The 57,671-nt window shown below is 71.9% G+C and carries 46 protein-coding genes, 1 tRNA gene and 1 pseudogene (1 of these 48 running past the window's edge); 20 read left to right on the top strand and 28 right to left on the bottom strand.

The window, feature by feature from the left end:
* Positions 1–654 carry the 3' portion of a glycosyltransferase family protein gene (locus tag L1785_RS14120; RefSeq protein ID WP_236089911.1) on the top strand. 84 nt of this gene lie to the left of the window's left edge, so the window shows 654 of its 738 coding nt (coding positions 85–738); its start codon lies beyond the left edge, outside the window; its stop codon occupies positions 652–654.
* Between the two features lie 26 nt (positions 655–680).
* Entirely contained in the window at positions 681–1,370 is a 690-nt protein-coding gene (locus L1785_RS14115; RefSeq protein ID WP_236089910.1) for a nitroreductase family protein, read from the top strand.
* A gap of 2 nt (positions 1,371–1,372) precedes the next feature.
* Here L1785_RS14115 and L1785_RS14110 read toward each other — a convergent pair whose 3' ends face one another.
* Positions 1,373–2,356 (bottom strand): aldo/keto reductase, encoded by a 984-nt coding sequence (locus tag L1785_RS14110; RefSeq protein WP_236089909.1) that lies wholly within the window; start codon positions 2,354–2,356, stop codon positions 1,373–1,375.
* 91 nt (positions 2,357–2,447) lie between these two features.
* Here L1785_RS14110 and pdxR point away from each other — a divergent pair, with 91 nt between their 5' ends.
* The 3 genes from pdxR (at position 2,448) to L1785_RS14095 (ending at position 4,924) form a co-directional block, all read left to right on the top strand.
* Positions 2,448–4,010 (top strand): MocR-like pyridoxine biosynthesis transcription factor PdxR, encoded by a 1,563-nt coding sequence (pdxR, locus tag L1785_RS14105; RefSeq protein ID WP_236089908.1) that lies wholly within the window; start codon positions 2,448–2,450, stop codon positions 4,008–4,010.
* The gene (locus L1785_RS14100; protein WP_236089907.1) at positions 4,007–4,144 is read left to right on the top strand and encodes a hypothetical protein; all 138 of its coding nucleotides are present in this window, start codon (positions 4,007–4,009) and stop codon (positions 4,142–4,144) included. Before pdxR ends, L1785_RS14100 begins: the two co-directional genes overlap by 4 nt.
* 84 nt (positions 4,145–4,228) lie before the next feature.
* Positions 4,229–4,924, top strand: coding sequence for an NADPH-dependent F420 reductase (locus tag L1785_RS14095; RefSeq protein WP_236089906.1), 696 nt, complete (start codon positions 4,229–4,231; stop codon positions 4,922–4,924).
* 183 nt (positions 4,925–5,107) lie between these two features.
* On the opposite strand, the gene L1785_RS14090 is transcribed toward L1785_RS14095, so the two are convergent.
* The gene (locus tag L1785_RS14090; RefSeq protein WP_372461868.1) at positions 5,108–8,056 is read right to left on the bottom strand and encodes an FAD-linked oxidase C-terminal domain-containing protein; all 2,949 of its coding nucleotides are present in this window, start codon (positions 8,054–8,056) and stop codon (positions 5,108–5,110) included.
* A gap of 276 nt (positions 8,057–8,332) precedes the next feature.
* A complete protein-coding gene (locus L1785_RS14085; protein WP_236089905.1) occupies positions 8,333–11,626 on the bottom strand; it encodes a S8 family peptidase in 3,294 nt (1,097 codons plus the stop codon).
* A gap of 182 nt (positions 11,627–11,808) precedes the next feature.
* On the opposite strand from L1785_RS14085, the gene L1785_RS14080 reads away from it, so the two are divergent.
* Positions 11,809–12,252 carry an OsmC family peroxiredoxin gene (locus L1785_RS14080; RefSeq protein WP_236089904.1) on the top strand — a complete coding sequence of 148 codons (444 nt, stop codon included), beginning with the start codon at positions 11,809–11,811 and terminating at the stop codon, positions 12,250–12,252.
* 128 nt (positions 12,253–12,380) lie between these two features.
* On the opposite strand, the gene L1785_RS14075 is transcribed toward L1785_RS14080, so the two are convergent.
* On the bottom strand, positions 12,381–13,895 hold the full coding sequence (locus L1785_RS14075) for a hypothetical protein (RefSeq protein WP_236089903.1): 1,515 nt from the start codon (positions 13,893–13,895) through the stop codon (positions 12,381–12,383).
* Positions 13,896–13,998: 103 nt separating this feature from the next.
* Positions 13,999–14,523, bottom strand: coding sequence for an RNA polymerase sigma factor (locus L1785_RS14070; RefSeq protein WP_236089902.1), 525 nt, complete (start codon positions 14,521–14,523; stop codon positions 13,999–14,001).
* A 199-nt stretch (positions 14,524–14,722) separates the two neighbouring features.
* Here L1785_RS14070 and L1785_RS14065 point away from each other — a divergent pair, with 199 nt between their 5' ends.
* Positions 14,723–16,054 carry a glycoside hydrolase family 10 protein gene (locus L1785_RS14065; protein WP_372461867.1) on the top strand — a complete coding sequence of 444 codons (1,332 nt, stop codon included), beginning with the start codon at positions 14,723–14,725 and terminating at the stop codon, positions 16,052–16,054.
* An 89-nt stretch (positions 16,055–16,143) separates the two neighbouring features.
* Here L1785_RS14065 and L1785_RS14060 read toward each other — a convergent pair whose 3' ends face one another.
* The 8 genes from L1785_RS14060 to L1785_RS14025 all read right to left on the bottom strand — a co-directional run bounded on the left by L1785_RS14060 (position 16,144) and on the right by L1785_RS14025 (position 25,480).
* Positions 16,144–18,057: a glycosyl hydrolase family 18 protein gene (locus L1785_RS14060; RefSeq protein WP_236089901.1), complete on the bottom strand. Its 1,914-nt coding sequence runs from the start codon at positions 18,055–18,057 to the stop codon at positions 16,144–16,146.
* 156 nt (positions 18,058–18,213) lie between these two features.
* On the bottom strand, positions 18,214–20,349 hold the full coding sequence (locus tag L1785_RS14055) for a helix-turn-helix transcriptional regulator (RefSeq protein WP_236089900.1): 2,136 nt from the start codon (positions 20,347–20,349) through the stop codon (positions 18,214–18,216).
* A 245-nt stretch (positions 20,350–20,594) separates the two neighbouring features.
* Positions 20,595–21,020, bottom strand: coding sequence for a D-aminoacyl-tRNA deacylase (gene dtd / locus L1785_RS14050; protein ID WP_236089899.1), 426 nt, complete (start codon positions 21,018–21,020; stop codon positions 20,595–20,597).
* The gene (locus L1785_RS14045) at positions 21,017–22,126 is read right to left on the bottom strand and encodes an asparaginase (RefSeq protein WP_236089898.1); all 1,110 of its coding nucleotides are present in this window, start codon (positions 22,124–22,126) and stop codon (positions 21,017–21,019) included. Before L1785_RS14045 ends, dtd begins: the two co-directional genes overlap by 4 nt.
* Positions 22,120–22,458: a DUF2516 family protein gene (locus L1785_RS14040; protein ID WP_236089897.1), complete on the bottom strand. Its 339-nt coding sequence runs from the start codon at positions 22,456–22,458 to the stop codon at positions 22,120–22,122. The genes L1785_RS14045 and L1785_RS14040 overlap by 7 nt, the downstream gene beginning before the upstream one ends.
* Before the next feature lie 72 nt (positions 22,459–22,530).
* Positions 22,531–23,649: an FUSC family protein gene (locus L1785_RS14035; RefSeq protein WP_236089896.1), complete on the bottom strand. Its 1,119-nt coding sequence runs from the start codon at positions 23,647–23,649 to the stop codon at positions 22,531–22,533.
* A 4-nt stretch (positions 23,650–23,653) separates the two neighbouring features.
* Positions 23,654–24,805 (bottom strand): CAF17-like 4Fe-4S cluster assembly/insertion protein YgfZ, encoded by a 1,152-nt coding sequence (ygfZ, locus tag L1785_RS14030; RefSeq protein WP_236089895.1) that lies wholly within the window; start codon positions 24,803–24,805, stop codon positions 23,654–23,656.
* A gap of 57 nt (positions 24,806–24,862) precedes the next feature.
* Positions 24,863–25,480 carry a heme-binding beta-barrel domain-containing protein gene (locus L1785_RS14025; RefSeq protein ID WP_236089894.1) on the bottom strand — a complete coding sequence of 206 codons (618 nt, stop codon included), beginning with the start codon at positions 25,478–25,480 and terminating at the stop codon, positions 24,863–24,865.
* A gap of 147 nt (positions 25,481–25,627) precedes the next feature.
* On the opposite strand from L1785_RS14025, the gene L1785_RS14020 reads away from it, so the two are divergent.
* Positions 25,628–25,999, top strand: a complete 372-nt coding sequence (locus L1785_RS14020; protein ID WP_236089893.1) for a DsrE family protein — start codon at positions 25,628–25,630, stop codon at positions 25,997–25,999.
* An 18-nt stretch (positions 26,000–26,017) separates the two neighbouring features.
* Here the strand turns inward: L1785_RS14020 and L1785_RS14015 are convergent, their stop codons facing one another.
* The 3 genes from L1785_RS14015 to L1785_RS14005 all read right to left on the bottom strand — a co-directional run bounded on the left by L1785_RS14015 (position 26,018) and on the right by L1785_RS14005 (position 27,860).
* Positions 26,018–26,458 (bottom strand): DUF4395 domain-containing protein, encoded by a 441-nt coding sequence (locus L1785_RS14015; RefSeq protein WP_236089892.1) that lies wholly within the window; start codon positions 26,456–26,458, stop codon positions 26,018–26,020.
* The gene (locus L1785_RS14010) at positions 26,455–26,955 is read right to left on the bottom strand and encodes a thioredoxin family protein (RefSeq protein WP_236089891.1); all 501 of its coding nucleotides are present in this window, start codon (positions 26,953–26,955) and stop codon (positions 26,455–26,457) included. Before L1785_RS14010 ends, L1785_RS14015 begins: the two co-directional genes overlap by 4 nt.
* 176 nt (positions 26,956–27,131) lie before the next feature.
* Positions 27,132–27,860 (bottom strand): hypothetical protein, encoded by a 729-nt coding sequence (locus L1785_RS14005; protein ID WP_236089890.1) that lies wholly within the window; start codon positions 27,858–27,860, stop codon positions 27,132–27,134.
* 255 nt (positions 27,861–28,115) lie between these two features.
* Between L1785_RS14005 and L1785_RS14000 the strand changes: the two are divergent.
* Positions 28,116–28,829, top strand: a pseudogene (locus tag L1785_RS14000) (winged helix-turn-helix transcriptional regulator); the annotation flags it as partial.
* A gap of 368 nt (positions 28,830–29,197) precedes the next feature.
* Entirely contained in the window at positions 29,198–30,091 is an 894-nt protein-coding gene (locus L1785_RS13995; protein ID WP_236089922.1) for an alpha/beta fold hydrolase, read from the top strand.
* A gap of 37 nt (positions 30,092–30,128) precedes the next feature.
* On the opposite strand, the gene nth is transcribed toward L1785_RS13995, so the two are convergent.
* Positions 30,129–30,908, bottom strand: a complete 780-nt coding sequence (gene nth, locus L1785_RS13990; protein WP_372461866.1) for an endonuclease III — start codon at positions 30,906–30,908, stop codon at positions 30,129–30,131.
* 75 nt (positions 30,909–30,983) lie between these two features.
* Here nth and L1785_RS13985 point away from each other — a divergent pair, with 75 nt between their 5' ends.
* The 5 genes from L1785_RS13985 (at position 30,984) to L1785_RS13965 (ending at position 36,135) form a co-directional block, all read left to right on the top strand.
* A complete protein-coding gene (locus tag L1785_RS13985; protein WP_236089888.1) occupies positions 30,984–31,670 on the top strand; it encodes a GntR family transcriptional regulator in 687 nt (228 codons plus the stop codon).
* An 11-nt stretch (positions 31,671–31,681) separates the two neighbouring features.
* Complete coding sequence (locus L1785_RS13980) at positions 31,682–33,235, top strand: MmgE/PrpD family protein (RefSeq protein ID WP_236089887.1); 1,554 nt, start codon at positions 31,682–31,684, stop codon at positions 33,233–33,235.
* Positions 33,235–34,140 carry a methylisocitrate lyase gene (prpB, locus tag L1785_RS13975; protein ID WP_236089886.1) on the top strand — a complete coding sequence of 302 codons (906 nt, stop codon included), beginning with the start codon at positions 33,235–33,237 and terminating at the stop codon, positions 34,138–34,140. The genes L1785_RS13980 and prpB overlap by 1 nt, the downstream gene beginning before the upstream one ends.
* A gap of 46 nt (positions 34,141–34,186) precedes the next feature.
* Complete coding sequence (locus L1785_RS13970) at positions 34,187–35,311, top strand: bifunctional 2-methylcitrate synthase/citrate synthase (RefSeq protein ID WP_236089885.1); 1,125 nt, start codon at positions 34,187–34,189, stop codon at positions 35,309–35,311.
* A gap of 146 nt (positions 35,312–35,457) precedes the next feature.
* Positions 35,458–36,135, top strand: coding sequence for a Crp/Fnr family transcriptional regulator (locus L1785_RS13965; RefSeq protein WP_236089884.1), 678 nt, complete (start codon positions 35,458–35,460; stop codon positions 36,133–36,135).
* Positions 36,136–36,224: 89 nt separating this feature from the next.
* Here L1785_RS13965 and L1785_RS13960 read toward each other — a convergent pair whose 3' ends face one another.
* Complete coding sequence (locus tag L1785_RS13960; RefSeq protein ID WP_236089883.1) at positions 36,225–36,698, bottom strand: RidA family protein; 474 nt, start codon at positions 36,696–36,698, stop codon at positions 36,225–36,227.
* The gene (sp36, locus tag L1785_RS13955; RefSeq protein ID WP_236089882.1) at positions 36,695–36,862 is read right to left on the bottom strand and encodes a Sp36 family protein; all 168 of its coding nucleotides are present in this window, start codon (positions 36,860–36,862) and stop codon (positions 36,695–36,697) included. Before sp36 ends, L1785_RS13960 begins: the two co-directional genes overlap by 4 nt.
* Before the next feature lie 96 nt (positions 36,863–36,958).
* Here sp36 and L1785_RS13950 point away from each other — a divergent pair, with 96 nt between their 5' ends.
* The 3 genes from L1785_RS13950 to L1785_RS13940 all read left to right on the top strand — a co-directional run bounded on the left by L1785_RS13950 (position 36,959) and on the right by L1785_RS13940 (position 40,387).
* The gene (locus L1785_RS13950) at positions 36,959–39,271 is read left to right on the top strand and encodes a transglycosylase domain-containing protein (protein WP_236089881.1); all 2,313 of its coding nucleotides are present in this window, start codon (positions 36,959–36,961) and stop codon (positions 39,269–39,271) included.
* A 5-nt stretch (positions 39,272–39,276) separates the two neighbouring features.
* On the top strand, positions 39,277–40,212 hold the full coding sequence (locus L1785_RS13945) for a metallophosphoesterase (protein WP_236089880.1): 936 nt from the start codon (positions 39,277–39,279) through the stop codon (positions 40,210–40,212).
* Between the two features lie 101 nt (positions 40,213–40,313).
* A tRNA-Pro gene (locus L1785_RS13940) sits at positions 40,314–40,387 on the top strand.
* A gap of 76 nt (positions 40,388–40,463) precedes the next feature.
* Here the strand turns inward: L1785_RS13940 and L1785_RS13935 are convergent.
* The gene (locus L1785_RS13935; protein ID WP_236089879.1) at positions 40,464–40,664 is read right to left on the bottom strand and encodes a helix-turn-helix domain-containing protein; all 201 of its coding nucleotides are present in this window, start codon (positions 40,662–40,664) and stop codon (positions 40,464–40,466) included.
* Between the two features lie 258 nt (positions 40,665–40,922).
* Here L1785_RS13935 and dcm point away from each other — a divergent pair, with 258 nt between their 5' ends.
* Both dcm and L1785_RS13925 read left to right on the top strand, forming a co-directional pair.
* A complete protein-coding gene (gene dcm / locus L1785_RS13930; RefSeq protein ID WP_236089878.1) occupies positions 40,923–42,593 on the top strand; it encodes a DNA (cytosine-5-)-methyltransferase in 1,671 nt (556 codons plus the stop codon).
* Entirely contained in the window at positions 42,593–43,072 is a 480-nt protein-coding gene (locus L1785_RS13925) for a very short patch repair endonuclease (RefSeq protein ID WP_308113329.1), read from the top strand. The genes dcm and L1785_RS13925 overlap by 1 nt, the downstream gene beginning before the upstream one ends.
* On the opposite strand, the gene L1785_RS13920 is transcribed toward L1785_RS13925, so the two are convergent.
* The 8 genes from L1785_RS13920 to L1785_RS13885 all read right to left on the bottom strand — a co-directional run bounded on the left by L1785_RS13920 (position 43,032) and on the right by L1785_RS13885 (position 57,554).
* The gene (locus tag L1785_RS13920; RefSeq protein ID WP_236089876.1) at positions 43,032–44,084 is read right to left on the bottom strand and encodes a PD-(D/E)XK motif protein; all 1,053 of its coding nucleotides are present in this window, start codon (positions 44,082–44,084) and stop codon (positions 43,032–43,034) included. The two genes, L1785_RS13925 and L1785_RS13920, sit on opposite strands and share 41 nt — an antisense overlap.
* On the bottom strand, positions 44,081–46,861 hold the full coding sequence (locus L1785_RS13915) for a Z1 domain-containing protein (RefSeq protein WP_236089875.1): 2,781 nt from the start codon (positions 46,859–46,861) through the stop codon (positions 44,081–44,083). Before L1785_RS13915 ends, L1785_RS13920 begins: the two co-directional genes overlap by 4 nt.
* On the bottom strand, positions 46,858–49,143 hold the full coding sequence (locus tag L1785_RS13910) for a DUF262 domain-containing protein (RefSeq protein ID WP_236089874.1): 2,286 nt from the start codon (positions 49,141–49,143) through the stop codon (positions 46,858–46,860). Before L1785_RS13910 ends, L1785_RS13915 begins: the two co-directional genes overlap by 4 nt.
* Positions 49,144–49,417: 274 nt before the next feature.
* Positions 49,418–51,400, bottom strand: coding sequence for a hypothetical protein (locus L1785_RS13905; RefSeq protein ID WP_236089873.1), 1,983 nt, complete (start codon positions 51,398–51,400; stop codon positions 49,418–49,420).
* Between the two features lie 25 nt (positions 51,401–51,425).
* Positions 51,426–52,556 (bottom strand): hypothetical protein, encoded by a 1,131-nt coding sequence (locus L1785_RS13900; RefSeq protein WP_236089872.1) that lies wholly within the window; start codon positions 52,554–52,556, stop codon positions 51,426–51,428.
* The gene (locus tag L1785_RS13895) at positions 52,553–53,392 is read right to left on the bottom strand and encodes a thiopeptide-type bacteriocin biosynthesis protein (protein WP_236089871.1); all 840 of its coding nucleotides are present in this window, start codon (positions 53,390–53,392) and stop codon (positions 52,553–52,555) included. Before L1785_RS13895 ends, L1785_RS13900 begins: the two co-directional genes overlap by 4 nt.
* Entirely contained in the window at positions 53,365–54,606 is a 1,242-nt protein-coding gene (locus L1785_RS13890; RefSeq protein WP_236089870.1) for a lanthionine synthetase C family protein, read from the bottom strand. Before L1785_RS13890 ends, L1785_RS13895 begins: the two co-directional genes overlap by 28 nt.
* Positions 54,603–57,554 (bottom strand): lantibiotic dehydratase, encoded by a 2,952-nt coding sequence (locus tag L1785_RS13885; RefSeq protein ID WP_236089869.1) that lies wholly within the window; start codon positions 57,552–57,554, stop codon positions 54,603–54,605. Before L1785_RS13885 ends, L1785_RS13890 begins: the two co-directional genes overlap by 4 nt.
* Positions 57,555–57,671 lie beyond the last annotated feature (117 nt).

Raw genomic sequence — 57,671 nt, 5'->3', positions numbered from 1 at the left:
CCTGCCGCGCGGCGGCGGCTCGTCACCGTGCTCGCACGGCACGTCGTGGCCGCGGTGCTCGCGGTCGACGCGGTCGAGCGGGTCGTGGTGGTGACGGCCGACCCCGCGTTCGTGCGGGAGGCTCTCGCGGGGCTCGACCTGCACGATCGGCTCGACATCCTCGAGCAGCCGGCCGACCGGCCGGGGCTCAACGCCGGCCTCGACGTCGCGCGGGAGTACGTCCTCGGTGCGGCACCGCGGCTTCTCGTGGCCCACGCGGACCTCCCGGCGCTCACGCCGCAGGACGTCACCGTGCTCCTCACGCTGGACGCGGACGTCGTGATCGCGACGGACCGGGTCGGCGCGGGCACCAACCTCCTGCTGCTCCCCCTGCACCCCGGTCTGCCCGACGCCGGTCGCTCCCCCGGCAGCACCACGTCCCCTGCGGCGGGGCGCGAGCCGGGCGACGGCGGGTTCCGGTTCCACTTCGGCCTGGGCAGCCGGGCCGCGCACGAGGCGGAGGCCGCGCGCCTGGGTCTGCGCTCGGTCACCGTGCACGGCCTGGGCACGGCGGTCGACCTCGACACGACCGACGACTGGGGTGAGCTGCCGGGAGAGGTGCGCTCCGCCGTCGGGCAGCACGTGCCCGGGCTTCCGGGAATCGAGACAGGCTGACGCCGCCTGCAGGGCAGGATGGGCGGATGGAGTTCCAGGAGGTCGTCCGCAGGCGCCGTATGCACCGCCGGTTCAGCGCCGCACCGGTCCCGCCCGAGGCCGTGGACCGCATGGTCCGCAACGCCGTCCGGGCGCCCAGCGCCGGGTTCTCGCAGGGCTGGGCGTTCCTCGTCCTCGAGGAGCCCGACGACCGGGCCGCCTTCTGGACGGCCGCCTCGCCCGCGGCGGCCGTCGCCCCGGGCGAGACGGGCGAGCGACCGGCGTCGTCCGCCGACGGGACGACGACGGACGACTCTCCTCGGCGCAGCCACCGCGACATGTCGTCGTGGCTGGCAGGGATGGCGACCGCGCCGGTCGTGATCCTCGCGCTCGCGTCGAAGGCCGCGTACCTGCGGCGGTACGCCGAGGGCGACAAGGGCTGGACCGACCAGGACGAGAGCCGCTGGCCCGTGCCGTTCTGGCACGTCGACGCGGGCATGGCATCGCTGCTCATCCTCCAGACCGCCGTCGACGAGGGGCTCGGCGCCTGCTTCTTCGGCGTCCCGCCCACCGAGGTGCCCGCGGTCCGCGCGGCCTTCGCGATCCCCGGCGAGTACGAGATCACGGGCGTGATCGCCGTCGGGCACCCTCTCGAGGGTGGCGCCGCCGGCTCACCCACGCGGCGGGCGCGCAAGCCGCTCGACGAGGTGGTGCACCGGGGCCGCTTCGGCTCGTAGCCTCAGGCTGCGTCCAGGCGCGCCCGCACCTCCTCGTCGAGCACGAGGTCCGCCGCGCCCAGGGTCTCGTCGAGCTGCGCCACCGAGCTCGCCCCCACCACGGGGATCACCGGCACCTCGCCCCCGAGGAGCCACGCCAGCACCACCTGGTTGGGCGTGGCGCCGATCTCGGCCGCGACCGCGTTCAGCACGCGCACCCGCTCGAACGACCCGGCGTGGTCGGCGCCGTCCCGGAGCTGCTTCTCCGGGCGGGTGTAGGCGCCCTGCTGCAGCGGCGAGTACGCCATCACGGTGAGGCCCGGCCGCCCGTCCACGCCGGTGGACGCGGCGTAGTCGAGCAGCTCCGGCGTCCCCCAGTTCGTACGGGTCGGCTGCGGCCGCGGGTAGACGTAGCTGACCGCCTGCTGCACCGCGCCGTACGGGGCCACGCCGAGCCGCGCCTGCACCTCCCGCGCCTCGACGACGCGCCACAGCGCCACGTTCGAGATGCCGGGGATGCCGACCACGCCCTCGTCCACGAGCTTGCCGAACGCGCCGACGGTCTCCTCGAGCGGCGTCTCGCGGTCGTCGACGTGGCCGTACAGCACGTCGATCCGGTCGGTGCCCAGGTGGCGCAGGCTCTCGTGCGCCTCGCGCTCGATCACCTCGGCCGACAGGCCCTGGTAGTTCGTCGGCGGGGTGTTCGACAGCGGCAGGGCCGGGTCCTTCTTGGCCGCGCCCAGCTTGGTGGCGATGCGCAGCTCGTCGCGCACACCGCGGCTCGCGAGCCAGCGCCCCAGGACGTCCTCGGAGTCACGCCCGTAGCCGCCCACCCAGGCGTTGTAGTTGTTGGCGGTGTCGAGGAACGTCCCTCCGGCCTCGACGAACCGGTCGAGGATCGCGAACGACGTCTCCTCGTCCGTCCGCGTGCCCATGAACATGGTGCCGAGGCACAGGGTCGACACCTCGAACGAGGTGTGCCCGTTGTCCAGCGTCCGGAACTGCATGGATCGATCTCCTTCGCGTGTCACGCGGGCCTGCCCCGCGCCGTCTCCTCAACGCTAGGGAAGGATCGGTCTGGTAGTACGGTCCAATGCCATGAGCACGGACCAGACCAATTCGGGGACGGCGCCTGCCGCACCCGCCGGCAAGGCCGGTCCCGGCACGGCGGGTCCCGGCACGGCCGGTCCCGGCACGGCGAGCGAGGTGCTGCTCGCCCTCGCGCCCGGGCCCGGGTCGCTCCGGAACCGGCTCGAGCGCGGCATCTTCGGCGCCGTCGGCTCGGGCCGCCTCGCCCCCGGCACGGCCCTGCCCCCGAGCCGTGACCTCGCCGAGCTGCTCGGCATCTCCCGCTGGGTCGTCACCGAGACCTACGGGCACCTCGTCGCCAAGGGCTTCCTCGAGGCGCGCACCGGCTCCGCCACCCGCGTCTCCGCGACCGCGCTCGCCGGCCCGCCGCCTGAGCCGGCCAGCGCAGGGCGGCCGGAGGTGCGCCCGGGCGTGCGACCGGCGTCGGGCGAACGGCTCGGGCCGGCGGGCAACGCCCCGCGCCAGCCGTACGACCTCGCACCCGGCGTGCCCGACCTGCGCCACGTGCCCCGCGAGGCCTGGCTGCGCGCGGCGCGTGAAGCGCTGGCCGAGGCCGCGAACGACGACCTCGCGACCCAGCCGCCGGGCGGGCACCCGGCGGCACGCGCCGCCGTCGCCACGCACCTGCGCCGGGCACGCGCGGTGGCCGGGCCCGACGATGCCGTGCTGCTCACCCGTGGCGCGAGCGACGGGATGTCCCGGATCGCGGCCGCGCTGGCCCGCGCCGGGCACACGCACCTTCTCGTGGAGGACCCCAGCTGGCCGGCGCTCCGCGACGTGGCGGCCACCGCCGGGCTCACGCCGGTCCCGGTGCCGGTGGACGACGACGGCGTCGACGTCGCCGCCCTCGTCTCCGCGTCGGCGCGGACCGGGGCGCGGGCGGCGCTGCTCACGCCGGCGCACCAGTTCCCCACGGGGTCCGCCCTGTCCGAGGACCGCCGCAGGGCCGTGCTCGAGTGGGCGCGCGACGTGGACGGGATCGTCGTCGAGGACGACTACGACGCGGAGTTCCGCTACGACCGCCGGCCGGTCGCCGCCCTGCAGGGCCTCGACCCGGAGCGGGTCCTCCTGCTCGGATCCGTGAGCAAGACGCTCTCGCCCGCGTTCGGGATCGGCTGGGCGGTCGTCCCCGACCGGTGGCGCGCGGCTGTCGCCGCGGCAGGCGGCCCGACGCCGGGCCCCTCCACCCTCGACCAGCTCGCCTTCGCGCGGTTCGTCTCCAGCGGCGCGTACGGCCGGCACCTGCGCGCCGCCCGGAGCCGGTACAAGCGCCGGCGCGCTGCCCTGCTCGCCGCGCTCTCCCGCGAGCTGCCGCACGCGGACGTGCGCGGGATCGCCGCCGGGATGCACGCGCTGGTCGACCTCGCGGGGATCCCCGGACCCGACGCCGCGGACGTGACCCGCGAGGCCGCCGCCCTCGGCGTCGCGGTGGCGGACCTGCGCCGGTACCTCGTCTCACCGCCGGCGCGGTCGACCGTGCTCGTCGTGGGATACGGGAACCTGGCCGATCCCCGCGTCGGGGAGGCGGTACGACGCCTCGCGGAGGCGGTGCGCGCCGTGGCGGCACCGTGAACCGGGTGCCGGTGGGCGGGCAGATCCTGGTGCCGGCCCTGGTGCCGCACAAGTTCCAGACCCTCACGGACGACATCTACGAGGCGATCCACATCCACGCGAACGACCGCTTCGTCACGGAGTGGCTGGAGTAGCCCGACGGCCCCCGCGCGGGATGACGGTCGTCACATGTCGCGATTCGCCGGAATGCGACGTCACGACCGACCGTTGGCTCGTGCATGAGCGTCATCGGGTTGATCGGAAGCGGCAACATCGGCAGCGCGATCGCGCGCCTGGCGGTCTCGGCGGGACATCAGGTCGTCCTGAGCAACCGGCGCGGGCCGGACACGCTGGCCGACCTGGTCGCGGAGCTGGGGCCGAACGCGCGGGCTGCCACCCCGGCCGAGGCGGCAGCCGCCGGCGACATCGTGGTGGTGACCATACCGCTGCACGCCTACAAGACCGTCCCGGTCGAGGCGCTGCGCGGCAAGGTCGTGATCGACACCAACAACTACTACCCGCAGCGCGACGGGCAGATCCAGGAGCTCGACGACGAGAACACGACTGTCAGCGAGCTGCTCCAGGCGCACCTGCCGGAGTCGCGCGTGGTGAAGGGCTTCAACAACATCTACGCCGGGCACCTCGGCGAGCTGGCGCGCCCGAGCGGCGACCCTGAGCGTTCGGTCCTCGCCGTCGCCGGGGACGACGAGAAGGCGAAGGCAGCCGTCGCCGAGCTCCTCGACTCGATCGGCTACGACGCCCACGATGCGGGACCGCTCGCGGAAGGCTGGCGCTACCAGGCCGGCACGCCGGCCTACTCGGTGTTCTTCGAGACCGTGCCGACCAGCTTCGACGACATGGGCCCCGGCCGGCAGGTCATCGCGGCGCTGCTGGACGAGCGGCTGAAGGCCGCGCAGCGCCGGCGGGACCTGTAGCGCCGCGGCCCGGACGCCGTCTGCCCGGGCGGCAGGCCACTGACGTCCCGGCGCCGCTCACCGTGCGCTGACAATGTCAACTGAGAGTGAGCGGCGTCTGCCGGACCAGCCTCGGCTGGAGCGACTCCGGACTCAGCGGCGGCGCTTGCGTCGCCCCGCCCTGCAGCCACCGGGCCGCGAAGGCTAGAGCCGCTCCGCGATCAGCTCCACGAGCGCCTTGCCCTCGATGCCCGCGAGCTGGTCGACCTGCGTGCGGCACGAGAAGCCGTCGGCGAGGTACACGTCGCCGGGCGCGGCGGCGCGGAGCGCCGGCAGGAGCGCGGTCTCGGCCACCGCGACCGACACCTCGTAGTGGCCCTTCTGCATGCCGAAGTTGCCCGCGAGGCCGCAGCAACCGGAGATGACCTTCACGGTCGCTCCGGCGGCCTGGAGCAGCGCACGGTCCGCGTCCCACCCCATGACGGAGTGGTGGTGGCAGTGCGGCTGGGCCACGGCGGACACGTCCGCGAGGGACGGGATCCGGAACACGGCGGGGTCAGGCGCCGTCTCGGGCGACGTCAGCAGCTCGGCGAGCGTGTGCGTCGCCGCGGCGACGGCGCGGGCGCGCGGGTCGTCGGGGAAGAGGTCGACCAGGTCGGACCGCAGCACCGCCGTGCACGACGGCTCGAGACCGAGGATCGGGATCCCGTTCACCGCGTACGGGCCGAGCACCTCGAGCAGGGACGAGAGCCGACGTCGGGCGCCGTCGAGCTGGCCGGTCGAGATCCAGGTGAGGCCACAGCAGGCCTGCTGGTCGGGCACGATCACGTCGTAGCCGGCAGCGGTCAGGACCTTCACGGCCGCCTGCGGGACGCCGGGCGCCATCGAGTCGCTGAACGTGTCGGTCCACAGCACCACCTTCGGCCGCTGGGCGAGTACCGCCGCGGTGCGCGCCTCGCGGCCGGGTACACCGAGGATGCGCAGGCCGGGGACGCCGTGCGTCGCCCCGCCGCGCGCCCACCAGGTCCGGAACGGCACCTCGGCGAACCTGGGCATCGAGCGGCGCGTGTCCATCCCGCCGGCCCACAGCACCGCCTTGGCGATCAACGGCACACCGAGGACACGGTTGACGAACCGCGGCATCGCCCCGGCGAGGCGGGCCCAGCGCGGGAGCCAGCCGAGGGCGTAGTGGTCGACGGGCCGCAGCCGGCCGCGGTACGTGCGGTGCAGCACCTCGGACTTGTACTGCGCCATGTCGACGCCCGCGGGGCAGTCGGAGGAGCACGCCTTGCAGGACAGGCACAGGTCGAGCGACTCGCGTACCTCCGGCGCCGAGAGCCCGCCGACGAGCGTCCCGTTGAGCGCCTCCTGCAGCACGCGCGCACGGCCGCGGGTCACGTCCTTCTCGTCGCGGGTCGCGGCGTACGAGGGGCACATGAACTGTCCGGGCGAGTGCGACCGGCACTTGCCGACGCCGACGCAGCGGTGCACCGCAGTCGTCATGTCGTGGTGGTCGTGCTGGAAGGAGAACCCCTCGTACCCGGCGCGGCGCGAGATCCCGGTCAGCGTGGTGGAGCGTGAGAGCACGGGGCCAGCGGCGGGCCGGCGCAGGCCGGCGTCGATCGCGCTGGGGCGCACGATGACGCCGGGGTTGAGGTGGTCCTTGGGGTCGAACAGCGCCTTGAACTGCTCCATCAGCCCGATGGCCTCGCGCGAGTACATGAGCGGCAGCAGCTCGGAGCGGGCGCGGCCGTCGCCGTGCTCGCCGGAGAGCGAGCCGCCGTACTTCGCGACCAGCTCCGCGGCCTCGGTCATGAAGGTCCGCAGCACGGAGCCCGAGGTCTCGAGCGGGATGTCGATGCGCAGGTGCACGCACCCGTCACCGAAGTGCCCGTAGGGCAGGCCGTCCAACCGGTACCGCCCCATAAGGGCCTCGAGGTCACGCAGGTAGGCGCCGAGCCGCTCGGGCGGCACGGCGGAGTCCTCCCAGCCGGGCCACGCCTGCTCGCCGGAGGGCGTCCGCCCCGCGAGGCCGGCGCCGTCGGCCCGGATCTGCCACATCTTGGTCGCGTCCGGCCCGGCCGGCAGCACCTCGGCGGCGGAGGTGGACGCGGCCGCGACGATCGCCCGAGCCGTGGACAGCGCCTCCTCCTGGGTGGCGCCGCCGACCTCGATCATCAGCCAGCCTGCCCCCTCGGGGAGCGGCGGCACGGCCACGTCACCGCGGGCGCGCCGCACGACGTCGACGAGCCGCGCGTCCAGCCCCTCGATCGCCAAGGGCTTGAGGTCGAGGAGGGCCGGCACGTCGTCGGCGGCTGTCGGCATGTCGGGGTAACCGAGCACGACGAGCGTGGGGGCGCTCGGCACCGGCACGAGATCGACGGTGGCCTCGAGGATCGTGACGAGGGTGCCCTCCGTCCCGACGAGCGCGCGGGCGAGGTTGGACCCGTTCTCCGGCAAGAGGTGCTCCAGCGAGTAGCCGGAGACCTGCCGCCCGAACCGCCCGAACTCGGTCCGGATCAGGGCGAGGTTGTCGCGCACGAGGTCGGCCAGGCCCGGGACGGCGGCGAACGTCGAGTCGCCCCGGCCGGCGGTGAAGCGCCGCCCGGCCCCGTCGACGACGTCGAGCGACACCACGTTGTCCGCCGTGCGCCCGTAGGCGACGGCGTGCGGGCCGCACGCGTTGTTGCCGATCATGCCGCCGAGGGTGGCGCGGTTCTGCGTGGACGGGTCGGGCCCGAAGCGCAGGCCGTGCGGCGCGGCCACCTTCTGGAGGTTCGTCATGATCGTGCCCGGCTGCACGCGGGCCGTCCGGGTCTCGGGGTCGACGGCGAGCACGCGGTCGAGGTGCCGGGAGAAGTCGAGCACCACGCCAGGTCCGACGGCGTTGCCCGCCACGGATGTGCCGGCACCCCGCGCGGTGACGGGGACGCCGAGCTCGCGCAGCACGCCGAGCACCCGGACGACGTCGTCCGCCGACTCCGGGAAGACGACCGCCTCCGGCACGACGCGGTAGTTCGACGCGTCCGTCGAGTACTCGGCGCGGCGGCGCGGCGAGGTGTCGACGCCGCAGCTCACCACGGTCCGGAGCGCCACGGCGACGGCCTCGCGCGCTTCGTCGGCCGCTCGGCGAGCCTCGTCGGCGCGTCGCACGGCCTCCTGCTCGTGCGCCGCCCGGCCGGACACCTTCGCGTCCGTGGCGGCCGGCGAGGTGGGGTGGGTCTGCGGGGGCACGTCGCGATTCTCGCACCACCCCCTCCGTGTCCGCGACGCCCGCCACACTGCGGCCACCATGCGGGCGCGGCGGGGAAGCGCGGTGCGGTGACGACGGAGGGCCTCGCCGCGTGCGGCGAGGCCCTCCACGACTGACCCTGGTCAGTCTCCAGCAGGCAAGCGTCCGGCCGTTGCCCGGTCAGACGACAACCAGGTTCAACGGCGCCTGCTGACCTCGGCGTCCACGATCTCGTACCGCTCGTGGGCCTTCTCGTTGTGGAAGTGCAGCAGGAGCAGCTTGGACTTCCCGGCGTCGGCGGCCTTGTGGACCGTCAGCTCCGTGTCGTCGTCCGCGGCGTACACGAACTCGCCCTGGCCCTCGAACCAGTACGCCGGGGCGTACGGGCTGGCGGCGAACGGCTCGGTCGCGTCGACCACCCCGCCGGCGTAGTACGAGCTGGTCGCCACCTGGAACGTCGGCGTCGAGTCCGCGGTGATGCCGAGCGGGCCCAGCGGCACCGGGATCACGACGACGTTGCTGTCGAAGATCGACGTGTCCACGTCGCCGAAGGCGCCGTTGACGAAGTCGAGCCACACGGTGTCACCGGTCGCCAGGTCGAAGGTGGCGGTGAGCGTCACGTCCGTGTCCGGGTACTTGATGACGTCGACCTCGTACTCGGGCACGCCGTCACCCTCGACGTCCACCAGGACGAACGGCGTCGGGTCGAAGCCCAGCGTGGCCCACTCGCCCTGCATCGCGACGCCGACGGCGGCATAGCCGTCCGCCGGGTCGAGGCCCGCCGCCGCGAACTGCGGGGCGGTCGAGGAGAAGCCGACGGCGCGGATGTCGCCGGCCTGGAACGCCGACCTCGACGAGCCCTCCCACGCCGACTCCGGCAGCGCCGGGCTGGTGGCCTTCAGCTCGAACGGCGCGACGAGCGACGTCCAGCCACCGCTGTTCACGCCCTCGCCGTCCAGCTCGAGCGTCGCCTCGGTCGCGCCGCTCGCGAAGGAGACGTCCTCGCCCTCGAGGTCGGAGACCAGCTTGGGCGCGGCCTGGACCGGGACCCGCAGCTCGGAGCCGCCGGTGGAGCCGGTCGGCGTGAGCACCACGCGGCCCGTGACCATGGAGACGAAGTCACGCGGCAGCCCGAGGGCCGGGTCGGTGGCGCTCGACGTCGGGTCGAGCCCCTTGGCGAGCGTCGCCGGGTCGGCACGGAAGGTGACCTTCACGGTCGCCGTGCGGCCCGGCTTCACCGTCACGCTCGACGGCGAGACGGACACCGAGGCACCGCCGGCGGTCGACGACTGCGTGAAGGACGCGCGGTACGTCGCGGTGGACGAGCCCGTGTTCTCCACGGTGACCTTCTTGACGAGGGTCGTCGGCTCGTCGACCTTGACCACTCCGAAGCTCACGGAGACGAGCTCCGGGTCGTTCGCGGAGTAGGCGAGCACGTCTGAGCCGACGGCCTGGAGGGCGTCGACCCGGCCCGAGCCGACACGCTCGGGGCCGAACGCGGTCCCGGTCCGGTCGGTGCCCGTGAACACGTCGTGCGTGGCGGTGTTCATGACGGCGGCCTTGACCTCGGCCGGCGTCCAGTCCGGGTGCTGCTGCTTCACCAGGGCGGTGATGCCCGCGACGTGCGGGGTCGCCATCGAGGTGCCGGACATGGTGACCGGGGTGGTGCCGTGGCCCGCCCCGGCCGACGAGATGCCGGTGCCCGGCGCGGCGACGTCCGGCTTGACGATGCCGAGCGAGCCGTGCACGCCGCGCGACGAGCTCGAGTTCAGCGTGTCGCCGATGCTCGGGATGGACTCGAAGGCCGTGCTCTTGTAGGAGGGGCCCATCTTGAGCACGAGCGTGCCGGCCTCGATCGCGGGCAGCAGCGCGTCGGTCGACGGACCGGTGAGCTGGCCGCCGGGGATGCCGGCGTTGCCGGCGATGCCGGCCGGGAAGACGGCGAGCTCCGAGGAGAGGACCACGCCGACGGCGCCCGCGGCCTGCGCGTTGTTGAACCGGAGGGCGGACCCGCACGGGCGGGCGCCGTCGTTGTCGTCCCAGTACAGGTACGCGATCTTGCCGGCGACGGTCGCCGCCTGCTCGGGGGTGAACGCCGCGCAGCCGGTGAAGTCGGCGGCGACGAACGCGACCGGCGCCTCGACGTCGGCCCCGGAGTACGCGACCGAGTTCTGGAACGCGTACGTCCCGGCCAGCTCGGCGGGCGCTGTGGCCTCGACGGCGTCGAAGGTCTGCGTGTCACCCACGGAGTTCGCGACGGTCAGCGAGGTGGCGGAGTTGCCCGGCGAGCCGCCGACGTCGGTGATGTCGCCCGCGTTGCCGGACGCCACGACGGACAGCGTGCCGATGGTGGCGAGCTCGTCCATGAACACGTTCTCCGGGTCGTCGGCCGGCGAGCCGTCCGAGCCCAGCGAGAGGTTCACGATGTCCAGGTGGTCGGAGACGTCGCCGTCACCGTTCGGGTCGGCAGCCATGTCGAGCGCGTCGACCACGACGGACGTGGAACCACCGAGGTCGCCGAACACCTTGAGCGCGTAGATCCCGGCCTCCGGGGCGCTGCCCGGGCCGACCACGAAGTCGGAGATGTCGGTGAGGGTGGCGTAGTCGCCGCGGAACGTCGAGCCGTCCGCCGAGACGCCGTACCCGGCGGCCGTTCCCGCGACGTGCGTGCCGTGCCCGCCACCGATGTCGTACGAGTCGATCGGGTTCGGGTCGGGCGCCGGCACCGACGCCGGGTCCTGCGCGTCGTAGGTGTGGCCTGCGAAGTCGTAGCCGCCGAGGAACTTGGCGGAGTCGAACGTCCCCTCGGGGATCGGCGCCGTGCCGTCGTCGGCAGCGGCCGCCGCGAACGCCTCGGGTGTACCGGGGCCGCCGAAGTCGGTGTGCGTGTAGTCCAGGCCGGTGTCGATGACCCCGATGCGCACGCCCTCGCCGGTAAGGCCGGCGCTCTGCCAGGTGGCGAGCGCCTGCGTGAACACGTCGGTGCCCTTGTTCGACGGCGTCTTGGGCGTGATGCGGTACACCGTGACGACGTCCGGGCTGTCCGCGAGCGCCCGGATCTGCTCCGCCTCGCCCGTGACGGTGAAGCCGGCGACGACGTTGCTGGTGACGGACGTGCGCAGCAGGTCCTCGGTGCTGCTGGCGCTGGGCGAGCCCTCGGGCAGGACGGCGTCGGCCAGGGCCTCGACGTCCTGCTTGCCCTTGCGGACGTCCGCGGCGGACCCGCCCTGCTCGTGCAGGTCGATGGCCGACGGCGCGTCGAGCTGGACGAACGCGGTGACGGTGCCCTCGACACCCTGCAGCCCGGTCGAGACCTTCTCGGCCTTGCCGTACACCGGCTTGAGGCTCGTGGCCTCGATGCCGAGCGACCGGGCGGCGGCGAACGCGTCGTCTGCCGGATCTGACGGCGCGGCGGTCGCGCTCAGGCTCGCCGCGACCACGCAGGCCGCGGAGAGTGCTGAGACGCTCGAAAGGAGGATTGGACGCTTCATGACACTCGTTTCCCCGGGCAATGGTGGCCCGGCGTTTCGGTGCGGGATCGTCCGGAACCTATCGCAGGTGTGACGAGAGCGACAGAGGACATCTGTCGGTTATGTCACCCACCAGGTAACGTCGGCACCGCCCGAGGGCGCCCGTGCGACGCCCGCTCCCGCCTCTCCGAGGAGAAGACCTCATGCCCGTCCGTACCGCTCGCACCGCCTGGAACGGCACGCTCACCGAGGGTGCCGGCCAGGTCGAGCTCACCAGCTCCGGCGTCGCGACCTTCGACGTCTCGTTCCCCCGGCGCGCCGCCGACGAGGCCGGCGGCGTGACCAGCCCCGAGGAGCTCATCGCCGCGGCGCACTCCTCCTGCTACGCCATGCAGTTCTCCGCCTTGCTGGGCGAGGCGGGCGCCACGCCCGTCGCGCTCGACGTGACGGCCGACGTCACGCTCGGGCCGGACCCGGCCGGCGGCTTCCGCATCCCCGTCATCGCCCTGAAGGTGCGCGGCGAGGTCGAGGGGATCGACGCCGAGACCTTCGCGGTCATCGCCAAGACGGCCAAGGAGACCTGCCCGATCTCCAAGGCGCTCGGGGGGGTCGGCGAGATCACCCTCGACGTCGCGCTCGAGTCCTGATCGTCGGTGTGGCGGGTTGACGCCACGGCGGGATCCCGCCACACCCGAGCGGCATTCTGGGCGAAGAAAGTGCCCGGTCCGACGTCCGGACCGGGCACCTTCGTCTTCCACGATGGTGTGTGAATTGGTCAGGGTGTGAAGTCGAGCGCGTCCTCCGCGACCGCCAGGACCGACCAGGTGTTGCCGTCGGCGTCCCGGAGCTCGTAGGCGGGCAGCAGCAGCACCGCGCCGTCCGGCTGGTACTGCTGCGCCAGCCCGAGACGGGCCGACGTGATGGTCACCTCCGACACCGGCCAGGCGATCGCGTCGCCCGGGGTCGGGGTGGGGGGCACCGTCGGGTCAGGGGCGGGCACGACGGGGCTGGTGGCCACGTCGCCCTCTGCCGCGGCAGCCGCGGTCTCGGCGAGCGGGATCACGCCGCCCGAGGCGCCGAACCGCGGGTCACCCAGGCGCTCCACCGCCTCGGCCTCGCTCACCACCGGGTACTGGCCGAGCGAGATCGTCTCGGCGAGGAAGCCGTACACGTTCGCGATGCCGGACGCCGACACCGACGCGCTCCACGTCAGCCCGGTGCGCTGCCCGCCGACCACGTGCCACGCCGTGGCATAGCGCCAGGGCTCACCCTCGTAGGACTCGCCCGCCTCCAGCTCGAAGTTGGCGAGGTCCACGCCGATGCGGCTCATCACGTCCCGTAGCGCGGCGACCGCGTCGTCCGCCGACGGCGCCGCTCCGGGGGTGGTGAGGGTCGGGCAGTCCGGGGCCGGGAGGAGCTCGGCGTCGTCGTCCAGCGTGCCCTCCTCCGTGCCGCCCTCACCCGACGAACCCGGCTCGGCCTTGCCCGGGAAGTCCGGGCACGACCACGGGTCGCCTGACGGGTCGTAGAAGTCGGCGCTCCCCGTGCCGTCCGCATACACGTGGATCGACGGGCCGCTGCCGTCCGGCGGCCCGACCACCCAGGAGTAGCCGCCCTCGAGGCGCGGCTCGCCGGAGACACCGAACGCCTCGGCCACGCGGCGCGCCGTGTCCGCCGACCAGATGCCCGCCGGGTCGAGGCCGAACGCCTCGGCCTCGGAGCCCGACGTCGACAGGCCCGCACCCGCGTGGAACACCGTGCGGCCCCAGAAGCCGTACGGATAGCTCGCGGCGGAGTCCCCCGCGCCGCCGGCCGCCCTCGTGGTCAGCGTCTCGGGCGCCGCCCCCACCGCGGGCGCACCACCGCCCGCGTCCTCCGACCCGGCCGGGGCCTCCAGCGTGATCGGTGCCTCGGCAGTGTTGTCGCTCACGCCGGCGGGGCCGGCCCCCGCGGCGCCGGCCAGGTACCCGCCGCCCCCGACGGCGACGAGAGCGACCGCGGCGGCCGCACCGAGCCATCCGGTCCGACGCCGGGCACGCCGCGCGGCGAGCTCGTCGCCGGGCACCGGCGTGCCGGCGTCGCTCTTGCCGGCGTCGCTCTTGCCGGCAGCGCTCTTGCCGGCAGCGCCGTCGTCCGCGAGCTGTGCGTCGACCTTCGCACGCAGCACCGCCGGCACCGGGTCCGCCGCTCCCGCGGCGGGGTCGGCGGCGGCAAGCCGCTCGAACGCCTCGTCCTGGCCCGGCACGTCCTGGCCCTGCACGCCGGGGTCGCCGTTCTCGTTGGTGTCCATCGTGGTCCTCCGTGCTGAACGTGGGGGCCGGGGCCGGTCCCACACCCGTCATGTGTGCCGTGCGGGCCTGCTCTTGCGGTTCCCGGCGGTTGTCGGCGTCACGTCAGCCGGCCGACGCGGCCGCGTCCTCTGCCCACAGGTCGCGCAGGCGCGCCCGGGCGCGGGACAGCGCGGCGTCGGCCCCGCCGCGCGAGACACCCAGCACCTGCGCGAGCTCGTCGCCCGACAGGCCGTCCCAGGCGACGAGGAGCAGGATCCGCCGGTCGCGCGGCGTGAGGCGGGCCAGCACCCGCCGGACGCCGTCGTCCGCGAGCGCGAGCGTCTCGGGGTCGACGTCGTCCGGTTCCTCGGGCACGGCCGCGACCGGCAGTGCGCGCAGCTTGCGCCGGTGGTTGGCGAGCACGAAACCCGCGGTCTTGTAGAGCCAGGGCAGCTCGGCGCCTTCGGGCACGTCCTCGCGGCGCCGCCACGCGGTGGCGAGCACGTCGGCGGCGAGGTCCTCGGCGTCGGCCGCGCGGCCTCCCCCGGACGCCGGCAGGCGTCGCACGAAGTACCGGTACAGCGCAGTGGCGTGCGCGTCGAAGAGCGTGGCGAACCAGGTCTCGTCGCGCACGTAGGAGGCCTCCATGCCCTCACTGTGTCGCGGGTCACCTGGTTCTTGCACGGCATCCGAACGGGCCGCAGGTCGCCGGGGAGCGACTGAATCGTTCAATTCTGCCCATATGTCGAAGACTGGAGGGAATCGCTTGACATGAGACCTTTACATGGAAATCCTTTTCGAACCGGCGCGGCCAACGGGGGCGGCGTCATGGACGAAGGGATCGGCGATGACCCCAGGCACGACCACGCACGAAGCGGCCACCAGACCTGCGAGCCGCCGGCGCTGGCGCAGCGGCCTCGGACTGACGACCGTCGTGATGACGGCCGTCGCCTCGCTGGTGCTGACCACCGCGGTGACCTCCGCCCAGGCGGCCGGTAGCACGCTGCAGGCCGCGGCCTCGGAGCGGGGGCGGTACTTCGGCACCGCGATCGCGGGGTTCAGGCTGAGCGACTCGGCCTACACGACCATCGCGAACCGCGAGTTCAACATGATCACGGCCGAGAACGAGATGAAGATCGACGCGACCGAGCCGAACCGGAACCAGTTCAGCTACGCGGCGGGCGACCAGATCGTGAACTGGGCGCGTAGCAACGGCAAGCAGGTCCGTGGCCACACCCTGGCCTGGCACTCGCAGCAGCCGGGCTGGATGCAGAACCTGAGCGGCTCCGCCCTGCGGTCCGCGATGCTGAACCACGTCACGCAGGTCGCGACCCACTACCGCGGCCAGATCCACTCGTGGGACGTCGTGAACGAGGCGTTCCAGGACGGCTCCTCCGGCGCCCGCCGCGACTCGAACCTGCAGCGCACCGGCAACGACTGGATCGAGGCCGCGTTCCGCGCCGCCCGGGCCGCCGACCCGAACGCCAAGCTCTGCTACAACGACTACAACACGGACGACTGGACGCACGCGAAGACGCAGGCCGTGTACAACCTGGTCCGCGACTTCAAGGCCCGTGGCGTGCCGATCGACTGCGTGGGCTTCCAGTCTCACTTCAACTCGCAGAGCCCCGTGCCGAGCAACTACCAGACCACGCTGTCGAGCTTCGCGGCGCTGGGCGTCGACGTCCAGATCACCGAGCTCGACATCGAGGGCTCCGGCACCGCGCAGGCCGACAGCTACCGCAGGGTCGTCCAGGCCTGCCTCGCCGTCTCCCGCTGCACCGGCATCAGCGTCTGGGGCGTGCGCGACAGCGACTCCTGGCGTGCGAGCGGCACGCCGCTGCTCTTCGACGGGAGCGGGAACAAGAAGCTCGCCTACACCTCCGTGCTCGACACGCTGAACGGCTCGTCGGCCGGCACGTGCTCGGTGACCGTGACGCGGGCGGAGGAGTGGTCCGACCGGTTCAACGTCACGTTCGCCGTCTCGGGCAGCAACAGCTGGCGGGTGTCGATCGGCCTCCAGGGCGCGCAGAGCCTGCAGAACTCCTGGAACGCGACCATCTCGGGCACGAGCGGAACGCTGACCGCGACTCCGAACGGAGCGGGCAACAACTTCGGCATCACCGTCTTCAAGAACGGCACGACGACGACCCCCACCGCGAGCTGCTCGGTCCCGTGACCGTGGCCGCGCCCGCGTAACAGGACGGGCCGGAGGAGAACCTCTCCTCCGGCCCGTCCTGCTTCGCGAACCACCTCGGCGTCACCGCGTCAGCAGGCGCCCTGGTCCTCCCACGGGCCCCACTGCTCGGCGCCGGGGACGTCGCCCTGCGTCCACCACTTGGCCCGCCACCTGTGGCCGGCGTAGCTCACGAGGTTGTCCAGCGTGTAGACGGCCGTCGAGCTCCACGCGGCCGGGCAGGTCCCCGTCGGCGTCGGGGTGGGCGTCGGGGTCGGGGTGGGCGTCGCGCCCGAGCAGGCGCCCTGGTCCAGCCACACCGCAGCCGTGCCGGGCGTCTCGCCCTGCGTCCACCACTGCGCCTTCCACGTGCGCCCGTTGTACGACGCGAACGTGCCGCCCGTGTAGACAGCCGTCGCGCTCCACGCGGCCGCCGTGCAGCCGCCCGTCGGTGTCGGCGTGGGTGTCGGCGTCGGCGTCGGCGTCGGCGTGCCGGTGGGGGTCGGCGTCGGCGTCGTGCCGCCACCGCCACCGGTCACCGGGCCGGGCGTGCCCGTCCCGAGCTTGCCCATGAGGGCCCGCACGAGCTCGCCGGACTCGTCTCCCGACAGCTCCCACCACATGCCGCCGCCGAGGCCGCGTGAACGGATGTAGTCCGCCTTCTGCTGCACGGAGCGGGCGTTGTCGTAGCTCCACCACTGCGTACCGTCGTGGCGCCAGGCCGCGCCGACGGTCGCGTCGAAGTAGTCGGAGCCGCGTGTCTTGAGCAGGTCGTAGTCCTCGTTGCCAGCCTCCCAGGTGCCGGGGGCGGCGCCGGTAGCCGTGCCCCAGGCGGCCGACGACGTCGCGCCGGTCCAGCCGCGGCCGTACATGGCCAGGCCGAGGCCGAGCTGCGCAGGGTTCACGCCGTTGTTGACGTACGCGTTGATCGCCTTGTCGACGCTGAACCGCTTGTCGGCGGCCCGAGGGTCGGCCGGGTCGTCGTACAGGTTGCCCTGGTGACCGGTCAGCGTCGGGGCCCAGGCGCCGTGCAGGTCGTAGCCCTGGACGTTGCCGTAGTCGAGGGACTGGAAGTTCGCGGGGTCGTTCCAGCCGCCGGCGGTGATGTCCGCCGGGTTGGCCGGGAGGAACGCGGAGAGCAGGTAGTCCTTCCCGGTCGTCGCGCCGTACTGGTCGAGCTGACGGCGGAACTCCGCGAGAAGCAGCCTGAAGTTCGCGCGGTCGTTGACCGTGTCGACATAGTTGCCCTCCGCGCCGTTGAGCGAGCCGGGCCACTCCCAGTCGATGTCGATGCCGTCGAACACGCCCGCGGCCGTACCGGTGCCGCCGCGGCCGTCGATCACCGGCAGGTTGCCCTTGATGTAGAGGTCGATGCACGACTCGACGAAGTTCTGTCGCGACGCGGCCGTGGCCGCCGCACGCGAGAAGTTCTTGGACCAGGTCCAGCCGCCGATCGACAGCATGACCTTGAGGTCCGGGTGCTCTGCCTTCAGCTGCTTGAGCTGGTTGAACGAACCCGCGAGCGGCTGGTCCCACGTGTCGGCGACCCCGGACACCGAGGTGGCCGCCGTGTAGCCCATCCCGAAGTCGGCCCAGGCGTCGCCTGCGCCGTCGGACCCGTTCGGGCCTTCGCCCTGTGCCTTGTTCGCGATGAAGCACTCGAGCGTCTCGTGGTGGATGTTGCCGAACGAGTAGTTGATGTGCGTCAGGTTGTCGGCGACCCCGGAGTCCTCGATGTCCTTGACTGTGTAGCCGCGCCCGTAGACGCCCCACTGGGCGAAGTAGGCGACGTTGCGGAACCCGTTGATGGCGCTGTCGCCGCCGGCGGCCGCGGCCACGGTCTCGGTCTCGGCGGCGTTCGCCGAGGAGGCCGCCACCCCGGCGAGCACCGCGGCGCCCGCCACGGCAAGAGAGGTCAGGCCGGCCGCGAGGCCCGCCCAGGGGCGCGTGCGCCCTGTCGTGGGACCGGCGTCGCCGTCCGACGCCGGTGTGTGCGTTCCGTACATGTCGTTCCCTTTCGTCGAGGGGACTTCTTCTCCGAGACGAAAGTAAGGAGGGGTTCCTTTCTAATGAATCAGTGATCCCCACATGAACGACGCATCACGCGATCCTCATGTACGGGTTGTCCCGTAGGCGGACGCGAGCCGCATCGTTGAGGATATTCACGCCGCGCGCAACGCGAGGACCACCAGCTCCGTGCGGGAGCGCACGCCGAGCTTGCGGAAGACCCGCCCGAGGTGAACCTCGACGGTCCGCACCGACACGTACAGCTTCTCGGCCACCTCGCGGTTCGACCTGCCGTCGACGACGAGGCGGGCCACGTCCAGCTCGCGCTCGGTCAGGAGCGGCGCCCAGGACGCGCACGGCCCGAGCCCGACGCCGGCCGGGTCACCCGGGCGCGCCGCGTCGGCCGGTCGCGCCCCGGCCGGGTTGTGCGCCTGAGCCAGCGCACGCCCCGCCGTCGCGACCCAGACCCGGGCACCCGACTCGTCCAGCAGCTCCTGCGCCGCCAAGAGGTGCGCCGCGGCCACCTCCCCCGCTCCGAGCCGCGCGTACGTCCGGCCCGCGACCAGCTCGGTCAGGCCGCGCTCGAAGGTCGAGCCCACGTCGATCGACACGCGGACAGCCCGCTCGCAGGCGTCGGCCACGCCCGCCGCGTCTGCCAGCGCCAGCTCCGCCCGGGCGACGTCGAGCGTGCGGCGCAGCGCGCCCTGCCTCGTCCGCGCCGGCTGCAGGAGGTGTGCTCCGTCGTCGGGCGGTGTGCCCGCGAGGAGGTCGCCGAGCGTCCGGCGCAGACGCGCGAGCGTCAGCCAGGCCGCCTCTGGCTGCCGCGCGAGCACGTAGAGCTCGACCGGGTCCGGCGTCGGGAGCCAGAGCCGGCGCAGGTGCTCACCGCCACGCTCCGCCGCGAGTCCGAGCAGCGTCGCGGCCTGGGCGAACCTGCCCTCGTAGGCGGCGGTCAGGGCCCGGTCGCCGAGGATCGCGGCGCGGACCGGCCGCACGAGCCTCGTCGGTGCGGCCGCCTCGAGCGCCGTCGCGACGGTGCCGACGTCGCCGTCGCGGACCAGGTCGACCCGGCGGGCCAGCGCCACCCCGAGCCCGCCGAGGACGAGCCCCACCGGCAGCCGGGCGGCCGCCGCCTCGAGGACCGCCTGCGCGCCCCCCATGTCGCCCTTGCGCACGGCGAGCAGCACCTGCGCCACCCGCAGGTGCGCCTCCGCGAGCGGTGTCAGGGCGACGTCCGGGCCGTCGAACCAGCAGCCCGGTCCGCGCGCGGGGGTCAGGTCGGCCACCGCCCGGGCGAGGACGCCGCGCGCGTCGGCCGGGGCGTCGTGCGCGAGGCTCAGGGCACGGCCTGCCGCGACGAGGGCGTACCGGTCGGCGGCCAGCTCGGCGGCAGCGAGGACCTCGGGGCCGCGGCCGTCGAGCAGGGCCAGCGCGGCAGCGAGGGGGCGGGCGTCGTGCCCGGCGGCGACGGCCGGGCCGCTCCCGCCACCGGCGCGGGCGATCCGGCTGGTGCGGTCGGCCGCGCGCCGGAGCGCGACGAGGGCGTCGTGGACATGGCCGCCCCAGAGGGCGGCCCGGCCGGCCACGTGGAACGCGCGGGCGCGCACCGTTCCCGTGCCGTGGCTCGCGGCCTCGCGCGCGACCTCGTGGGCCCGGCGGGTGTCGCCCCGCTGGAGGTGCTGCAGCGCCAGCTCGACCAGGCCGTCCGCGAGCAGGGGGTCCCCGGCGATCGTGCTGAGCGCGATGTGCCACAGGGCGATCGCGTGCTCCCCGGACGCGCGGTGCGCGCGGGCGAGCCCCTGGTGGGCGGCGGTCCGGGCGGCGAGGTCGGCGGCGTCGTGCAGCACCGAACGCACCCGCGGGTCGACGAACCGGAAGCGGCCCGCCGCGAGCTCCAGGTGCCGTGCGGCCGGGCCGGAGAGCAGGGCGCCGAGGTCCGCCCCGGCGGCGGCGAGGACGACGTCCGTGCGGTCGACCACCGCGACGGACGCGACCAGCAGGATCCGGCGGCCGACGTCGTCCAGGTCGAGGGGGCCCACCGCCTCCCGGACAGCGGCCACGGCGGGGAGCGGGTCCGGCAGCATCGCGGTGCCCGCGAGCTGCTCGGGCGTCAGCGCGGCGGCCGTCTGGAGCAGGCAGTCCGGGTCCGCCGTGACGAGGCGCGCCAGCTCGGCCGCGACGTGGGGAGCGACGGGGTGCCGTTGCTCACGGACGAGCACCGCGAGCGGGCCGGTGGCGACGAGACGCTCTGACGAGCGCGCCTGCGCGCCGACGCTCTGCGGGGCAGTCATCGTCGATCCTCCCGAGATTCGTTCAAGGTGCTCGCAAGTATCCTGAGCGAACGTTTCCAACGCATCACATGTGTTGGCAAATGTCCGTTTCGCGGCGTGGCCTGCCAGGGCGCGCGGCGCTGCGTACCAGGTAGTGCCTGCGGACGGCTCGTTCCTCCTCGACGGCGGTCGCGCCCGTGCACGATATCCCGCACGACGCCCCGGACCGCAAGCCCCTCGGCGCGCTACCCGGGCGACCGCGCGGCTCAGGCTTCCAGGAGGATCGTCACCGGGCCGTCGTTGACGAGCTCGACCGCCATGTCGGCGCCGAACCGTCCGGTCGCCACCTCGAGCCCCCTGCCTCGCAGGCCGGCGACGACGGCGTCGACCAGGGGCTCGGCGACCGGACCCGGCGCGGCGGCGTTCCACGTGGGCCGCCGACCCTTGCGGGCGTCGCCGTACAGCGTGAACTGGCTGACGACGAGCACCGGTGCGCCCTCGTCGAGCGCGGACCGCTCGTCGCGCAGGATCCGGAGCTCGGCGATCTTGCGCGCGATCACGCCGGCCTGCTCGACGCCGTCGTCATGCGTGACGCCGACGAGCGCGACCAGGCCCGGCCGGCCGATGCTGCCGACGACCTCGCCGTCGACGGTGACGCTGGCCCGCGTCACGCGCTGGACGACGGCCCTCACCGGCGGTCGGCGGGTTCGCCGGCGCCGTGGGAGGCCGTGGCCGGCTCGGCGTCGGGCAGCGCGAACACGGGCCGCACCTCGCCGACGGGCCGGCCACCGCCGAGCACGGGCACCCGCGCGAGCGCGTCGAGGCCGCCCGGATACACGCCCGGCGCGCGCGACGCACCCGCCGCCCGCAGCGCCGCGGCGAGAACGCCGGGGCGGGGCCGCTGGTCGCCGTCGAGCACCTTGAACGCGAGCGCGGAACCGTCGGGCAGGCCGGCGGCGTAGACGCCGTCCGCGCCGTCCTTGGCGACGAGACCGGGGACGGACTGCATCGCGAGCGTGACGTCACGGTCGGTCCCGCCGACCATCTCGGGGTAGGCGGCGATCGCCCGGGCGGCGCGCGCCTCGTACGACGACGGATCCTGGGCCGGCGCGGACGCCACGTACGCGAACGCGCGCGCGAGGCCGCGCAGCGACGTCGAGAACAGCGGCGCGCCGCACCCGTCGACGGTGACGTGCATGGCCTCGGGCGCGTCGCCGGTGAGCTCGAGGAGCGTCGCGGCGATCGTCTGCTGCAACGGGTGGGCGGGATCGAGATACCCGTCGACGGGCCAGCCCGCGACCATGCACGTCGCGAGCATCGCCGCGTGCTTGCCCGAGCAGTTCTGCGTGATCGACGCCGGACCGGCCGCCTCGCCGGCCTCGAGGTGCCCGGCGAGCTGCCACGCGAACGCGGCCGGCGGGTACAGCGGCATGTCCGGGGTGTTGCGCAGGAGCTCGGTCGTCAGGCCGACGGAGGCGAGGATCTCGCGCACGCCCTCCAGGTGGATCACCTCGCCGTTGTGGCTGGCCGCCGCGAGGGCGAGCAGCCGGTCCGGCAGGTTCAGGCCCGCCCGCAGCATCGCGACGAGCTGCAACGGCTTCACGGACGAGCGGGGCCAGATCACCACGTCCGGGTTCCCGACGGTCAGGAGGGGTTCACCCTCCGGGTCCAGCACGACGAGGTGCCCCAGGTGCACGGACTCGACGAGGTCGCCGCGCACCACCTCGGCGAGCGGCGCCGCGCCGTCGAGCACCGTGCCCGACGCCGGACCGGACACCTCTGGCACGACCGTCACCATCCGCCCTGCGGGCCGCGCGGACCACCCCTGCCGCCCGTGCCATAGGGCAGCAGACGCGGCCGGACGTCCACCCAGTAGATGATCGCCGGCACGACGGCCAGGACGTTGAGGAACGAGTACGACGTGATGCTCGCCGGCGGGAGGCCGAGGAGACCGAAGACGGCGGCGACGCCGAGGATCAGCAGCCAGATCGTCTTGGTCAGCTTGCCCTCCGCCGTGTAGCCGCGCGCGGGACGACGCGCCGCATCGATCAGCGAGACCGCCTGCGCGGCGAACACGACGATGGCGAGCACCAGGAAGACGAACTGCTGGAGGGCACCGAAGGCGAACACGGCTCAGAGCCTACGGCACGGGCCTGACGCACGGCCGGTGCCACCGGACGCGTCGCCCGGCGACCCACCCGGCTACAGCTCCGGGAGTGCCGCCCGGGCCTCCTCGGGCGAGGCACCCGCGGCCTCCAGCCCGTCGACCAGCGGCGACCGCAGGAGCATGACGAGCGACTGCACCTGCCAGTCGCCCGCGCCCACCTGGCGCGGGTCTGCGAGGGACGCCGCCTCGGCGAGCAGCCGGCGGGCCGCGGACAGGTCGCCCCCGGCCGCGACGGCGGAGGCGAGCAGCCGCACGCCGGCCGCGTGGCGCACCACCAGGTCGGCGACCTCGCCGAGGTCGTGCGTCCCGGCAAGGACCACGGGGTGGGCGCGCCGCGAGAGCACGCGCACGGACCGCATGGCACGGTCGGCGAGGACGGCCTGGGCCTCGAGGCGTGCGAGCTCCGCCCGGTGCACGCGCCCGACCGACACCCGCGCCAGCTCGCGAGCCCCCTGCGCCGCGGTGAGCCACTCGTCCAGGACGGGCTCGGACGCGCGGCCGCGCACGAGCGACGCGGTGACCTCCTCGGGGTCGCGGACCCGCAGGCCGCGGCCGAGGGTCTCGAGCGTCTCGGCGAGCTCGGTGAGCGCCCGCTCCCCCAGGGCCCGCGGGCGGCGGCGCGTGTCGCCTGGGGTGAGCACAGCGATGAGCAGCGCGACCGCCCCGCCCACGAGGGCGTCGGTCCACCGGCCGAGCGGCCCGCCGGAGACGGCCGGCAGGCCCACCACGATGATCGCCTGGGCGCCGGCCTGCGTGACGAGCAGGGCACCGCGGTCGATGAACCGCGCAAGCATCGCGGAGAAGAACAGCACCACCGTGAGCTGCCACCAGCCGGAGCCGATGAGGGTCACCACGAGGTCGCCCATCCCGACACCCACGGCCACTCCCACCGCGAGCTCCGCGATGCGCCGCACGTCCCGGTGCGCCGTGAAGCCGAGGCAGAGCCACGCCGCGACGGGGGCGAAGAACGGCATCTCGTGCCCGAGCACCTGCCGCGCGAACGCGTAGGCCAGCCCCGCGGCGAGCGCCGCCTGCCCGATCGGCACCAGACCCGTCTTCGACCGCGTCCAGCCCTGGCGCAGCCGCGTACGCAGCACCAGCGAGCGCATCGCCCGGCGTACGACCTCGTCCGCCGGACCGGGCAGCGCGCTCATGCGGTCAGATCAGGCTGCCGGGGCCGCGCAGCCCCCGCGTGAGCGGTCCGTGCGACTCCGGCCGGTCGGCGGAGACGCCGTCGCCCGGCACGACCACCTCCTGCGCCGCCGCCACCTCGAGGGGTGACCCGCCGACGTCGGACAGGACGAGCAGCTCCGCGTCCTCCGGGACGTTGCGCTTGACCACGGCGAGGCCGATCGGCCCGAGCTCGTGGTGGCGCGCCACGGACGTGAGGACGCCCACGACCTTGCCCCACGCCTGGCCGTCCTCCGCCCGCAGCCGCACCTCCGCCCCCAGCTCGGGGAGCAGGTGGCCCGATCCGTCGAGGTGCAGCATCACCAGACGCCGCGGCGGCCGGCCGAGGTTGTGCACGCGCGCGATGGTCTCCTGGCCGCGGTAGCAGCCCTTGTGCAGGTGGACCGAGGTACGCAGCCAGTCGAGCTCGTGCGGGATGGTCCGGTCGTCGACCTCGCGGCCCAGGCGGGGCCGCCACGCCTCGATGCGCAGCGCCTCCGTCGCCCAGGTGCCGGCCAGACGCCAGCCGGCGGCCTCCCGGGCGGCGACCTCGGCGTCGAGCGTGGCACGCGGGACGAGCACGAGCCGCCAGGGCCGCTCCGCCCCGGGATGCTCCGACTCGGGCGCGCCGTAGCGGGTGCCGCCGCCGGTCACGTGCGGCCAGGCGTCGCGCCAGGTGACGGGCTCGCCCTCGGCGCCCTCGGCGTCGACGGCCTCGCCCAGCGCGGCCCACTCGCCGGTCACGTCGGCGATCTCGACGCGCAGCATGAACTTCATGCGGTCGAGCCACGCGGCCAGCGCAGGCGCGTGCGACCGCTCCGTGATCAGCCAGGTCGCCTCGCCGTCGTCGACCACGCCGGCGGCGTGCTCCACGTGGCCCTGCGGCGACAGCACGAGCAGCTCGGTGGAGGTGCGCGGCGCGAGGTCCGCGAGGTCCTGCGACGTGATGGAGTGCAGCCAGCTCAGCCGGTCCGGCCCCGCGACGCGGACCACCCCGAGGTGCGACTGGTCGACCACCGCGCCGCCGCGCACGAGGGCGCGCTGTTCGGCGACGGGGTCGCCGTAGTGCCAGGCGACGCCGGCGTCGGGGCCGGTGGCGGCCACGGCGCCATGACGGTTCAGGAGAGGGCTGACGTCCATGTTCACCTCCGGTGCAGCGTCGGCGGCTCCGGGGCCATTCCCCGGGGCCGCGGTGAGTTACAGCCGGTCCAGCTCGGCGGAGGCGTAGGAGCGCAGCGGCTCGCCGAACGCCGCGAGCTCCTCGACCCAGAGCAGGCGCCCCTCGACCAGGCCGTACAGCCGCTTCGACGCGCTGACCTCGGTCGCCGTCGACGTGCGCGCGATGAAGTCGGTCGCGAGGTCGATGCGCCCGTTGCCGACCGCACCGAGGTACAGGCTCAGGCGGCCCGACGCGTCGCTGACGAGCACCTCCAGCGCGTGCTTGGCGTCCTCGAGCCCCTCCGGGCGATCCGTCGACACGCGCCAGTAGCCGGTCTCGGTGGACCACACGGTCCCGGCATCGCCCGACGGCGTCCCGGTCGCCTTCGCCGGCGCCTCGCCCTCGGCGGGGTCGGCGACGCGCTCCGGCCACTCACCCTCGGCGGGCAGCGCGTCGGGCACGACCGAGTCGAGCACGCGCAGCGTGGACTCGAAGCGCAGGTACGGACCGCCGTCGTGGTCGAACACGAGGTGCTGGACGAAGGTCCGCTTGTCGATGCCGGGGTAGTCGATGACACCCTCCCCGCGCCAGTGACCCACGAGCCAGGCAAGCGGGTACACCTCCGGCGCCAAGCCCTCCGGGAAGGAGAACGCCATCAGCGCTGGCCAGAGAACAGCTTGTAGACGACGTACCCGGCGAACCACGTGATGGTGACCACCGCGGCGATGAGGAGGCCGATGAAGACAGCTTCGAGACCCTGATACATGCTGACGATCCTAACGTCCGGCGCTTACTCTCAGGCCATGTCCGACGCTCCGCGAACCCTCGTGATCAAGACCACTGCGGGCCTCGACCGGCCCGAGGCGACGAACCAGGCGTTCACCGTCGCGGCGGCGGCCGTCGCCTCCGGTGCGGAGGTGAGCCTGTGGCTCACGGGTGAGTCCGCGTGGTTCGCGCTCCCGGACCGCGCGGCCGACCTCGTGCTCGAGCACGCCGCCCCGCTTCCCGACCTCCTCGCGTCGGTCCTCGAGGCCGGCACCGTCACGCTGTGCACGCAGTGCGCGGCCCGCCGCGGCATCACCGAGGACGACGTGCTGCCGGGCGTCCGGGTGGCGGGGTCCGCGCTGTTCGTCGAGGAGATCCTGGCGGACGGCGCCCAGGCGCTCGTCTACTGACGCGGGTGCTCGCCGCGCCTATCCCGCGGAGGCCGGGCGCAGGCGACGCAGCAGCAGGTACATCTCGCAGCCGAGGCACAGCCCGACGGCCGCGTTGAGCGCTGCGGCGACGAACGCCACCGCGGCCGCGACCGGCACAGCGACGGCCACGCCGGCCAGGCCGAGCACGACGCCGACGCCCGTCACGACGAGCCCCACACCCTGCGCGAACCGCGGCGGGCGCCGGTCTTCCAGCTCGGCGGGCGACGCCAGCCGCGGGCGCACGAGCCTCTTGAACAGCGCGCCCTGCCACGTGCCCTCGGCACCGCGGAGCGTCCCGAGGAGGAAGCTCAGGGCCACCACGGTCAGCACCACCAGTCCGGGGACCCCCGGCCCGAGCAGGACCACCACTGCCAGCAGCACCGCGGTCACGCCGGCGCCGAAGCGCGGCCCGCGAGGATCGATGCCCGACGTCGTCATGCTCGCCTCTCGTTGTTCGTCACAGTGTGGTTCGCCACGCCGGGCTCAGGCACGCCGTGCGGGGCCGGAGCGCCGCGCTCGCCCGCCGCGAGCGCCTCGCGGGCCTGCGTCCGTGACACGGCGCCGCTGAGGCGCGCGACCTCTCGCCCGCTCGGGTCGAGCACGAGCACCGTGGGCGTCCGCAGGACGCTGAGCTCGCGCACGAGGCCCAGGTTCTCGTCGACGTCCAGCTCGCGGTGCGTCACGCCCGGGTGGGCGGAGGCGAGCTCGCCGAGCACCCGCGCGGTGGCGCGGCACGGGGCGCACACCTCGGCGGAGAACTGCACGAAGGTGGTGCGCGACCCGAGGGCCACGCCGTACTCGGCCCAGTCGAGCCCGCCCTCGGCGGCCGCGCCGCGGGCCGGCGCGCGGACCGCACCCTGCCGGGCGGACCACCACAGGCCGATCGCCGCGGTGAGCACCAGGAGTGCGCCGAGCGTCGCAAGCTGCACCGTCATGCGCATCCCCCGTCGTCGTCACCCGCGCTGTCCGGGTACGTCATACCCCGCCAACAGGCGGCGCGTCACGCCGCATTCCCAGTGTCCCACGCACTGAGATCCGACAACGAGACAACCGCCTCGTGAAGACGTCAGACGATCCCTTCGCTCGCCCGAGCCTGCAGTTCCGCTCCGGCTCAGACGATGACGAGCCGCCCCACCACGAACACGAGGATCCCCCCGATCGCCACCGGGACGGCGCTCGCCGAGAGCCCGGGGAGCCGCTGCCGCAGGGCCGGCAACCGCTCGAACAGCAGGTGCAGCGCGCCCACGACCAGCCCGGCCACGAGCCCGCACCACAGCCCGGTCACGGTGTCGACGAGCAGGGTGCCCACGATGCCGCCACCGAGGACGGCGCCGCCGACGGCCGCCGCGAGCGCGCGCCAACCCCGCAGCGGCAGCGCCGACACAGCCGCTGCGACCGCCAGGGCGAACGCGCTCGTCACGACGAGGTCGGCCGACCCCTCGGTCCGCCCGGCCGCCACCCAGCCGGCGCAGGCGAGCGCCACGACCGACCCGGCCACGGTGCCCGAGACGGATTCGACGAGCCGCACCCGTCCGTCGCGCCGCATCATCTCGGCGAGGAAGGCGAGCACCATGGACCCGGCGAGGACGAGCGGCAGGTACCGCAGGACGGGCTCACCGTTCGTCGCGTACGCCACGGCGACCGATCCGATCCCGGACAGCATCACCACGAGCATGGTCCCGCCGGGCGCGGGCAGGCGCAGCAGGCCGGCCCAGCCGAGAGCGATCAGGACGGCCAGGACGACCGCTGCGCCGGCGAGGGGCAGGATCCCGACGGAGGCCGCGGCGGCGACTCCCGCGGACAGCACGGCGGTCGCGACGGCACGGGAGGAGACTGACACGCCCCGAGTCTCCCAGATCGCCCGGTGACGTCGCAGACGGGGCCATGTCACCCGAGCGTCATGGGTGCGTCACCGGCGCGTCACGGCTTGTGACCTGCATCGTGGTGTGTGGGAAAAGGACGTGTAACATGCACGCAACAAGCAACAAGGCAGACTTCCCGCAGCCACATGGCTACGGGGCGACGTCGCTCTCGCGAGTACGTTGTCGAGGCGGGACGGTTGCAAGACGCCGGTCCGAGAGGAGGTGCGTCGAGTATGGCTGAGCTGTTGATCCTTACTCCGGCGACCGGGGGGTCCGCCGAGGTCCTTCCGGCACTGGGTCTGCTGTCCCACCGCGTCAGGGTGCTCCCGATGGAGCCGTCGGCCTTGGTCGACGCCCCGGATGCGGACGTCGTGCTGCTGGATGCCCGTCGGGACCTGGTCGCCGCACGGACCACCTGTCGCCTGCTGCACGCCACAGGCCTGACGGTGCCGCTGGTCCTCGTCCTCACCGAGGGCGGCCTGACGGTCGTCACGCACGAGTGGGGCGCCGACGACCTGCTCCTCGAGACCGCCTCCCCCGCGGAGGTCGAGGCGCGTCTGCGACTGGTCATCGAGCGGTCGGCCCGCGGGCCCGCCGAGGACAACCAGCAGGAGATCTCCGCCGGCGACCTCGCGATCGACGCCGGCGGCTACACCGCCCGTCTGCGCGGCCGCCCCATCGACCTGACGTACAAGGAGTTCGAGCTCCTCAAGTACCTCGTGCAGCACCCGGGCCGCGTCTTCACGCGCGCCCAGCTCCTGCAGGAGGTCTGGGGCTACGACTACTACGGGGGCACCCGCACCGTTGACGTCCACGTGCGGCGCCTGCGCGCCAAGCTCGGGCCCGAGCACGAGCAGCTCATCGGCACCGTCCGCAACGTCGGCTACCGCTTCGACCCGCCCAAGGAGCAGCGCCTGTCCGACGACGTGGCGCCCGCGCCGTCCGCGGGCGTGGGCCCGGTCCGGTCCGCAGGGACGACCGCTCCGGCGGCGCCCGTCACCCGGACGACGACGGCCGGCGGGTCGCACAGCTCAGCCGCGCGACCGGCGTCGGGCCCGGTGTCCGGGGCCGGCGACGCCCGCCGAGCAGCCCAGGCGGGCCGCTGACCGCGACCTGCGCGTCCGCGCGGCGAGGCCTCCGTTCACCACGCCGGGCCTCGTTCGGCGCGCCTGGGTCGCGGTCCGGGCCTGTTGGCGCATAGGTTCGTCCCGTGACGGCACTTCACAGCGACGCGACCGGGGCCGGACCGGCCCAGCGCCTCGCGCCGGCCCGGCCCCCCGTCGCGTCCACCGGGACGAGCGACTACACCTCCGCGCTGGTCGAGGGGCCGTGGCGGCACGAGTTCGTGCCCGCGAACGGGGCCCGCTTCCACGTCGCCCTGGCCGGACCCGAGGAGCGCACCGCGCCGCTCGTGCTGCTGCTGCACGGATTTCCCCAGTTCTGGTGGGCCTGGCGCGACCAGGTCGCCGCGCTCGCCGACGCCGGGTACCGCGTCGCGGCGATGGACCTGCGGGGCACGGGCGCGTCGGACAAGCCGCCGTCGGGCTACGACGCGCCGACCCGCGCCCGCGACGTGGCCGGTGTGATCCGTTCGCTCGGCCGGGAACGAGCCGTGGTCGTGGGTCACGGGCAGGGCGGCGCCCTCGCCTGGGCGATGGCTGCGCTCGCACCCTCGGTCACGGCCGGTGTCGCGGCGTTCGCCGCGCCGCACCCGGCGCGCAGGCGGGCCCCCGCGCGGGCTCTGCTCACGCCCCAGGGCCTGCGCCACCTCGCGTTCTACCAGCTGCCGACCCTGCCGGAGCGGGCCCTGATCGGCTCGGACCTCGTCGACCGCGTCCTGGCGACCGGCGCTGCGACACCTTTCGAGCCCGACGTCGTCGAGCGCTACCGGGCCGTCATGCGCATCCCGTTCGCCGCGCACACCGCGATGGAGGCGGTCCGCTGGACCGTCCGGTCCAGCCCCCGCCCCACGGGCCGTCGCTACCTCGCGGCGCTGCGCCGCCCCGTCGAGGTACCCGCCCTGCAGGTGCACGGCACGCGGGACGGCCTGATGCGGCACGAGCTCGCCGACGCCGATGCGGTGGCCCTCGCCCGCGACTTCCGCTTCGAGGTGATCGACGGCGCCGGCCACTACCTGCCGGAGGAGGCGCCCGAGCAGGTCACTCGGATCCTCCTCGACTGGCTGCCCCGGGCGGCCGCGAACGTCTGACGGGGGTCGGGCCGGGCGCCGGCCGGGCAGCGCCGGTTCAGGCCGGGCGGACCGGGTTCGACCTGACCATCGCCAGGGCACGCTCCGGGTCGGTCTCACCGATGCCGTACGCGGGGCACCACTGCGCCACGCTGCACGCCCCGCACGCCGGCCGGCGCGCGAAGCAGACCCGGCGGCCGTGCCAGATCAGGCGGTGGCTGAGCATCGTCCACTCACGCTTCTCCACCAGCTCGCCCACCTCCTGCTCGACCTTGACCGGGTCCTCCGACGTCGTCCAGCCGAACCGCCGGGCCAGCCGCCCGAAGTGCGTGTCCACCGTGATCCCCGGGATGCCGAACGCGTTGCCGAGCACCACGTTGGCCGTCTTGCGACCGACGCCAGGGAGCGTCACGAGGTCCGCGAGCTTCGGCGGCACCTCGCCGCCGAAGCGGTCGACGAGCGCCCGCCCCAGCCCGATCACTGCCTTCGACTTGGCCCGGTAGAACCCCAGCGGGCGCAGGATCTCCTCGAGCTCCTCGGGGTTCGCTGCCGCGTACGCGGCAGCGTCCGGATAGCGGGCGAAGAGCTCGGGCGTCGTGGCGTTGACCCGGACGTCGGTGGTCTGCGCGCTGAGCACCGTCGCGACCAGCAGCTCGAGCGGCGTGGTGAAGTCGAGCTCCGCGCGCGCGTCCGGGTAGGTCAGCGCCAGTTCACGGTTGATGCGCCTCGCCCGGCGCACGAGCCCGAGCCGGCTCTCCGCCGGCCGCGCGGCCTTGCTCTCGGCCTTACCGGTCCCCGTGGGCGTCACGTCGGCCAGGCTACCCACAGCCACTGACATCCGGCCCTCCAGCGCTTGCTCGTGCGGCGCACCAAGTCGGTATACAAGTACGCATCCAAGTGGCAGAGTGGGCGCATGACGACGTCGTCCCCGGAAGCCGGCCCTGCGCCACGCCGCCAGTCCGGCGCCCGGGCCGTCTACGAGATGCTGCGCGAGCGCATCATCTCGGGCGCCCTCCCCCCGGGCGAGCGCCTCACCGAACCGGTCCTGAGCGCCGGCCTGGGCGTCTCCCGCACGCCCGTCCGCGAGGCGCTGCTCCTCCTGCAGGCCGAGGGCCTCGTCACGGAGCTGCCGACGGGCGGCGTCCGCGTCGCTGCCCTCGACGTCTCGGACGCACGCCGCGTCTCGGCGGTGCGCTCCCGGCTGGAGGGCCTCCTCGCGTACGAGGCGTGCGAGCGCGCCACGCCGGACGACGTCGCCCGCCTGCACCGGCTCGTCGACCTCATGGACGCGGTGCGCGACCACGACGACGAGGTGCTGCGCATCGGTGGTCAGTTCCACGGGGAGATCGAGCGGATCGCGGGGAACGCGTGGTGCTCGGCCCTCCTGCGCCAGATCGGCGGCCACGTCGACCGGTACCGCGTCCTCGCCGCCCGCCGGCGCATCGGCACCACCGACCACGTGGACGAGCACCGCGCGATCGCGTACGCCGTCGGACAGGGCGACCCCGTGACCGCGGAGGCGACCATGCGCGCCCACATCGAGCGCAGCGCCGCCATGACGGAGCAAGCCCTGACCGCCCGCCAGACGATCCCCTCCTGAGAGAGAGCACCATGCCGTACACGCACCACCTGCGGGTCTACAAGAGCGCCGAGAACCTGGACCGCAAGGACCAGCTCGCCTGGAAGCTCGCCGAGCTCGCGACCGACCCGGTCGAGCCGACGGCAGAGGTCACCGACATGGTGATCAACCGCGTCATCGACAACGCGGGGGTCGCCGCGGCGAGCCTGACGCGCGCCCCCGCGGTCGCGGCCCGCGCCCAGGCGCTCGCGCACCCGTACGTGCCGGGCGCCACGGTCTTCGGCCTCCCCGTCGACAGCACGCACAGCCCCGAGTGGGCTGCCTGGGCGAACGGCGTCGCGGTCCGCGAGCTCGACTTCCACGACACGTTCCTCGCCGCCGAGTACAGCCACCCCGGCGACAACATCCCGCCGGTCCTCGCCGTCGCCCAGCACGCGGGCAGCACCGGCGCCGCGCTCGTGCGGGGCATCGTCACGGGCTACGAGATCCAGGTAGACCTGGTCCGCACGATCAGCCTGCACCAGCACAAGATCGACCATGTCGCCCACCTCGGCCCGAGTGCGGCGGCCGGCATCGGCACGCTCCTCGGCCTCGACACCGAGACGGTGTTCCAGGCGATCGGCCAGGCGCTGCACACGACGACGGCCACGCGCCAGTCCCGCAAGGGCCAGATCTCGACGTGGAAGGCACACGCCCCGGCGTTCGCGGGCAAGGTGGCGGTCGAGGCCGTCGACCGCGCGATGCGCGGCCAGACCTCCCCCGAGCCCATCTACGAGGGCGAGGACGGCGTGGTCGCCTGGCTGCTCGACGGGCCGGACGCGGCGTACGACGTCGTCCTCCCGGGCCCGGGCGAGCCGCGCACCGGCATCCTCGACACGTACACGAAGGAGCACAGCGCCGAGTACCAGGCGCAGGCGATCATCGACCTGGCCCGCGCGCTCGGCACCGAGCGCCCGGACCTGCGCCACCCGTCGAACGTCGCGAGCGTCGTCCTGCACACGAGCCACCACACCCACCACGTGATCGGCTCGGGCGCGAACGACCCGCAGAAGTACGACCCGACGGCGTCCCGCGAGACACTGGACCACTCGGTCCCGTACATCTTCACCGTCGCCCTGCAGGACGGCGGGTGGCACCACGCCGCCTCGTACGCACCGAAGCGCGCGCAGCGCGCGGACACCGTCGAGCTGTGGCGCAAGGTCACCACGGCCGAGGACCCGGAGTGGACCCGCCGGTACCACTCGACGGACCCGGCCGAGAAGGCGTTCGGCGGCCGCGTGGAGATCACGACGACGTCGGGCGAGGTCGTGACGCGCGAGATCGCCGTCGCGGACGCGCACCCGCTCGGCGCCCGGCCCTTCGCCCGGGCCGACTACGTCCGCAAGTTCCGCACGCTCGCCGTGGGCGTCCTGGAGGAGGCGGAGATCGAGCGCTTCCTCGGCCTCGCCGAGCGGCTGCCCGAGCTCACCCCGGCGGAGGTCCGCGCCCTGACGATCGTGGCCCGACCGGGCCTCCTGGCGTCGGCCGGGTCGCCGCGTGGCCTCTTCGACCTGGCCACCTCGGGCCGGGGACCGGGAGGCGCGTGATGCTGTTCAGCCGGGTGACGCCCGCCGCGAAGCGGCAGGCCCTGCGCGAGGCCCTCGCGAGCGGACCGATCGTGCGGATGCCGGGTGCCTTCAACCCGCTCTCCGCGCGACTCATCGAGGAGAAGGGCTTCGAGGGCGTCTACGTCTCCGGCGCCGTGCTCGCCGCCGACCTCGGCCTGCCCGACATCGGCCTGACGACCCTCACCGAGGTCGCCGGTCGCGCCGGCCAGATCGCGCGGGTCACCGACCTGCCGGCGCTGGTCGACGCGGACACGGGCTTCGGCGAGCCGATGAACATGGCGCGCACCGTCCAGACCATGGAGGACGCGGGCGTCGCGGGCATCCACGTCGAGGACCAGGTCAACCCCAAGCGGTGCGGCCACCTCGACGGCAAGGAGGTCGTGGGTCTCGGCGACGCGGTGCGGCGCGTCCGTGCCGCCGTCGACGGACGTCGCGACCCGGGCTTCCTCGTCATGGCGCGCACGGACGTGCGCGGCACCGAGCCGGGCGAGCGCGGCCTGCGGCTCGCGATCGACCGCGCCAAGGCGCTGGCCGACGCCGGGGCCGACGCCATCTTCCCCGAGGCGATGAACGACCTGTCCGAGTTCGAGGCCGTCGCGTCCGCCCTCGACGTCCCGGTGCTCGCCAACATGACCGAGTTCGGCAAGTCGGAGCTGTTCACCGCGAAGCAGCTCGAGGACGCCGGCGCGCGCATCGTCATCTATCCGGTGACGCTGCTGCGCCTCGCGATGGGGACCGCCGAGCGGGCCCTCGACACGATCGCCGCGGACGGCACGCAGGACACCCTGGTGCCACAGATGCAGACCCGCGCGCGGCTCTACGAGCTCGTCGACTACGCGGGCTACAACCACTTCGACGCGAACGTCTTCACGTACCGCCCCTGAGAACCCGCCCCCAGCATCTCCCCGGAGTCACGAAGGAGTGAAGCGCATGCCCGTCACCGAGAACGCCCCCGAGGTCCACAAGGGCCTGGCCGGCGTCGTCGCCGACTACACGTCCATCTCGCAGATCCACGAGGAGACCAACTCCCTGCTGTACCGCGGCTACCCGGTCCAGGACCTGGCCGCCCGCGCCGGCTTCGAGGAGGTCGCCTACCTGCTGTGGCACGGCGAGCTGCCGACCGCCGCGGAGCTCGCGGACCAGACCGCGACGGAACGCGCCCACCGCACGCTCCCGTCGAACGTGCGCGACGCGATCCTCGAGCTGCCCCTCACCTGCCACCCGATGGACGTGTGCCGCACCGCGGTGTCGGTCCTCGGCGCGCACGACCCGCACGCGGAGGACTCCTCCCCCCAGGCGGAGCTCACCAAGGCGCTGCGGCTGTGGGCGGTGCTGCCGTCCGTCGTGGCGCTCGACCAGCGCCGCCGCCGCGGGCAGGAGCTCGTCGAGCCGCACGACGAGCTCGGCTACGCCGCGAACTTCCTGTGGATGACGTTCGGCAAGCTGCCCGACCCCGCCGTCGTGAAGGCGTTCGAGGTCTCGATGACGCTCTACGCGGAGCACTCCTTCAACGCCTCGACGTTCACCGCGCGCGTCATCACCTCGACCCTCGCCGACCTGCACTCTGCGGTGACGGGTGCGATCGGCGCCCTCAAGGGCCCGCTGCACGGCGGCGCCAACGAGGCCGTGATGGAGTCGTTCGAGGAGATCGGCACCGCCGACCGGGCCGAGGCGTGGCTCGACGACGCCCTGGCGCTGAAGAAGAAGATCATGGGCTTCGGCCATCGCGTCTACAAGCACGGCGACTCCCGGGTCCCGACGATGCGTGGCGTCCTCGAAAACCTGGTGGAGCACTTCAACCGACCGGACCTGCTCGACCTGTACACGACGCTCGAGGCCGCGATGACCGAGCGCAAGGGCATCCTGCCGAACCTCGACTACCCGGCGGGGCCCGCGTACCACCTGATGGGCTTCGACACGAACATCTTCACGCCGCTCTTCGTGGCGTCCCGCGTCACGGGCTGGACCGCCCACGTCATGGAGCAGCGCGCCGCGAACTCCCTCATCCGCCCTCTCTGCGCCTACGTCGGGCCGGAGCGTCGCGAGGTCCCGTAAGCCCACCAACCTGACATTTCCCCCCAAGGCGCCCGCCAGCGTCGGGCGCCAGGGGCACAATGCCCGGCAGAACCGCCTCGGTAAGGCAGACTGAGAGGTGGAAATCCCCTATGGACGCAAGTCCCCGACACGTGAGGACACCGCTGGTGGACGACGACGTCGTACTCTCTGCCCCCCTCTTCGCGGACATGGACCGCGAGGAGACCCGCGCCCTCTTCGACTCCATGGTTGCCGTTGAGCTCGTACGCGGTGATGTGCTGTTCCGCGAGGGCGAGCCGGGCGACCGGCTGTATGTCATCGCGCAGGGCAAGATCAAGCTCGGCCGCCGGTCGAGCGACGGCCGCGAGAACCTGCTCTCGATCCTGGGTCCGGGCGAGATGTTCGGCGAGCTGTCGCTGTTCGACCCGGGCCCCCGCACCGCCTCGGCCTCCTCGGTGTCCGACGCGCTCGTGTACGAGCTGCGCCACGAGGCCCTGGTCAAGTGGATCGCCGAGCATCCGAACGTCGCCACGCAGCTCCTCGGCGCGCTCGCGCGACGCCTGCGCCGCACCAACGAGACGCTGGCCGACCTGGTCTTCTCGGACGTCCCCGGGCGCGTCGCCAAGGCGCTGCTCGATCTGTCGACGCGGTTCGGCGAGCCGAACGACGACGGCATCCGCGTCGCCCACGACCTCACGCAGGAGGAGCTGGCGCAACTCGTCGGCGCGTCGCGCGAGACGGTGAACAAGGCGCTGGCCGACTTCGCCACGCGTGGTTGGGTCCGTCGCGAGGGCCGCGCGGTCGTGCTGCTCGACCTGGACCGCCTGGAGCGCCGGGCGCGCTGAGCGCGCTGAGCGCAAGCCTCGCCGTGGAAACGACGAAAGGCTCCGGACGGCGTCCGGAGCCTTTCGCGTTGCTCAGTGCGCTCCGGCTCTCAGGAGAGCTTGAGCTCGACGACGATCTCCACCTCGACCGGCGAGTCCAGCGGGAGGACCGCGACGCCCACCGCGCTGCGCGCGTGCAGGCCGGCGTCGCCGAAGATCTCGCCCAGGACTGTGCTCGCGCCGTTGACGACGCCCGGCTGACCGGTGAACGACGGGTCGCTCGCGACGAAGCCGACGACCTTCACGACGCGGGCCACCGCGTCCAGGCTCCCGGTGACCGACCGCACGGCGGCGAGCGCGTTCAGCGCGCACGTGCGCGCGTAGCCGGCGGCCACACCCGGGTCGATCAGGCCGTCGCCGACGCCGACCTTGCCCGCCTCGGGCAGCGCGCCGTCGACGAACGGGAGCTGGCCGGACGTGTACACGTACTGCCCGGTGCGCACGGCGGGGACGTAGGCCGCCACCGGCGCGGAGACCTCGGGGAGCGTGATACCGAGCTCGGCGAGACGGGCCTCATGACTCATCCCTGGCCGCCCGTGGGCCGCTTCAGGTAGGCGACGAGACCGGTCCCGTCGGGTCCCGGGACGACCTGCACGAGCTCCCAGCCGTCGGCGCCCCACTGGTCGAGGATTGCCTTGGTGTTGTGGATGAGCAGCGGGATCGTCGCGTACTCCCATGTGATTGCCATGGGCCCGATGCTAGCCCGCGATCATGCACACGACCTGCACAACGCAGGCCGCCGCCGGCTTCGCGAGCGCCCAGGAGATGCCCGTAACCTAGGCCCATGGCGAACCCCCGCGAGCCACGACGGATCACTCGCACCATCCCGGCGACCCAGCTCATCGCGCTCCTGCTGGCCTTCGTCCTGACGGCCGGCGCGGGCGGCGTCATCGCCTCCGGCCTGGTGATCCCGCTCGCGGCGAGCCTGGACACGGTGACGGACAACGGCGTCGCGTTGTTCGAAGAGGTGCCGGACGAGCTGACGCCCGGCCCCCTGTCGGAGCAGTCGCGCGTGTGGGCTGCCGACGGCACGACGCTCCTGGCGACGTTCTTCTCGCAGAACCGCATCGTGGTCCCGCTGGACCAGGTGTCGCAGGCCATGAAGGACGCCGTCATCGCCATCGAGGACGAGCGGTTCTACGAGCACGGCGGCGTCGACCCCCAGGGCATCGTGCGCGCCGCGGTCAAGAACTCCAGCGGCGGGGAGACGGAGGGCGCGTCGACCCTGACCCAGCAGTACGTGAAGAACGTGCTGATCGAGGAGGCGCTGACCAGCGACAACCCGTTCGGCATCCTCGAGGCCCGCGAGGACTCCCTCGAGCGCAAGCTGCGCGAGGCCAAGCTCGCGATCGCCCTCGAGACGACCATGTCGAAGGACGAGATCCTCCAGGGTTACCTGAACATCGCGCAGTTCGGCCTCAGCGTCTACGGCGTCGAGACCGCGTCACAGCACTACTTCGGCAAGTCCGCGAAGGACCTGAGCCCGATCGAGGCTGCGACCATCGCCGGTATCACGAAGGCACCCGGCCAGTACGACCCGACCGTGAACGCGGAGAAGGCTCAGGAGCGGCGCAACTCGGTGCTGTACAAGATGTGGCAGCTCGGCTACATCGCGAGCACGGCGGAGTACGAGCAGTACGTCGCCACGCCGATCGCCGACACCCTGCACCTCCAGCCGGTCAACATCGGTTGCCAGTCCGCCGGCGGCGCCGCGTTCTTCTGCGAGTACGTGATCAAGGAGATCAGCCAGAGCCCGGAGTTCGGCGAGACCGAGAACATCCGCGAGTCGCTCCTGTACCGCGGCGGGCTCGACATCATCACCACGCTGGACCCGGCCAAGCAGACCGCCGCCGAGGCGTCGATCAGCGGTGCCGTGCCGGCGACCGACTCGAGCAACCTCGAGGCCGCCATCGCCTCGGTGGAGCCCGGTACCGGCAAGATCGTGGCGATGGCGCAGAACGTGCCGTTCGACGCGAGCGAGGCCCCGGCCCCGCGCACGACCGCCGTCAACTACGCCGCCGACCCGCTGCACGGCGGTTCGCGGGGCTTCCAGGTCGGTTCGAACTTCAAGCCGTTCGTGCTCGCCGAGTGGCTGCGCTCGGGCCACCGCCTGAACGACACCGTCAGCGCAAACAGCCGAACGTACACCCCCAGCGAGTTCAACACTCCGTGCGTCCGCCGCCTCTCCGGGCCGAGCTGGACCCCGGCAAACTCGGACGGTGCCGGTAGCGGCTCCATGCCGGTGATCGAGGCCACCTACAAGTCGGTCAACACCGCCTATATGAGCATGGGCGTCCAGCTCAACCTGTGCGACCTGCGCCAGACGGCCTTCAGCATGGGGTTCCGGCCCACCAACTCGGTCAGTGGCGGTGCGCACGCCGTCCAGGTGCCCACCGTCGAGGACATCAACATCCAGGCACCGATGATCCTCGGGACCCAGGAGTCGTCCCCGCTCTACCAGGCCGCCGCGTACGCGACGCTCGCGAGCGGCGGCACCTACTGCGAGCCGATCGCGATCCTCAAGGTCACGGACAACGCAGGCAACGAGCTGCCGGTCCCGTCGGCCAACTGCAACCCGAACGCACTGCCGGCCAACATCGCCAACACCATGACCTCGGCCATGGAGAACGTGTTCACCAAGGGCACGGCCCGTGGTCAGGGCCTCGACGGCGGGCGGCCGGCGGCGGGCAAGACCGGTACCACGAACCTCTCCTGGCACACCTGGTTCACCGGATACACGCGCCAGCTGTCGACCTCGGTGTGGGTCGGCGACGTGGAAGGCCTGGTCGAGCACTTCGACTACACGGTGAACGGCAAGTACTGGAAGGGCCCGCTCTACGGTTCGTACGTCGCCGCCCCCGCGTGGAACGACTACATGAACGCCGCCAGCCTGGGCATGCCGGTCGAGGGCTTCGGCGCCCCGGACCCGAACCTCGTCGGGACCCCTCCGGCCCCGCCCACGCCGGCGCCGACCGACCCCGGACAGGGTCAGACGGACCCGGCCACGCCGCCCGTCATCGTCCTGCCGCCGGGCGGCGGTGACGGCGGTGACGGCGGTGACGGTGGAGGCGGCGGCGGCGGCGGAGGTACCCCCTGACCGGCGTGGGACTCCTCGGCGCGCTCGGGATCGCCGGCGGCGTGGCCGCCGGCGGTCTTGCGTACGCGCACCTGGAGAGCAAGCTGTTCACAGTGCGGCACCGGACCGTGCCGGTCCTGCCGGCGGGTGAGTCGCCGGTGCGCCTGCTGCACGTGAGTGACCTGCACCTGACGCCCGCCCAGCGGACCAAGCAGCAGTGGATCCGCGGTCTCGCGGCGCTCGAGCCAGACCTGGTGGTCAACACCGGCGACAACTTCGGCCACCGTCAGGCACTCGCGCCGCTGCTCGACGTGCTCGGCCCGCTCCTGCGGACGACGCCAGGCGCGTTCGTCATGGGGTCGAACGACTACTTCGCGCCGCAGTTCAAGAACCCCGCCCGGTACCTCCTGCCCGACTCCCGCGAGGAGCAGAAGGACCCCGAGGCCCTGCCGACGCAGGCTCTCGCCAGGGCCTTCGGCGACGCAGGCTGGAAGGACCTCACGAACCGGCGAGACGTGGTGACGCTGAGGGACGGCCGCCGGGTGGGGCTGGTCGGCATGGACGACCCCCACCTGGACTTCGACGTCATGCCCGCCCCCGGGCGGGCCGACGGCGAGGACGACGCCGTGCTCCGCCTCGGCGTGGTGCACGCACCATACGTGCGCGTCCTGGACCAGCTCCGGAGCGACGGAGTCGACGCCATCATCGCGGGCCACACCCACGGCGGGCAGCTCTGCGTGCCCTTCTACGGCGCTCTCGTCACGAACTGCGACATCGACCGTGGCCGTGCGAGCGGGCTGCACGGCTGGCCGGGTCCCCGTCCGGACGAGCCGGGCGGCGAGGACTCGACGTGGCTCCACGTGTCCGCCGGCGCGGGCACGTCGCCCTACTGGCAGATCCGCTTCGCGTGCCGCCCGGAGGCGACCCTCCTGACGCTCGTGGCACGTGACCGGAGCCACTGATCATTCGGTTTCCGTTCCGGGCCGAACGTCGGCTATTCTGGGCAGGCTCCCGCGGGACGGGCTGAGGCTCCGGCCCGCTCTACCAGCGGAAGCACCAATTTCGGGGTGTGGCGCAGCTTGGTAGCGCGCTTCGTTCGGGACGAAGAGGTCGCAGGTTCAAATCCTGTCACCCCGACAGTGAAGGGCCAGGTCAGAAGCACTTTCTGACCTGGCTCTTTTTCGCGTGCACCACACGTGCACCAGCGGTCGGGTCACCGGAGCGCGCGGATCTGGACAACCAGGCGCTCACGCACCTCTTCCAGGTCGACGCGGATGAGGCGCCCGACGCGGTAGCCGGCGATCGTGCCGTCGGCGATCCGGCGGCGGATCGTCTTGACCGAGACGCCGAAGGCTTCGGCGGCCTCGCTGAGCGAGACGAGGTGGGTGCGGTGCTGGAGGGTCGTGGTGGACATGAGCGAGCTCCCTTCCCCGGGGGGATCTGTGACGACCCACACGGTCCAGAGGAGGGCACGAGTGGCCAACCAACAGACCGGGCAACCCTGTGCGGACTGATCCCCGAGCTCGCGCCAGACCTCTCCAAGAACCCTTCGACCCACGGCCGGGTTCGGTTCCCGAAACAACCCTCCAGCTGGTACTTTTCTCGGACACGAATCAGCTACGAATCAGCTACGCCGTCCACCCTCAGGCAAGCATCGTCACCCAGGAGACCTGTGTCCGACCAGTTCACGTTCATCGACCTCTTCGCCGGCGTCGGTGGCTTCCATGCCGCCCTCGCAAACCTAGGAGGCCGTTGCGTCTACGTGGCCGAGAAGGACCCCTTCGCACAAGCCGTGTACAGGGAGGCGTGGCTCTCTGGCGGCAAGGATGACCCGCATGTCACCGGCGACATCAACAAGGACGTCCCTGTGGACACCGGCCACACGATCGCCGAGCTTCTCGCGCGGGCGGAGGCCGGGAGAATCAAGCTGGAGAACGTCCCTGAGGAGTTCGACGTCTTGGCGGCCGGGTTCCCTTGCCAGACCTTCAGCAAGTCGGGCAAGCAGGAAGGCATCCTCGACACCGTCCGAGGCACGCTCTTCTACAACATCCTCGTGATCATCGCGATGCGGAAGCCAAAGGTCGTCTTCCTGGAGAACGTGAAGAACCTGGTCGGCCCGTCGCACCGGACGACGACGTTCAAGACGATCGTCGACTCCCTCACGGACCTCGGCTACGTGGTGAACCCCGACCCTACGATCTTCTCCCCGCACACGATCGCGCCCGAGCACGGCGGTGGCCCGCAGAGCCGGGAGAGGGTATACATCCTCGCCGTGCGCAAGGAGCTGGTCGCCAACGATGCGCCGTTCATCGGTCCGAAGCGCTCTAACGGATGGTCGGCAGACGAGTGGCGGATCGACAGGACGCAGCTGCCGGATCGCGGTCAGATGCCTGCTGTAGTGACAGATGCCTGGGTGGATACGATTCGTCACGAGGACCCAGCGCTCGCCGAGCGGGCAAATGAGGTCCGTTCGGCCTACATGCCGGACCTCGTCCAGTACCGGCTCACCGACGATGACAAGTGGCTCCGTGTCTACGAGCTCCTGCTGGCAAACGTGGTCAAGGGCCGCAAGAAGAACCAGCGCGGCTCGTGGTTCCCCGGGCACCCGATCTGGTTCGACGCGGACCGTGAGGAATGGCGGAAGCGCGAGCACGCCGATGCCGTCGCCCACCGTAAGGCGGAGCGGGCGCGCGACTGGAAGGACGAGTTCCTCAAGAAGTCGGCGGAGTTCATCGAGGCGTACTCGAAGCAGCTCACTGGCCGCGGCAGCGGTGACATCCTCAAGAAGATCCTGGCGTTGCCAAACAACGCGTGGCGCAAGCTCGAGTGGCAGGCGTCCGACGCAGAGTCGCTGGACGACTGCCTGATCCAGCTCCGCCCATCTGGTGTTCGTGTGAAGAAGGCGACCTACGCCCCGGCGCTCGTGGCGATCAATCAGACCCCGATCCTCGGCAGCGAGCGCCGTCGCATCACGCCCTACGAGGCTGGCAGGCTCCAGGGTTTCCCAGACATGGTCTTCCAGGCCATGATGACGACGGAACAACCAGCGACGCAGTCATACAAGCAGTTCGGCAACGCGGTTCATGTCGGAGCAGTGCGGTTCGCCCTGGTCCATTTCGTGTGCCATCACTTCGGGACGGAGGCGCTACCCGACGCGCCTGATCTCGGCAGCCTCGCGCCGCTCGTCGAGCACTGCCGCTCGACCAAGAAGAGGTGGCTTCCGGAGGCTCCCCCGGCTGACCCCGCTCCGCCAGTGGCCGAGATCCCCGGTACGGTCACGAGCCTTACCGACAACACGGCTCCAGTGCGCAGGCGCCAGCGCGCGGTACTCGCCGTCCACTGATGGAGCCGCAGCACGTCCCCGCGCACCCAGGGCCGTCATCGGCGCCGGTGAGCGCCCTGATGTCCCGGGCAAAGCGTCGGGACACCGCCCCGGAGCTCGCGCTTCGTCGCGAGCTCCATGCGCGCGGACTTCGTTACCGGGTGACCTTTCCCGTGCCAGGACAACGCCGTCGGACGATCGACGTCGCCTTCACCCGTGCCAAGCTCGCCGTGTTCATAGACGGCTGCTTCTGGCACGGGTGCCCCGAGCACGGGACCCGTCCACGCTCGAACTCAGCGTGGTGGCGGGACAAGCTCGCTGCGAACCAGGCCCGCGACGCAGACACCGACAGGACGCTGATCGAGCTCGGCTGGACCGTGATCCGCGCCTGGGAGCACGAGGCTGCGGCCGACGTGGCCGACCGGATCGAGAGCATCGTCCGGGTCCCGCCCGACAGCATCACTGCGTCAGCGACCGCGCGATCCCCTCGATCCCCGTGATCGGGTTGATGTCCCCGTTCACCTGCGACGGCAGCGTGACGCGGAAGGAGACCGACGCTGGGTCGATGTGCGTGACGTCCTGGACGTCACGGCTCCGCAGGACGTGGATCCTGTCATCGGTCATGTCGTAGAGCCGTTCGAAGGTCGCAAACCAAGGACGGGCGAAGCGGGCCTTGTCGCGGTCCTGCTCGTGGTCGTACCCGATGCCGGCGTCCCCGCCGTACTGCTGGAGTCGTGCCAGGAAGTGCGTACCTGCGCCGGCTGGAAGCCGCCCGACGATCGCGTCCACGAGAGAGGGGATGGTGCGTCCGCTGGTGGTTCCCGTCGACAGCCAGCGGATCCCGATACTCAGCACGTAGAGCGTGGTCTCTGGCTCGTCCCCGTTGGGATGGCCGACCTCGACCTGGTGGAACCCCTGGACAGTGTGGGTCGATGACGAGCCGGTCGTGGTCTTGACCTCGACACCAACAGGTCCGAGCTGGAAGTCTCGCGACGACGGCGCGTGGCCGAACCAGCCGTCGACGACCGACTCTGGCGACGAAGCGTGCCGGGTCAGCGCGTCGAGCGCCAGGAGCTCCCCGGCCAGCCCGGTAAGGACCTGGTTCCCGACCGCCTCGTGCCGCATCAGCTGCACGATCACCGGCTCGGTGGCCGTGAAGGCCGTCTGAGGATCGAGGGTCAGGCCGTTGGCGAGCAGCTCGGCGCAGATGAACGCGGCAACGCCCGGGAGGTTCACGCTACCGGGCAGGATGATCCGCGTCGCGGGGAGTGCGGCGCCAGTCGAGGTCGTCCAGGTCTGATGTTCAAGATGACCGTCCAGCACGGAGCTGGTGGCATGAAGTGGTGGGCCGACGACAAAGATCTCGATGAGGCTGCCGGCGTTCCGGGCGACGGCCAACGACTCCCCAGAGTCGGCCCAGATGAGTTCCCGAGCCTTGTCGTCGACCGAGTGCGGTTGCTGATCGAGGCGGGCACGCAGCCACTCGAACGACTGGTTGTCCGCAGCCGTCATGTGCTCGCTCCTGTCCGGGCTCTGATGTGGTCCGGGCCTCCGAGAGGGATACCGAGACCGATGCCCAGGCTCTGGCTGCCGTCCTCGCGGGCGATCACGTGGAAGAGGATCAAGCCGTCCGACCCAGGCAGTCGTCTGCCTTCCAGATCGAGTCGTGGGGCCAGCTCTGCTGGCAGGACAGCACGCTCGAAGACCTCGTCACCCATGATCTGGGCACCACGATCGTTGCGGGATCCCCAGGTCGTGTGCAGGTCACTGGTTCCGGGCACGATCGCACGCCTCATCGGGCGCACGGTCACGGAGAGGTCAGCAAGCGGACCGGAGCCGACAGGATCACCCGATCCGAAACGCAGACCCACCCAGAACCGCGGACGTCGGCGTTCGAGAGCCTCCCTGTCCACGAGGTTCCACGGCACCGGCCGGTCGTCCGTGGTCATGAGGCCAGGGACCCGGCGAGGTACCACTGCATCCCAGAGCCGCAGGTAGGCCGCGATCTCGTACGGCGACCTGGACCCGAGCTCGATCGAACCGGCGACCGATGGAGCCCGGTACAGCGGCAGGACGGGGTCACCGTCCGCGATCTGAGCGTGGTTGGTGACCGAGCGCCAGCGCGCAGCCTCATACCCTTCGGCGCCCGGCCCGTGGTCGACGTACCGGATACGGTCCAGGATCTCGGCCGCGTCCAGCAGACTGACGGGCTCCGCGAGCAGCAGGCCGCTGCTGGCAGACATGTCTGGCACGGGTGTCGTCGTTCCCGAGAAGAGGTCTGCTACGACGCGCAGGTTGTGGTCGTCACTGCCGGGAGGGTTCATATGGCTGATGAACGGCTTGGGACCCGGGAAGAGAGGCTGGGCCTGGAGGTTCGCGATCTTTCCGGTGGCGCGGAACGTCCTGCCTTGGAGGATCGTCAGGTCCGGTGTTGCACCTGAACCCATCGCCGTCAGGACGTCTCGGCGCAGCGCCTCGTCGTTCTCGTGGTACTGCGTGAACAGCTCGATCTGGTCGCGCGGCATGAGGACCCGGCAGAGGTCGATGTATGCGCCGCGGTATCCGAACCAGCGCTGCATCTGCATCTGGGTGTCGGCCAGCGGGGTGGACGCGTTCCTGGTGAAGAGCGTCGTGGTCAGCCCTTCGAGCGTGAGGCCGCGGGACATCACGTTCCCGGAGACGAAGATCGTGGAGCTGTTGGTCGGCGCCCGCCACACTCCGTCCTCGTCACGGGGCGAGAACTGTGGCCGGTCGTCAGCACGCTCGTCGCTGTTGATCACAGCAACACCGGTACCGGGAACAACCTCGTCGAGGATCGTCGCGCGGACCAGGTCCCAGTCGTCAGGCACATCGGGCACGTTGGACAGCGGCAGGATCGTCGCGACCTTTGCTGCGCCCGCCCTGTAGCGGTCGAGCCAGGCGGTCCACCTGTCGCGGTGCGCGTGCATGTCGCTCTTGATGCCTGCCGTCCCCAGCACCCGCCCGAAGGAGTCCGGCTCTTCAGGGGAGGCGCGGCCGGCGCTTCCGGTCCCGTAGGACCAGTCGAGGATCCGGTCGGCGACCTCGAAGTGGGAGTCTTTCGTCGCAGCCGGATTGACCAGCATCGACATAGGCGAGAGTACGTTCGCCTGGACCTCGGCCTTGCTCGTGAATACTCGGCCGCGTGCGGCCGTCGGCCCGAGCCGTCCCGGCGTCCTCAGCAGACGCAGTGCCGACGCCACGAGGTAACTACGAACTCCGTCCGCGACGAGGTCGTCCTGGTCCGTGTCATCGGTGGGGAGACACAACGGTACGTCCGCGAGCGCCTTGTAGTAGACCTCGCCACCCGTGTACCAGCCTCTAGGGCCCTCTGGTACCCGGTATGACGACTCCCGGACGTCCGGGTCGCCGGTGGCACCGGGGGTGCGGAGGCTGGCGACGAAGTCCGTCGGGGCGAGAGGGTTGCTGGTGTCCTGCAGGAAGTTCGCCTGCGGTGTGGCCGTGTAGGCGAGATAGGTCGCGAAGATCTCCGGATGGGCAGTCTCACCCGGCCGGTTTCGAACCTCCCACAGATCGAGGATCCGGCGCGGCACCTGCCTGAGCCGTAGATCGAGGACATCGCCGCTGTCCGTCGCAGCGTCGACGACAGACGAGTCGTCTGCCTCGTCGTCGATGACGAGAAGGTGGAAGGCACGGCCGCGACCCACGGCGGCAGGGTAGACGACGTCGTGAAGACGACGGCTGAGTCGCTCCAGGTGGGCCGTGTTCTTCATGGCGACCACCAGGAGCGGGCGGCCCTTTTTCAGTGCCTGCTCGGCGCGGCCCCGAGGAAGGGAGTACACGACGTCCAGGTCCGAGCCCTCGAGCTCGGACCCTGGGCCGCCTGGCATGCGAACGCGGCGCTTGTGCGCCTCGGGGAGGGTGTCGAGCTGGTCGAGGACACGTTCGAGCGTCTGCACCCAGAGCGTCGTCCGGGTGCCACCCAGGATGACCAGCGCATCGACTCCCCGGTCCAGCGCGAGCGCTGCGACCGCCATCATCGACGCGGTCTTTCCGGACTGGACCGCGCCCATCACCAGGCCCCGGCGTTCTCTCGACGCAGGCCAGTCCTCATTACCCGGCTCGCCGACGCCGAAGATGCCGTGGTCGACGATGAACCTGGCGTCAGCACCGATGACGTCGCGGCTCGTCGTACCGATGCCTGACGCCCCAAGCCGTTCCGCGTAGGCCGACCACCATATGGCAGCGTCCGCATCGGGTTTGAGGACGACGTGCTCGGTGCCGTGACGAGGCGCGACGAGCCTGGTCATGCGCGGTTGTAGCCGATCGGCGGGACGGCGTGCTCGACGAGCGCTCCCAGCCCGGAGTACCCGAACTGCTTCTCCAGTGCTTCGTGCGCGTCACCAGGGTTGACGCCGAGCAGGCTGAGGATCTCGCCGACGACGAACCCGATCCACTGCCACTGCTCCCTGGACTGGTTGCGGTGAGGACGGCCCCACTTCTCCGACAGCCGACGTACCTCCGGGGCGACCTCCTCGAACGTGTCGATCAGGTCGTCTCCGAGGACAGCAGCCGCTGCGGAGAGCGCGACGAGGCTCGCGACGAGACTCAGCTCCTGCCACTTGCCGGACCCGGTTCCCTTCCCACTGCGGAACGTCTTCGACCAGACGTCGTCCGGCGTCGCATGGGCATCGAGACCGTGGTCGAGCAGCAGCATCGCCTGGCGTACCCGCTCCGGATCCCGTAGCGGATCCTCAACCTTGTCCGTCTTGTCGGCCACTCGCTGAAGGAGCCCGTCGATATGTGCGGAGGTCGATCGGGTGACGCCGTCACCACCGTCGAGCAAGAGTGCCGCAGCAGCCCAGGAGAGGACCTTGGTCCGCTTGTAGCCGATGTCACCGATCTCGTAGTTCCTAAGATTCTCACCAGCCGATGCCAGGTCGTCCCAGTCTCCGACGAGGAACGGGGCGACCTCCTCGACAGCCTTCGAGTCACCCGCCGTGACAAGCAGCGCCCTCATCAGAGCCAGGCGGTGATAGAGCGCGTTGCGGATCTCCTCGGCGTTCAGCTTCTTCCCCTGCTTGTTGTAGAGGGAGAAGACTTCGTGAACCTGAGCCGGCGTCACCTGCTTGTAGACGATCACGGGGATCTTGTAGGTCGCGTGAGCTGCATCGAAGATGTAGCCGACCTGCCGCTCGACGCCCTGGAGCGCGACATACTCGTTGCGCACCTCGTAGAAGTACTTGCCGCGGAGGCCCTCGAGTGCACCCGTCAGCGGGTTTCGGTTGTTGGGCGTATCGGTGGACCGCAGGGCGAACGGGAACTGGTTCGCACGCTCAAGCTCCGACGTGAGGTTGCTCGGGTCGTGCTGCTTCCAGAGCTTGCGAAACTCCCGGTAGTTGGTCCTGAACGTGTTGAGGAGGGTTGCCTCCGGGATCCCCCACGCATGGCTCTTCTGTTTCACCACCTCGATCGCACGTGGGTGCGCCCCCGTGAACCGGAGCACCGAGGTGAGTCGCTGCTTCCCGTCGACCACCTCGTACTCGGTGCCGTGTCCGGTTTCGCGCTTCCGCTCCAGGATGATGACGGACGGCAGCGGAATCCCTCGCAGGATCGACTCGATCAACTTCTGAGCATCAGCCGTCGGCCAGACATCGGCGCGCTGATATGACGGGCTCAGGTTGAGGTCACCATCGCTCGCATACCCCACGAAGCTCACGATGGGCCACATGTCAGCTTCGGCATTGATCGGCCCGGTCGACGGCTCGGTCTCGTCGTCAGCCTCAGAGCTCCAGGAGTCCCTCCACGCGGTGGAAGCGGTCGTGAGCGTCGCGCTTCCCTCGATGTCACCAGCCATCGTGAGCCAGAACTCGTCGCGCAGTGCCAACGCCCGCTCGAGACGCTGCACCAACGCTTCGAAGAGTGTGGACCGGTCCGTACCAGCGTCGAGCCCGAGGCCCTCGGCGAGGACCGCGTCGAAGGACTCAGGGCTGGTTTCGTGGTCGAGCGAGACGCTCAGGTACAGCCAGTACTGGACCTCCCGGAGACGCTGGCGCCATGAGCCGTCGTCGAAGCGAACCTCCGCAGCGGCGAACGGGATCGGTGCGCTCCCGAAGTCCTCGGGCTCAGGCCCGGGCTCACTCAGCCGCGCCAGGTAGTCGGCGATGTTCTGCGCGACCTCGGCGGGAACCTCGAACATCTGCACTTCCTCTTTCTGGTTCTTCAGCGACGAAGCGATCTCCACCGCGAGCAGGCGCTCGACAAGGCTTGTCGACTCGGACGGTGTCGAGCCCCCGAGCCTGGCGAGCGCCGCTGCATCCACCAACCGGTTCATCCCGACGAGAGTGATGGTGTCGCCATTCGACTCGCAGTCGGCGTCCCACTCGACGCCGAGAACCTCTGCGATGGCCCTCGCGCAACGATGCTTCGAGGGCACAGTCGAGAGATCGAGACCCACGGACTTGCCGAGCGCTTCGAACGCTGATCGCTTCTCCTTGGAACCTCGACCTAGAGGCTCCGGTGTTACATCGGCGAGTGCGTACATCCGAGCGACAGCGGCGGACTTGGAGGTCGCGCTCGCGTAGTCCAACACATTCCCCCAGGATGTTCTGGCTGATCAGTCCGTGACACAGTACACATAGCAGCCTCTCGCGGTGGGCGCGACCGGCATGTTTGTCCCGCCGGGAGGGGTGAAACGACGTTCGCAGTCCTCGGTGCCGGTCAGCCCTGTTCGGCTGTCCCCACCTGGCACCATGCGGGGCCGCTCCCGAGAAGTGCGGCAAGTTGTTCCTCGGCAGTCATCGCGATCGCCGATAGCTCGTCGAGAGTGACGTCGTCGACGACGCCCTACCACGTTCTCGGCTACTTCAAAGGTGCATCCTCAGCCCGGTCCGTCGACGGCCGGGCAGATCTTCGACAACCGGTGCGGGGCGCGGAGGCTCCGACACACTGGGGTGGCGCTTGACCGGGCCCCACACCGACCAAGAGTGGCGGATCCGCTGCACAGGCGGTAGCGCGTCGACGACTGCGATGTCCAGGGGCCTTGTTCCCAGCTCGGGCAGAGCGTCGAGGACTTGTCCAACTGCGGCCCGTACCGCCATCAGCCTCGTCTGGCCCGTGCTGGGAATCAGGCGCAGGCACTGTTCAATGGCTTCCTCAGCGAGGCGCAGGCGGTCGGTCAGCAGCGTGACGTCGCTCTCGTCAAGGGCCTCCGGCCCGCCATCCAGGGCATCGAGTACCCCGTCGGCGGCCATCCAAGCGACGGAGCGTGCCGCTCTAGACACTGGTTCGACGCTCGAACGTGCAGCGAAGTTAGTGGGTAGGAAAGTCTCAACAGGCATTCGGTCGAAGGCCTCGAGGGCCTGAGTCCACACGGAGAGGTTCACGGACAAGGCGTTAGCGGGCACCCCGATTCGGCACTCGTCGGATCCGACGACGTACACCTCAAACGCCTCGACCTCGGGGAGCAGCTGGTGAGCGGACATGAGCGCCTGGAAGCAGGGGTTGATGTGCTCGAACTCCAGCCGTGCCAGCCATACCCTTGCCGTCCGGCCGTTCAATTCGGTTCGGACAGCACGGAGGCCGTTGCTCCCGAAGTACGCCTCGGCCCGCTCCCACCTCGACATGCTGAACGGGTCGTCCGCGATGGGCGTGTACACCGCCGCTCGCAGAGGGCGCCTGGAGGCACGATGGAAGGCGAGCGCCGCTTCGCAGCCACGGTCGAAGGAGAGCGAGGTCACCGAAGCGGCTACGACCCTCTCGTACTCGATGGCTTCGCCGTCGACGACGTAGTGGTTCCGAACCCCGTCCCACTCCAGGTCTTCGTGGGCTTCGCCGTTGCGCATGCTGACGAGCACCGCGTCCTCGGCGATCCGTCGCGCGAGGGTCCCACCGCCGAGCATCGCATCGCGGACCCGGCCCAGCGTGGGAGGCACAGACCACGCCCCAACGTGCAAGCAGCGCAACGCCCAGCCGAACTGACGCACAGGCCCCTCGACGAAGCGCCTGTAGATGTCGGCAGCCGCCAGCGCGCGGGCCTCTGCGTCCGAATCTGCAGCGCTCGTAATCGTGCGCAGGATCCGACGGCGCGCTTGGAGCCGACCTCGCTCGCGCTGTCGGAAGTAGCCCATGACCTGGTCCGCAAGTTCTGGTGACGCAGTTGCGAGCCCTTTTGTCAGCGAGTCCATCGATACATAGGCGACGACTGGGTCGGGTGCACCAGCGATCCAGCCGACCAGCGACGTCATCGCTAGGCAGTCGCTTGTCGGGGGTAGCCCCAGGGCCGACAGGTGGGGCGCAAGCTGGTTCAGCAGTCGCGCGGCGTCGTACTTGTATGCTTCCAGCACCCACCCGGGCTTGAGGTCGCCGATGTCGTCAACGGGTTCCTCGGCGAGTCCGTACAAGGTGCTGAGGTTGACCTCCGTGCCGGCGTGTAGCCTGCGCGGCCACTCGTCGCAGATCTTCAAGAGATCCGATGGGCGCGGAGGCTCGACGCCTGCTGCGAGCGCAGTGGCAGTCTGAGCGAGGCTGATATCCAGGGCACGCAGTACCCGATCGCCTACAACATGGTCGAACGGTGCGAAAGGTTCGAGCGCGTACAAGGCGGACAGCGCGCTGTTACGGGTGGCGACGACCGACTCGACGTGCTTGTTTAGGTTGCCGAAAGAGGCGTGGATCGGGACGGCCTCGAGCCCGGCGGCTACCTCCCGTAGCCGCTCTACCAGCCCGTCGGAATACGAACCCCATGGGCCCGCTTCGATGGGCAGCGTGTGGCGCGCGCGCAGGGGTCGCGAGTTACGCACCTCACGCAACACCATTGCGACTCTCTCGCGGGCGGCATAGGGAAGCACTACCCGAGCGTATGGGCAGGCTCCGTCACATCCCGGGATTCTTGGTGCTCAGCCCGGCTGAAGTCGCAGAGAGGAAGTTTGCCGCGCACCGCGCAGTGGACAGGAGTCGGTCGATCAGGCTGGCGGACAGATGGCTGACAAGGGCAGCCTGTGCGACGTCGTCGTCGAGCACGCGCCGCTGGCCCACCGAGAACCGAGGGAAGAGCCATGGCGCGGCGAGCAGGTCGTGGGCGGCGTATCCGTCCGCGTGGACGACGAGGTCGTCAAGGACAGCACCGGCCGCATGTCCGACCGACGGTGCGTCGTCGAGCAGACCGAGGAGCATGGCCGCGACCCGTGTCCGGAAGACGATCAGCGCCGGGTCCTGGTCCAGAGCGGCAAGCACCGGTTGGACTCGCTCGACGGTGACCCCGGTTGGTTGGCCGGACAGCGCGCAGCACAGACCACGCAGGGTGAGGAGAACGGCCTCTTCCCACGGCTCGGCGACGTGGCTGGCGTCAAGGAGCGCAATGGCTTCCGCCGTGCGCCCGGTAGTTGCGAGTGCAAGTACCTGCGCCTGGCGACCGTCGAAGAGCCGGTCGCCGATCCCCTTGTGGTCTCGAACCCGGTCGGCTGCTTCGGTCCACCGCCCTGCCTGTGCCAGTGCTCTCGTGCCGTCTGCGAGCAGGACGCTCCAGGTGAAGGTTGCGGCCTGCTGGTGGTCCTCGGGACGGATCAGAGCCGCGAGGTCCACGTGTCGGCCGTCGATCGTCGCTGTGCCCCCGTCCAGGACGGCGAGGTGAAGGTCGTCCAGGATTCCGTAGGCGCGATCAGCCTCGCCCGCCCGGGTATGGAGCCGCGCGATGTTGACGAGCGGCTGGAGGGCTGCGGTGGGGCCGCTCGCGTTGCCAGGACCAGCGGTCTGATAGACGTCGAACTGCTGCCAGCACAGGTGGTGGGCCAGGTCAGAGTGTCCCGCGTCGGAGAGCAGGAGCGCCGCCTTGTTGAGGACGGCGGCGGGTGCGGCCGGGTCGGGGTTCTCGCCCAAGGCATCGGTGGTGGCGCGCAGCTCGGCGACTCGTTCGACGGCACTGACTGCGGCGGGCCGGGGGCGCTGGACGAGGGGCAGCCATCGGCGGGCTCCGGTGAGGAGGTCGGCGGTCGCGGCTCGGTTCATGAGATCTCCTCGTCGAAGATGGCGATGGTCGCCTGCAGGACGAGGCGTGCCTGGGCATCGTGGCTGAGGCCGAGGCGGTTCCAGGCGAACAGGACGTGGTGAGCGGCGACGGCCCGGATTCCGCGGGTCAGTGCCCCGCGTGCGTCCAGCCGGGCCAGCGCCGCGCCGGCGTCCCGGTAGGCATGTGTCCACGTGGCGACCCATGCCGGTGGGACGGTCGCGTCGCTCGTGAGGTGGTGGATGTCGACCGACAGCAGGCGGCGGGTCCGGTCGACGGCAGTTTGATTGGGGGTGCCCGCGACATGAGCGCGGTGGCGGGCTACCCGGTTCCACACGTCGCCTTGCTCGTACCAGTCGAGCCGGGCCCCGCGCAGGAGGGAGGCGACGAGGAGGAGGCCAAGGTGCTCGCGCTGCTCGGCCGAGTCGGTGGTCGTCCCGGTCAGGTAGGCGAGCAGGTTGCGGCTGTCGTCGCAGAACAGGGTGTGGGCGACGGCCAGTGCGGCCGTGCCACCGAATGCGCGTCGCTCTGGCTCGTATATGGCCGAGTGCCAGGACGTCAGGACCCCTTGGGAGACGAGGTCGTCGAGAACGTCCCGCGCCGCGCCCGGCGCGGCTCCACCGACGGTTCGGACACGGACGCGCAGCCCTGGCGGCTTTCGCAGGAGCCACCACCGCCCGACAGCGTCTCCGTCCTGGAGGCGGGTCATCGTCGGGCCCAGCTCGGCTACGAGGAACTGGTCGGTCTCGATGCCGTCCGGCAGGCGGAGGTTGAGCTGGGTCCAGTTCGCTCGGGTACCGGAGCAGCGGCTCAGCTCAGGAGCAGGCAGGAGTCCCACTGTGCCTCCCAGTGGTCGACGGTGACGGTGTGCAGTGCGAGCGCGGCTCCGGCGGTGCCGTCCAGGAGCTCCGTGAGGTCCGAGGTGGCATCGAGACTCCTGGCCACGTCCGCCGCGAGGGCGGACGCCGCCTCGAGAAGTGCCGGCCCGGTCGCCTCCGTCCCGGTACGCCACGCTGAAAGCAGGAGCCCGGCTGTGCCGTGGCAGAGCCCGGTCCCGTCGAGGGCCGCCACCTGAGACGGGTCGTCCGCATCCGCGAGCAGGACGGCCTCAGCACCGCGGGCCCGGTCGGAGTCGTCGAGCGCCAGCCCGGCGAGCTGGAGCGCGCGGGCGATCCCGGCGCTCCCGTAGCACCACGACGGTCGCTGCCTCCGCTCGGGGAACGGCTCATGACCCTGGGCCTGCCCGAGGGTCAGGAGACCTGGCCACCAGGTGCCCTGCTCATCCGACCGCGCCCACAGGTCGTACCAGGAGCACACGTTGCGGATCGCATCTCGATGTCCGGGCGCCTCGACCCCACTGCGCAACGCGACCGCTAGGACGGCAAGGTGTGCGGCGGCGCCGTGGGCGAGGCCGAGGTTCGCGTGCCCGTCGGCGTACTCGGGAGTTCTCTCACCGTTCGGTGCGGTGTTGGACCACCAGCCCGGCAGGTCGTCGGGCGTCGCGTGCGGGCCCGAGAGCCGGACCAGGTAGGACAGCAGGTTTCCGGTCACGTCGTGCCCGGGGACGTGGTGCACGAGGTAGGTACCGAGCCCGGCCAGGCCGCGGATCAGGTCGAACTCTGCCAGCGGCGGGCGACGACCAGCCCCGGCGAGGCGTTCCTCGGCCGCGGCGAGGCGTGCCGTCGCGAGCCCCACCACTGCGCGGTCCACCCGTTCGATCGCCTGCCGGGGTACGACGTCGGCCGCTTGGGCACAGTGCAGCAGGTGTCCCACGGCCGGAGCGCCGAAGAAGAGCCCCGCGTTCACGCCGACGGACAGGTCTTCGGAGCAGGCACGTCGCAGCCACGCCACGGCAGAGTCCCAGGAGCCGTGGCCGGTCAGTGCGCGTTCGACGTGCAGCAGCGAGATCCCAGCCGCACCCCCGCCGAGCGACTGCCCGCGACGTCGTCCCGACCCCACTCGAACGTCAGCCGGGTCGGACAACCGGTGGGCGACGTCGTCGACCACAGACAGAGCCACGTCCTGGCTGACGCCGCTGGTGAGCGCGCTCATGCTCGGCTCCTGTCACGCGCGACGAGCGAGGCCGCGACCTGACGTGCCGCGTACAGGATCTCCGCCTCCAGGCCGGGGACCGAGCCGTGCACCCGGACGACGTGCACGTGCAGCAGGTCGGGCAGCACAGCCGAGGGACTCACGCCGCGGTCGGCGAGGACCTGGCGATACCGGGCGGCGGCGTCCGCGCGCTGTGCCCATGCGTCCACCAGGCCCGGCAGTCTCCGAGCGGTGTCAGGATCGAGCCGGCGGACGCCGACGGGACGCTCTCTGTTGTCGCCGGGCCGCTTCCGCTCGACGTTGCGCAACAGCCACTCCCAGCCCGCGTCCTCGTCGCCGACGACGGCGGCTGCGAGATCGACGAGGGACGCGGCGGTCAGCGCGCGCCGCGCGTCGGAGGGCGCGGCCGCAAGCTGGGCCATGACGGCGTGCGAGTCGGCGACGAAGAGGTCCTCGACCGCGTCCAGCGCGGCTCCGTCGCCGTAGCGCCCGGTCTCGGGCAGGTAGGTGTCGACGACGAGCCGCGACACGAGCCGACGCTCGTACAGGTCGTGCGCCCAGGCGCCCACGCATTCGAGCAGGTCCGAGTGCTCGCCCGAGGTCGCGGCGATCCGCAGCCGCAGGTGCGGCTCCGGATCGATGTACGGCAGGAACCACCACCGCGGCTGAGGCGTCAGCCCGGGAAAGAGGCGCGGCAGGTGGTCTGTCAGGACCGAGGGGATCCGGTCGGGGTCTGTGTAGAGCTTGACGCTCAGCCAGCGTCCGGACCCGGGCATATTCGGTGTGGAGGAGACTGCCAGCGACTTGCGGGAGCGCCGGGCCATGTGGTCGACCGCGGCCATCGGCAGGACGAGCTCGTGGGCGCGGCCCAGCCACCCGTCGTCGCCAGGGTCTTCCTCGAGGTATGTCGTGTCGTTCCGGGCCACGTGCTCGCGGAGCAGGGCCAGGTCGGCGTCGTCGTCCAGGTCGAGCCGCAGGCGCCGGTCGGCGTCGATCAGGCGGACCAGCGCGGGGACCATCAGGGACTCGCGCCAGCCTCCGTCCGTCGAGTCGATGTCACCCCCGGTGAGCCGCCACTGGGCCGGGGCCAGGACCGCGCGTCCTGCCCGGACGCGGGGAAGGAACGGCATAGCAGTGGCGCCGCCCCAGTCGAATGGGCCCACCGCCCCGACCGGCGCGCCGGCAAGCTCGCACACGAACCTCTGCAACGGGTGTGCGGCGTTGATGTACTCGATCGCGGTGAACGTGACTGCCTCGACGGCTCGGTCTTCAGACAGCGACCACAGGATCATCCGGTGGGCGTCGGCGGTGACCGCGAGGTCGCTCCACGCCAGCCGGCCGGCTCGCCCGCTGGTCCCAGCAGGGTCCAGGACGTACGGGAGCACCGTCAGGCCTGCGGTCACGTTACCGGCGCGACGGTTCACCGGCGGTAGGACGGCCTCTACTCGGATCGCCCCGCGTTGCGACGGCCCAACCGCAGCGAGGGCTGTGCTCATGCGCAGGCTGTCCGCGGGGTCGAGCACCGGCAGAAACCGTCCCACCGTCGTCCCGGCGGCCCGGGACACGCCGACGACCCGAAGGAGGAACTCCCCCTCGCTGGCCGCGTCCAGCGTCGGAGCCCACAGCTCGGCGCGTACCTCCAGGTCGCGCTGCACGCGGTCCAGGTCGTCGGACGCCAGCACACTCAGCAGGTCCTCGTCCAGGACGACCTCGGTAGTGCGATCCAAGGCGCAGCGCTGCGCCAGGTCGAGCAGCGCACGGTCGCGCCGGGAGACCGACGCTGGCGTGGGGAGCGGGAGCCGGGTACCGCGGTATGAGGCGGGCAGGCCCAGGCCGTGCGCTCCGACGAGGTCGTTCAACGGCACCAGGGCTCCGGGGCCGTACCGTTCGAGGAACCGCTGGTGGTAGTCACGCCAGACAGTGCTGCCCTTGGCGGCGGGGGCAAGGCGTGCGAGCAGCCCGGCGGCGGTCTCGGCTTCCCGGACGACTCGCCTGGGCAGCACGACGGCGGGGCCTCCGGCAAGGTCGGCGCACACTGGACGGTCGTGCGGCTCTACGGCTCGCATCTGGTGTGCAAGGTGCCGCCAGTCGGACGCCGACGTCGTCTCGAGCGGTACCGGGCAGAACGCGTCGGTGAGCCGCTGGATGGACGCGGCGGTCCCCGCGGAGGGTACTTCGCACGCGCCGACGGTGCGCAGAGTCGAGGTCAGGTGGTCCAGGGGTCGCGGGTCGGTCGGGCTCGGGCGAAGGCTCGTGGTCAGGAACCGCTGTCGGACGAGGTCGGCGACCATGCGCTCGGCGGCCTCGGCGCCAGCGCCGGGGAACCGGTCGCACAAGGCGTCGACCAGTGTGGCGACTGGGACCGGGTCTGCCGTCGCGTGGAGTGTCGTCTCGACCGCCGGGGTGAGCGCCACGGACACCTCGGTGACCTGCGTCCTGTCCGGGACGTCGTCTGTGGCCTGGAAGTCCAGGACGAGGCGCCCGTCGCGGACGACGGAAAGGTCGTTGCGCACCACGGTCAAGCGGCGCAGCAAATCGGTGTCTGCCTCCAGGCGGTCGACGACGGCGCTCAGCCAGGTCGTGTCCGGTCGGGGGCAGATGGTGCCGCCCGTCCCGACGTCGGCCTTCGGCCCGGCGGACCACGTCAGCGGGCTGACGGCGGCGAACAGTCCGAACGGGGTGGCTCGCCTGGTGGCTCGGCGCAGGTAGCGCCCGAGGGCACGGGCAATCTTGGTGGCACTGGTCGTATCGTCGTCGGACAGGACGCGGGCCACCTCGGCGGCGAGGTCTGGGCTGGCGAGCTCGACCGCCGAGGCGAACGGCTCGCGCCAGGTCCGTCGCACCCAGGCGAGGGCGTCCTGCGGGGTGGAGTCCGGTCTCGGACCGGGCTCGGAGTCGACGAAGGCGGCGACGCGGATCAGCCCCGCGTCGATGGCCGTGTATCGCATGGCGCTCCTTTCCGGATCGGGGTGGGGGGGGGGGGGGCGGGGCCCCCCCCCCCGGGGGGGGGGGGGGGGGGGGCGGGGGGGGGGGGGGGGGGCGGGGCGGCGGGGCGGCCGCGGCGC

The organism is Antribacter soli (assembly GCF_021568775.1).
Lineage (GTDB): Bacteria > Actinomycetota > Actinomycetes > Actinomycetales > Cellulomonadaceae > Antribacter > Antribacter soli.
This window is presented reverse-complemented; position numbering and strand designations above follow the sequence as displayed.

Excerpts from the sequence above, each read along its gene's own strand:
- L1785_RS14115 (WP_236089910.1), top strand. The coding sequence starts at position 681 with ATGGAGTTCCAGGAGGTCGTCCGCAGGCGCCGTATGCACCGCCGGTTC.
- L1785_RS14110 (WP_236089909.1), bottom strand. The coding sequence starts at position 2,356 with ATGCAGTTCCGGACGCTGGACAACGGGCACACCTCGTTCGAGGTGTCG.
- pdxR (WP_236089908.1), top strand. The coding sequence starts at position 2,448 with ATGAGCACGGACCAGACCAATTCGGGGACGGCGCCTGCCGCACCCGCC.
- L1785_RS14095 (WP_236089906.1), top strand. The coding sequence starts at position 4,229 with ATGAGCGTCATCGGGTTGATCGGAAGCGGCAACATCGGCAGCGCGATC.
- L1785_RS14085 (WP_236089905.1), bottom strand. The coding sequence starts at position 11,626 with ATGAAGCGTCCAATCCTCCTTTCGAGCGTCTCAGCACTCTCCGCGGCC.
- L1785_RS14080 (WP_236089904.1), top strand. The coding sequence starts at position 11,809 with ATGCCCGTCCGTACCGCTCGCACCGCCTGGAACGGCACGCTCACCGAG.
- L1785_RS14075 (WP_236089903.1), bottom strand. The coding sequence starts at position 13,895 with ATGGACACCAACGAGAACGGCGACCCCGGCGTGCAGGGCCAGGACGTG.
- L1785_RS14070 (WP_236089902.1), bottom strand. The coding sequence starts at position 14,523 with ATGGAGGCCTCCTACGTGCGCGACGAGACCTGGTTCGCCACGCTCTTC.
- L1785_RS14065 (WP_372461867.1), top strand. The coding sequence starts at position 14,723 with ATGACCCCAGGCACGACCACGCACGAAGCGGCCACCAGACCTGCGAGC.
- L1785_RS14060 (WP_236089901.1), bottom strand. The coding sequence starts at position 18,057 with ATGTACGGAACGCACACACCGGCGTCGGACGGCGACGCCGGTCCCACG.
- L1785_RS14055 (WP_236089900.1), bottom strand. The coding sequence starts at position 20,349 with ATGACTGCCCCGCAGAGCGTCGGCGCGCAGGCGCGCTCGTCAGAGCGT.
- L1785_RS14045 (WP_236089898.1), bottom strand. The coding sequence starts at position 22,126 with ATGGTGACGGTCGTGCCAGAGGTGTCCGGTCCGGCGTCGGGCACGGTG.
- L1785_RS14035 (WP_236089896.1), bottom strand. The coding sequence starts at position 23,649 with ATGAGCGCGCTGCCCGGTCCGGCGGACGAGGTCGTACGCCGGGCGATG.
- ygfZ (WP_236089895.1), bottom strand. The coding sequence starts at position 24,805 with ATGGACGTCAGCCCTCTCCTGAACCGTCATGGCGCCGTGGCCGCCACC.
- L1785_RS14025 (WP_236089894.1), bottom strand. The coding sequence starts at position 25,480 with ATGGCGTTCTCCTTCCCGGAGGGCTTGGCGCCGGAGGTGTACCCGCTT.
- L1785_RS14020 (WP_236089893.1), top strand. The coding sequence starts at position 25,628 with ATGTCCGACGCTCCGCGAACCCTCGTGATCAAGACCACTGCGGGCCTC.
- L1785_RS14015 (WP_236089892.1), bottom strand. The coding sequence starts at position 26,458 with ATGACGACGTCGGGCATCGATCCTCGCGGGCCGCGCTTCGGCGCCGGC.
- L1785_RS14010 (WP_236089891.1), bottom strand. The coding sequence starts at position 26,955 with ATGACGGTGCAGCTTGCGACGCTCGGCGCACTCCTGGTGCTCACCGCG.
- nth (WP_372461866.1), bottom strand. The coding sequence starts at position 30,908 with ATGTCAGTGGCTGTGGGTAGCCTGGCCGACGTGACGCCCACGGGGACC.
- L1785_RS13985 (WP_236089888.1), top strand. The coding sequence starts at position 30,984 with ATGACGACGTCGTCCCCGGAAGCCGGCCCTGCGCCACGCCGCCAGTCC.
- L1785_RS13980 (WP_236089887.1), top strand. The coding sequence starts at position 31,682 with ATGCCGTACACGCACCACCTGCGGGTCTACAAGAGCGCCGAGAACCTG.
- prpB (WP_236089886.1), top strand. The coding sequence starts at position 33,235 with ATGCTGTTCAGCCGGGTGACGCCCGCCGCGAAGCGGCAGGCCCTGCGC.
- L1785_RS13970 (WP_236089885.1), top strand. The coding sequence starts at position 34,187 with ATGCCCGTCACCGAGAACGCCCCCGAGGTCCACAAGGGCCTGGCCGGC.
- L1785_RS13960 (WP_236089883.1), bottom strand. The coding sequence starts at position 36,698 with ATGAGTCATGAGGCCCGTCTCGCCGAGCTCGGTATCACGCTCCCCGAG.
- sp36 (WP_236089882.1), bottom strand. The coding sequence starts at position 36,862 with ATGGCAATCACATGGGAGTACGCGACGATCCCGCTGCTCATCCACAAC.
- L1785_RS13950 (WP_236089881.1), top strand. The coding sequence starts at position 36,959 with ATGGCGAACCCCCGCGAGCCACGACGGATCACTCGCACCATCCCGGCG.
- L1785_RS13935 (WP_236089879.1), bottom strand. The coding sequence starts at position 40,664 with ATGTCCACCACGACCCTCCAGCACCGCACCCACCTCGTCTCGCTCAGC.
- L1785_RS13925 (WP_308113329.1), top strand. The coding sequence starts at position 42,593 with ATGGAGCCGCAGCACGTCCCCGCGCACCCAGGGCCGTCATCGGCGCCG.
- L1785_RS13920 (WP_236089876.1), bottom strand. The coding sequence starts at position 44,084 with ATGACGGCTGCGGACAACCAGTCGTTCGAGTGGCTGCGTGCCCGCCTC.
- L1785_RS13915 (WP_236089875.1), bottom strand. The coding sequence starts at position 46,861 with ATGACCAGGCTCGTCGCGCCTCGTCACGGCACCGAGCACGTCGTCCTC.
- L1785_RS13900 (WP_236089872.1), bottom strand. The coding sequence starts at position 52,556 with ATGAACCGAGCCGCGACCGCCGACCTCCTCACCGGAGCCCGCCGATGG.
- L1785_RS13890 (WP_236089870.1), bottom strand. The coding sequence starts at position 54,606 with ATGAGCGCGCTCACCAGCGGCGTCAGCCAGGACGTGGCTCTGTCTGTG.
- L1785_RS13885 (WP_236089869.1), bottom strand. The coding sequence starts at position 57,554 with ATGCGATACACGGCCATCGACGCGGGGCTGATCCGCGTCGCCGCCTTC.